Source organism: Microbulbifer litoralis, from assembly GCF_023634065.1.
Taxonomy (GTDB): domain Bacteria; phylum Pseudomonadota; class Gammaproteobacteria; order Pseudomonadales; family Cellvibrionaceae; genus Microbulbifer; species Microbulbifer litoralis.
This window is the reverse complement of sequence record NZ_JALKCV010000001.1, coordinates 461,374-519,044: the sequence shown is the minus strand read 5'-3', so window position 1 is coordinate 519,044 and position 57,671 is coordinate 461,374. Positions and strand designations below refer to the sequence as shown.

General features: G+C 60.8%; 33 protein-coding genes and 3 tRNA genes (1 of these 36 running past the window's edge). 31 read left to right on the top strand and 5 right to left on the bottom strand.

Translation table 11 applies throughout. The features are described from left to right. The first annotated feature begins 35 nt into the window (after positions 1 to 35). The 15 genes from tpiA to MWN76_RS01940 all read left to right on the top strand — a co-directional run bounded on the left by tpiA (position 36) and on the right by MWN76_RS01940 (position 31,639). Positions 36 to 767 carry a triose-phosphate isomerase gene (gene tpiA / locus MWN76_RS02010; protein ID WP_250458919.1) on the top strand — a complete coding sequence of 244 codons (732 nt, stop codon included), beginning with the start codon at positions 36 to 38 and terminating at the stop codon, positions 765 to 767. A gap of 72 nt (positions 768 to 839) precedes the next feature. Beyond that, positions 840 to 1,280 carry a preprotein translocase subunit SecG gene (secG, locus tag MWN76_RS02005; RefSeq protein ID WP_250458917.1) on the top strand — a complete coding sequence of 147 codons (441 nt, stop codon included), beginning with the start codon at positions 840 to 842 and terminating at the stop codon, positions 1,278 to 1,280. 9 nt (positions 1,281 to 1,289) lie between these two features. Continuing rightward, positions 1,290 to 1,375: transfer RNA gene (locus tag MWN76_RS02000), tRNA-Leu, on the top strand. A 531-nt stretch (positions 1,376 to 1,906) separates the two neighbouring features. After that, positions 1,907 to 2,395 (top strand): hypothetical protein, encoded by a 489-nt coding sequence (locus MWN76_RS01995; RefSeq protein ID WP_250458915.1) that lies wholly within the window; start codon positions 1,907 to 1,909, stop codon positions 2,393 to 2,395. A gap of 2 nt (positions 2,396 to 2,397) precedes the next feature. Next, positions 2,398 to 4,437, top strand: a complete 2,040-nt coding sequence (locus MWN76_RS01990; RefSeq protein ID WP_250458914.1) for a tetratricopeptide repeat protein — start codon at positions 2,398 to 2,400, stop codon at positions 4,435 to 4,437. Then, positions 4,434 to 7,649: a tetratricopeptide repeat protein gene (locus MWN76_RS01985; protein WP_250458913.1), complete on the top strand. Its 3,216-nt coding sequence runs from the start codon at positions 4,434 to 4,436 to the stop codon at positions 7,647 to 7,649. The genes MWN76_RS01990 and MWN76_RS01985 overlap by 4 nt, the downstream gene beginning before the upstream one ends. A gap of 57 nt (positions 7,650 to 7,706) precedes the next feature. Further along, positions 7,707 to 8,300, top strand: a complete 594-nt coding sequence (locus MWN76_RS01980; protein ID WP_250458912.1) for a tetratricopeptide repeat protein — start codon at positions 7,707 to 7,709, stop codon at positions 8,298 to 8,300. Continuing rightward, complete coding sequence (locus MWN76_RS01975) at positions 8,297 to 8,617, top strand: hypothetical protein (RefSeq protein ID WP_250458911.1); 321 nt, start codon at positions 8,297 to 8,299, stop codon at positions 8,615 to 8,617. Before MWN76_RS01980 ends, MWN76_RS01975 begins: the two co-directional genes overlap by 4 nt. 98 nt (positions 8,618 to 8,715) lie before the next feature. Beyond that, positions 8,716 to 9,504: a MotA/TolQ/ExbB proton channel family protein gene (locus MWN76_RS01970; RefSeq protein WP_250458910.1), complete on the top strand. Its 789-nt coding sequence runs from the start codon at positions 8,716 to 8,718 to the stop codon at positions 9,502 to 9,504. Further along, the gene (locus tag MWN76_RS01965) at positions 9,504 to 10,103 is read left to right on the top strand and encodes an ExbD/TolR family protein (protein ID WP_250458909.1); all 600 of its coding nucleotides are present in this window, start codon (positions 9,504 to 9,506) and stop codon (positions 10,101 to 10,103) included. Before MWN76_RS01970 ends, MWN76_RS01965 begins: the two co-directional genes overlap by 1 nt. Then, on the top strand, positions 10,100 to 10,651 hold the full coding sequence (locus tag MWN76_RS01960; protein WP_250458908.1) for an ExbD/TolR family protein: 552 nt from the start codon (positions 10,100 to 10,102) through the stop codon (positions 10,649 to 10,651). Before MWN76_RS01965 ends, MWN76_RS01960 begins: the two co-directional genes overlap by 4 nt. 9 nt (positions 10,652 to 10,660) lie before the next feature. Further along, the gene (locus MWN76_RS01955; protein ID WP_250458907.1) at positions 10,661 to 12,040 is read left to right on the top strand and encodes an AgmX/PglI C-terminal domain-containing protein; all 1,380 of its coding nucleotides are present in this window, start codon (positions 10,661 to 10,663) and stop codon (positions 12,038 to 12,040) included. 2,081 nt (positions 12,041 to 14,121) lie between these two features. Beyond that, positions 14,122 to 26,043 carry a hypothetical protein gene (locus tag MWN76_RS01950; protein ID WP_250458905.1) on the top strand — a complete coding sequence of 3,974 codons (11,922 nt, stop codon included), beginning with the start codon at positions 14,122 to 14,124 and terminating at the stop codon, positions 26,041 to 26,043. Positions 26,044 to 26,192: 149 nt separating this feature from the next. After that, entirely contained in the window at positions 26,193 to 31,334 is a 5,142-nt protein-coding gene (locus tag MWN76_RS01945; RefSeq protein ID WP_250458903.1) for an OmpA family protein, read from the top strand. Between the two features lie 228 nt (positions 31,335 to 31,562). Then, positions 31,563 to 31,639, top strand: a tRNA-Met gene (locus tag MWN76_RS01940). An 80-nt stretch (positions 31,640 to 31,719) separates the two neighbouring features. Here MWN76_RS01940 and MWN76_RS01935 read toward each other — a convergent pair. The 5 genes from MWN76_RS01935 to MWN76_RS01915 all read right to left on the bottom strand — a co-directional run bounded on the left by MWN76_RS01935 (position 31,720) and on the right by MWN76_RS01915 (position 37,148). After that, the gene (locus MWN76_RS01935) at positions 31,720 to 32,331 is read right to left on the bottom strand and encodes an REP-associated tyrosine transposase (protein WP_250458900.1); all 612 of its coding nucleotides are present in this window, start codon (positions 32,329 to 32,331) and stop codon (positions 31,720 to 31,722) included. Between the two features lie 44 nt (positions 32,332 to 32,375). Continuing rightward, positions 32,376 to 33,404: a zinc-binding alcohol dehydrogenase family protein gene (locus tag MWN76_RS01930; protein WP_250458898.1), complete on the bottom strand. Its 1,029-nt coding sequence runs from the start codon at positions 33,402 to 33,404 to the stop codon at positions 32,376 to 32,378. Between the two features lie 18 nt (positions 33,405 to 33,422). After that, positions 33,423 to 33,779 (bottom strand): VOC family protein, encoded by a 357-nt coding sequence (locus MWN76_RS01925; protein WP_250458896.1) that lies wholly within the window; start codon positions 33,777 to 33,779, stop codon positions 33,423 to 33,425. 41 nt (positions 33,780 to 33,820) lie between these two features. After that, complete coding sequence (locus tag MWN76_RS01920; protein WP_250458894.1) at positions 33,821 to 34,948, bottom strand: PepSY-associated TM helix domain-containing protein; 1,128 nt, start codon at positions 34,946 to 34,948, stop codon at positions 33,821 to 33,823. 103 nt (positions 34,949 to 35,051) lie between these two features. Further along, positions 35,052 to 37,148 carry a TonB-dependent receptor gene (locus tag MWN76_RS01915; RefSeq protein WP_250458892.1) on the bottom strand — a complete coding sequence of 699 codons (2,097 nt, stop codon included), beginning with the start codon at positions 37,146 to 37,148 and terminating at the stop codon, positions 35,052 to 35,054. Positions 37,149 to 37,534: 386 nt separating this feature from the next. Between MWN76_RS01915 and MWN76_RS01910 the strand changes: the two genes are divergently transcribed. From MWN76_RS01910 to MWN76_RS01835, 16 genes are all read left to right on the top strand, one after another. Beyond that, a tRNA-Met gene (locus MWN76_RS01910) sits at positions 37,535 to 37,611 on the top strand. 441 nt (positions 37,612 to 38,052) lie between these two features. Next, complete coding sequence (gene rimP, locus MWN76_RS01905; RefSeq protein ID WP_250458890.1) at positions 38,053 to 38,514, top strand: ribosome maturation factor RimP; 462 nt, start codon at positions 38,053 to 38,055, stop codon at positions 38,512 to 38,514. Positions 38,515 to 38,590: 76 nt separating this feature from the next. Next, positions 38,591 to 40,093: a transcription termination factor NusA gene (nusA, locus tag MWN76_RS01900; RefSeq protein WP_250458888.1), complete on the top strand. Its 1,503-nt coding sequence runs from the start codon at positions 38,591 to 38,593 to the stop codon at positions 40,091 to 40,093. Between the two features lie 95 nt (positions 40,094 to 40,188). Next, on the top strand, positions 40,189 to 42,975 hold the full coding sequence (gene infB, locus MWN76_RS01895; RefSeq protein ID WP_250458886.1) for a translation initiation factor IF-2: 2,787 nt from the start codon (positions 40,189 to 40,191) through the stop codon (positions 42,973 to 42,975). Between the two features lie 158 nt (positions 42,976 to 43,133). Next, entirely contained in the window at positions 43,134 to 43,526 is a 393-nt protein-coding gene (gene rbfA, locus MWN76_RS01890; protein ID WP_250458884.1) for a 30S ribosome-binding factor RbfA, read from the top strand. Positions 43,527 to 43,529: 3 nt separating this feature from the next. Further along, positions 43,530 to 44,486, top strand: coding sequence for a tRNA pseudouridine(55) synthase TruB (gene truB / locus MWN76_RS01885; RefSeq protein ID WP_250458882.1), 957 nt, complete (start codon positions 43,530 to 43,532; stop codon positions 44,484 to 44,486). A gap of 240 nt (positions 44,487 to 44,726) precedes the next feature. Beyond that, a complete protein-coding gene (rpsO, locus tag MWN76_RS01880) occupies positions 44,727 to 44,996 on the top strand; it encodes a 30S ribosomal protein S15 (protein ID WP_250458879.1) in 270 nt (89 codons plus the stop codon). A gap of 165 nt (positions 44,997 to 45,161) precedes the next feature. Continuing rightward, entirely contained in the window at positions 45,162 to 47,288 is a 2,127-nt protein-coding gene (gene pnp, locus MWN76_RS01875) for a polyribonucleotide nucleotidyltransferase (RefSeq protein ID WP_250458877.1), read from the top strand. 708 nt (positions 47,289 to 47,996) lie between these two features. Continuing rightward, positions 47,997 to 50,984 (top strand): carboxypeptidase regulatory-like domain-containing protein, encoded by a 2,988-nt coding sequence (locus tag MWN76_RS01870; RefSeq protein ID WP_250458875.1) that lies wholly within the window; start codon positions 47,997 to 47,999, stop codon positions 50,982 to 50,984. A gap of 143 nt (positions 50,985 to 51,127) precedes the next feature. Next, on the top strand, positions 51,128 to 51,820 hold the full coding sequence (locus tag MWN76_RS01865) for a hypothetical protein (protein WP_250458873.1): 693 nt from the start codon (positions 51,128 to 51,130) through the stop codon (positions 51,818 to 51,820). Next, on the top strand, positions 51,813 to 52,685 hold the full coding sequence (locus MWN76_RS01860) for a D-hexose-6-phosphate mutarotase (RefSeq protein WP_250458871.1): 873 nt from the start codon (positions 51,813 to 51,815) through the stop codon (positions 52,683 to 52,685). Before MWN76_RS01865 ends, MWN76_RS01860 begins: the two co-directional genes overlap by 8 nt. Before the next feature lie 86 nt (positions 52,686 to 52,771). Next, positions 52,772 to 53,686, top strand: a complete 915-nt coding sequence (locus MWN76_RS01855; protein ID WP_250458869.1) for an alpha/beta hydrolase — start codon at positions 52,772 to 52,774, stop codon at positions 53,684 to 53,686. Between the two features lie 11 nt (positions 53,687 to 53,697). After that, positions 53,698 to 54,666, top strand: coding sequence for a zinc transporter ZntB (gene zntB / locus MWN76_RS01850; RefSeq protein WP_250458867.1), 969 nt, complete (start codon positions 53,698 to 53,700; stop codon positions 54,664 to 54,666). Between the two features lie 44 nt (positions 54,667 to 54,710). Further along, positions 54,711 to 55,175 carry a DUF3291 domain-containing protein gene (locus tag MWN76_RS01845; RefSeq protein WP_250458865.1) on the top strand — a complete coding sequence of 155 codons (465 nt, stop codon included), beginning with the start codon at positions 54,711 to 54,713 and terminating at the stop codon, positions 55,173 to 55,175. A gap of 121 nt (positions 55,176 to 55,296) precedes the next feature. After that, entirely contained in the window at positions 55,297 to 57,195 is a 1,899-nt protein-coding gene (locus MWN76_RS01840; RefSeq protein ID WP_250458863.1) for a glycoside hydrolase family 3 protein, read from the top strand. Between the two features lie 72 nt (positions 57,196 to 57,267). Continuing rightward, on the top strand, positions 57,268 to 57,671 hold the 5' portion of the coding sequence (locus tag MWN76_RS01835) for a putative hydro-lyase (RefSeq protein ID WP_250458861.1). Its footprint extends 403 nt past the window's final position; 404 of the gene's 807 nt are visible here — the first part of the coding sequence; its start codon is at positions 57,268 to 57,270; its stop codon lies off the right edge, out of view.

Here is a 57,671-nt window from a genome sequence, read left to right as displayed (position 1 = left end):
TATCGCTAAGATTTGCGCCCCTTGAAGGAGCACACATGCGCACACCGCTGGTAGCAGCTAACTGGAAAATGAACGGCAGCCGCGAGTTTGCCGAACAGTTTTTTGCCGCGCTCGATCTCGAGGGTGCGACTGCCGAAGTGGTTATCTGCCCCTCTTTCCCCTATCTGCCGCAGGTGGGGGAAAAGCTGAAGGGCATGGGCGTGGCGCTGGGTGCCCAGAACCTCAGCCAGGAGACCTCCGGAGCTTTTACCGGTGAGGTGTCGGCGGGGATGCTGCTGGATTTCGGGGTCCGCTATGCCATAGTGGGCCACTCGGAGCGCCGCAGCCTGTATGGGGAGAGCAGCGAACTGGTCGCGGGCAAATTCCTGGCCGCCCAGTCCGCCGGCCTGGTTCCAATCCTGTGCGTGGGCGAGACCCTGCAGGAGCGGGAGGCGGAGCGCACCCTGGAAGTGATCGGCAGCCAGCTGCAGGCGGTCGCCGAAGCCGGTAGCGGCAATATCTGGGGTTCTGCGATCATCGCCTATGAACCGGTATGGGCCATAGGCACCGGCAAGACGGCGACGCCGGAACAGGCACAACAGGTGCACGGGTTTATTCGCGGGTATCTCGGCGAGGCCGGGGCGGCGGTACAGATACTGTACGGCGGCAGCGTCAAGAGCGGCAATGCGGCAACCCTGTTTGCGCAGCCGGATATCGACGGCGCACTGGTGGGCGGCGCATCTCTGGATGCGGAAGAGTTTGCCCGGATCTGTCGGGCGGCGGGGTAGAAGCCCGGTCTGGCAGGCAAAACAGAATTCTGAATAACGGGCCCGCGGGCCCCGATAGCGAGCTTCCTGAAAATGGAAAAATTGGTTTTAATCGTACACGTCCTGACCGCGCTCAGTATTATCGGTCTGATCCTGCTGCAGCAGGGCAAGGGCGCCGAAGCGGGTGCCTCCTTTGGCGCAGGCGCTTCACAGACGGTATTTGGCAGCCAGGGCAGCGGTAACTTCTTTTCCCGCCTGACCGCCATCATGGCCACTGTATTCTTCGTGACCAGCCTCGGCCTGGCGCTGTTGTCCAAGCGCGATGCCGGTGCGGACATTGATGCGGATCTGCCGCAGGCGCCGGCAGTCGAAGAAAGCCAGCCGAGCGAAGTGCCGGCCATGGAAAGCGATATCCCCGAGCTGCAGGAAGAGCCGGCCGGAGATATTCCCTCCTCCGGTGAGATCCCGCAGGTGGAGACCCCGGAAGCCGAACAGGCTCCGCAGGCCGATGAGCCGCAAGGGGAGCAGCAGTAACAGTTTTCAGCCCAGGTGGTGGAATTGGTAGACACGCTATCTTGAGGGGGTAGTGAGCTATGCTCGTGCGGGTTCAAGTCCCGCCCTGGGCACCACATCAAAATCCGGGTATTCCGGAGTCCGACAGAAAGCCCCGCTCTGCGGGGCTTTCTGCGTTTTGGCGGCACTGTAATGTTGTAAATCTTCTCTGGCATCTTCCCGGGAGCGCCGCGCTGGAGAGCTTTGGTTTCCCCTGGGCGTTGCCGCCGGCTTTGCTCGACTTTGTGAGGTGTGTCGCAAAGTCTGCTTATTGTTCCGGCCGCGACCTTCCCCAAAAAAGTAAATCCCGGAGAAACCTGCTGCCGCTTTGCGTACATGTTCACTTTTTAGGGTCGTTGCCCGTGCCATGTCGTATCAGCTAACACCGTCACATCTCTTCCCCGCTACAAGTCTGTAGCTGCGCGACGATTGCGCCGGATTGTGCGGGATATGATCTGCCTCACATTTGGCCTTGCCCGGATTGCAATACAATCGCGCTGACCTGATGCCCCCCTGATAGCACACGGTTTCCGTTGTGCCCGACTGGAAATTCCGGCGTCGTGTTCGAGGTAGGTGACATGTTCAGATTTCTACAGATAACCCTTTTTATGCTTTTGACCTCTGCCTGTTTTGCGCAGAGCACTGGAAGCGTAAGTCGCGACGAGATCCGCGGGCTCGACGAGCAGATCCAGGATGTAAAAAAAGATGTGATCGGGCTGACCGCCGAGCTGTCGCAGTTGGAGGAAAAGCTACTCTTTCCATCGAACACCCAGGTCTCTTTTTTCGTTTCCACCGCCGATGCGGAGACTTTCAACCTGGAATCGGTGGAGTTGAAGCTCGACAGTGAGGTCGTCGCCCACCATCTCTATACCTTCCGCGAGATCGAAGCCCTGCAGAAGGGCGGCGTGCAGAAGATCTTTACCGGCAATGTACAGGCCGGCAATCACCCACTGGAAGTCAGTTTTATCGGCAAATCGGCGTCGGGCAGGGAATACCGGGCAACGGCCAGTTATCAGGTGGAAAAGCAAGTCGGCCCCAAATTCGTCGAAATCAAAATAGCCGGTACCGAGTCCGCGATCCGCTTCAAGGACTGGTAACCATGCGCGCTCCCCTGGCTTCTGCTCTCTTCCGCGCCCTCCCCCGGCTGCGCAGATTGGCCCTGTCGCTGTGTGCCGTGCCGGCGGTAGCGGGGGCCGCCGCTGTGGCCGACCAACCGGGCAAGCTCGAGGATCTGTTCTTCGGTGAGGCCATGTACCAGGCCTACCAGGAAAACTATTTCGATGCGATCGTGGAGCTGGATACGGAGCTACAGCAGTACCGCAACCTGGATGAGCCCGAGCTGGATCCGTTTACCGCGCACCTGGGCCAGGCCGAGTTCTCTGTCGGCGATCTCGAGCTCTCCTATCGTATGCACCGCGAGGCCGGCCGCGCGATCGAGGCGGTGCTGAAGGGCAATGTCCCGCAGCCGGTGCGCAACGAGGCCGCCTATCGCCTGGCCCGTATCCAGTACCACAAGCAGCAGCCGCTCAATGCACTGCACGCCCTGGAGATGATCGAGGGGCGGGTGCCGGAACGGGTGAGGCCCGACGAACAGTTCCTGCGCGCGCGGGTGTATATGGAGCTGGGGCGCTTCGAAGAGGCGGTGGAACTGCTGGAGGACCTGAAGGGAGAAGAGTCGCTCGACGGTTTTGTCGAATACAACCTCGGCATCGCGCTGTTGAAGGCGGACCGGACCGAGCGCGGCATCCTCGAACTGACGGCGCTGGGCAAGCGCTCCAGTTCGGAACCGGCCATGCAGGCCCTGTACGACAAAACCAACCTGCTGCTTGGCTCGCACCTGATGGAGTCCGGCGAACTGGAGCTGGCCCGCCCCTATTTCGATCGCGTGCACCTGGAGGGGCCCTTCTCCAATCGCGCGTTGCTCGGGGCCGGCTGGGTCGAGGCGCGCGCGGGCCGCTACGATCGCGCGCTGGTGCCCTGGCAGATGCTGCAGGATCGCAAGGTTACCAATGAGTCGGTACAGGAGGTCATGCTGGCGGTGCCCTTTGCCTACGGCAAGCTGGATGTACACAGCACCGCCGCGATCAACTACGGCCGCGCGCTGGAAACCTTCGGTCGCGAAATCGACACCCTGACCGGTTCCATCCAGAGTATCCGCGAGGGCAAATTCCTGGAGGCGCTGCGCCGCAAAGAGGCGAACCAGGTCAAGAACTGGGTCGTCGCCCTGCGCGACCTGCCGGGGGCGCCGGAGACCCACTATCTCCTGGATCTGATGGCCAACAATGACTATCAGGAATTCCTGCGCAACTACCGCGACCTGAATGATCTCTTCGAACGCAACGAGTCCTGGCTCGACAGCCTGGCGGCCTACGAGGATGTCATCCGCCAGCGCCGCGCCTACTACGAGCCGCTGCTTCCGGGGCTGGACCGGAAGTTCCGCGAGCTGGATGCGCGTATACAGGTGCGTATAGAACAGCGCGACAGGTTCGCCAGCCGTATCGAGCAGATGCTGGTGAGCCGGCGCCCGGAATACCTGGCCAGGGCCGAAGAGCAGGAAGCACTGCAGAGGCTGGGGAGAATCCGCTCCGTGCTGCAGCGCAGCCCCAACCTCAGCAGCGGCGAAACCGAAGCGCGGGTGGCGCGGCTGCAAGGCGTACTCAACTGGCGCCTGGCCACCCAGTACGATGACAGGCTGACCGATGCCTACAAACATCTGCAGGAACTCAACGAAGAGATCGAGGCATTGCAGGCGGTATACAACTCTTACGTGCGCAGCCGCCAGGCGGCGACGCACAGCTATGTAGGCTACAACGACACCATCGACCGCCTGCGGGCCCAGGTCAATCGCACCCAGGAGCGGCTGGATCGCCTGATGGCGCGCCAGGGCAACATGCTGGAAAGGCTCGCCGTCGACGAGCTGGAGCGACGCCGGGCCCAGCTGGAGAGCTACCAGATCAAGGCACGCTTCGCCCTGGCGGACAGTTACGACCGCGCCAACGAACTGCAGGAACAGCGCGAGGACCAGCGCAGGATCGAGATGCACCAATCCTCGTCGCAAGGCACCGAGGAAGATGGTGAAGCTCTTCCCCAGGACAATCCGCCGGAACTGGAAGCGCCCGAAGATGGAGGCGAAGAATGAATCCCCTCCTGAACGCCGTCTCCCGCCGCAGGAGCCTGCCCGCAGGCGAAAAAAACGGGGCCATCCAGGCATGCAGAAACAGCCAGCCCCCGGCAGGGCGTGTCTTTCTGCGCTGCGCCACCCTGGCCTCCATGGCGCTGTTGCTGAACGCCTGTGCGAGCAACAGCGGCAAAACCATTGCCAGCCTGCAGAAGGTCGATATTGAAATCAGGGAACAGCATATCGACGGCAGCCTCGAGAAAGCGCTGGCGGGCTACCAGCAATACCTGCAGGAAACACCGGAAACCAACCTGACACCGGAGGCGATACGCCGTATCGCCGACCTCAAGATCAAACAGGCACACCGGGCGGAAGACCGGGCCATTGACAGCGCCGTTGCCGACGCCGCCGGCGGGGGCAGCGACGCCGTGGTCTCCATCGACCCGGAGTCGGCGACCCGGCCGGGCCGCAAGATGGACGCGCCGGAAACAGCGGTTGCCCCGGCCGCCGCTGCAACGGCCGCAGCGGCCAGCGGCATCGCCCGGCACGACGAATCGGATAGCGATTTCGAGACAAGGGCCACCGCCGGAATCGATATTCCGGAAGACGATACCCCCATCGCCCCCCCGGGCGACAACCCGGATGCACTGCTGGCAGCCAATGCGCGCGAAGCCATCAACCTCTATCGCAAGCTGTTGGCCAAGTACCCGCTCTACGACCGCAACGACCAGGTCATGTACCAGTTGTCGCGCGCCTACGAAGAGATCGGCGAGATCGAGAAAGCGGTGGAAGTGCTGCGGGAAATGGTGGCGAAGTTCCCCGATTCGCGCCACCTCGATGAGGCCTGGTTCCGCCTGGGTGAGTACTACTTCACGCGCAAGAAATACCTGGACGCGGAGGAGGCGTACGGCAAGGTTATCGCCATGGGCGAGGCCTCCAGTTTCTTCGAGCTGTCGCTCTACAAGCGCGGCTGGTCCCTGTTCAAGCAGGAAATGTACGAGATGGCACTGGATGACTACATCGCCATGCTCGATTACAAGCTCTCCCAGGGCTACGACTTTGAACAGCAGAGCAACCAGGTGGAGCGCAAGCATGTCGACGATACCTTTCGCGTCGTCAGCCTGAGCTTTTCCTATCTGGGCGGGGCCCGTTCCATCGTCGACTACTTCGAGCGCAAGGGCTCGCGGCAGTACGAGTCCATGGTGTACAGCCATCTCGGCGAATACTACCTGACCAAGCGCCGCTACCAGGATGCGGCCGAAGCCTACAATCTCTACGTGGATCGCAACCCCCTGAACAAGGTTTCCGCGGATTTCTCCATCCGTGTGATTGAGATCTACCAAGAAGGCGGCTTCCCGAAACTGGTGCTGGAAGCGAAGAAAGACTTCGCCACCACCTACGCGCTGAACGCGCAATACTGGACTGTCTTCGACGTCAACGAGTACGGCGAAGTGGTGGACTTCCTGCAGACCAACCTGATCGACCTGGCGGGTCACTATCATGCCGCCTACCAGAACAAGAAACTCAAAGACAAAAAGCCGGAGCACTACCGGGAGGCAATCCACTGGTACCGGAAATATCTCGAGTCGTTCAGCGACAGGCCCCGTGCGCCGGAAATCAATCACCAGCTCGCCGGTCTGATGTTGGAAAACCGCGATTTCCACGGCGCGGCGCGGGAGTACGAGCGCACTGCCTACGAATATCCGGCCCACGAGAAATCCAGCGAAGCGGGCTACGCCGCGGTCTACGCCTATCGCGAGAACCTCGCCAATGCGCTGAAAGACGCATCGGCACAAAAGCGCGCGCCCTTCCAGCGGGAAGTCATCCGTTCCTCGCTGCAGTTTTCGGATACCTTCCCCGAGCACGAGAAGGCCGCACAGGTGATGGTGGGCGCCGTCGAAGACCTGTACAGCCTGAAGGATTTTCCCCAGACTATTCACAACGGCCGGCTGCTGCTGGAAAAATTCCCGCAGGCCGAGACCGGCATCCGTCGCTCCGCGTGGATGCTGGTGGGGCACGCCTCGTTCGATACGGACGCCTTCGTCGAGGCGGAGTCGGCATACGGCGACGCCCTGGCCCTGACTGCTGCCGATGCGGAAGACCGCGCGGCGTTGATCGACAACCTGGCGGCCTCCATCTACCAACAGGGTGAACTGGCACGCAAGCAGGAGGATCACGCCACGGCGGCGAAGCACTTCCTGCGTATTCGCGAATCCGCGCCCGGCGCGACCCTGTTGGCTACCGCCGAATACGATGCCGCGGCATCGCTGATTCTGCTGGAAGACTGGGGCCGGGCGGCTTCGGTACTGAAATCTTTCCGGCAGAACTTCCCCGAGCACAAGCTGATCAAGGATGTCACCAAGAAACTGGCGGTTGTCTACCAGGAGAGTGGCGAACTGTTACTGGCTGCCGCCGAGTTCGAGCGTATCGAACGGGAATCCGAGGACGATGCCGTGCGCCGGGAGGCCCTGACCCAGGCCGCCGACCTCTACAGTGCCGCCAAGGACGACGAGAAGGCCCTGCGGGTGCTGCGTCGCTACGTCAAGCTCTTCCCCAGCCCGATGGAGCCCGCACTGGAAACGCGGCAGAAGATTGCCGGGTTATATAAGGCGGCCGGCGAACAGGGGCGTTATAAGGATGAGCTCGAGCAGATGGTGCGCATCGAGCTCCGCGGCGGCGACCAGCGCAATGACCGCACCCGCTACCTGGCGGGCAACGCGGCCCTGATCCTGGCGGAGCCCCGCTTTGACGCCTTTACCGAGATCCGGCTGGTGGCACCGATCGAACAGAACCTCAACAGGAAGCGCACGCGGATGAAGGCGGCAATCAGTGCCTATTCCGACCTGATCGACTACCAGGTGGCCGATGTGACTGCGGCGGCAACCTACTACCTGGCGGAAATCTACCTGCATTTCAGTCGCGCACTGAAAGAATCCGAGCGGCCCACAAACCTGAGCCCGCTGGAGCTGGAGGAATACGAGCTGGCACTGGAGGAGCAGATCTACCCGTTTGAGGAGAAGGCGATCTCCGTGCACGAGAAGAACGTCGAGCTCCTGGGGATGGGCATATACAACAATTGGGTGGAAAAGAGTATCGGCAAGCTGGCCGGCCTGGTACCTGCACGCTACGCCAGGGCCGAGGAGTCCGGCCAGTATGTACAGAGCATCGTGCCGCTGCCGCCGGCTCCGGAGCAGGCGAGTACGGAAGAGCCCGCTTCGGGCACAAAAGGCTAATCCCCTCGGGAGGGTATCCCGGAATAAAGTTTCCGGATAAGGCAAGAAACAAGGTTTATGACTCAGCTCCAGAAAACATTGCAAAGACTGGCTGTTCTGTCCCTGGTGGTACTGCTGGCCTCGTGTGCCTCGGCACCGTCGAAGCCGGGAAAGGTGGAGGACTTCTCCTCGGTCGATGTTTCCGGCAGCGTAAACCGGGACTTCGAGAAGTCGCTGGAATATCTGCGCGCAGAGAATTATGCAGCTGCCATCGAACTGCTGCAGAGTGTGATCGAGCGCGAAAAACGCCTGCCAGCACCCTATATCAATCTGGGGATTGCCTACTTCAAAAGTGGCGATGAAAAACACGCGGAAGAAACGTTCATGGCTGCACTGGAGCGGGATCCACACAATCCGGTGGCCACCAATGAGCTGGCGGTTCTGTACCGCAAACAGGGTCGGTTCCAGGAGGCGCGCAAACTCTATAGTGCGGCGCTGGGCGAACACCCGCAATATCTTCCCCTGATCAAAAACCTTGGGATTTTATGTGATCTCTATCTGCAAGATCTGGATTGTGCTCTGGCACAATTCCAACACTACCTGCAGCTGGAACCTGAAGACAAAGACGTCACTATCTGGATGGCAGATCTCAAAAGGAGGGCCGGACAATGAGACTGGGAATCGCGATAGGTTCATTGTCGCTGGCATTGCCGATTGCTCTGGGCAGTGCGTTGGCGTTTGCACAGTCGGGCGAGTCGGAAAGCGAGGAGAAGAAGGTCGACAACGACGTCAAGGAACTCTCCGGTATCTCGATCATCGGCAACAAGGAAGCGCCAAAATCGCTCTATATCGTCCCCTGGAAAAGCTCCGAGGTGGGTGTGGAAAGCGACCTGGCCTCGAGCCTGATGGATGGCAAGCTGAAACCTCTGGACAAAGAGGTATTTATGCGCGAACTGGAATTTTATGAGCTGAGTCTCTCCGGGGACTGAGCGGACTCCCGGCCGGGCACGGACAGAAACACCGTGCGCCTGTGGCGCACAACAAAGATTCAACAAATTACTGCAGTATTTTCTAAAGAGGGCTTGTAATGGACTTTTTCAACAGCGTAATCGCGTTCTTCCAGACAGGCGGTACCTTCATGTACCCGATCCTGGTGGTTGCCGCGCTGGGGATCGCGGTGGCGGTGGAGCGCTATATCCGCCTGATTTACGAGCGCCACACCAACCGGGCCATGTGGGACAAGCTGGAGCCGGTGCTGAACTCCGGTGATTTCGATCGCGCGCGCAACCTGGTCAAGCAGGACAAATCCGGTGTCAGCCAGGTGCTGGCGATGGGCCTCGCCCGCCAGGGGGCCGTACGCCGGCGCGAGGACATCGAGATCGCGATGGAAGAGAGCATGATGGAGATTATTCCCCAGCTCGAAAAACGCACGCCCTACGTCGCACTCTTTTCCAATATCGCCACACTCTTGGGCCTGCTGGGTACCATTATGGGCCTGATCGAGGCGTTTACCGCAGTAGCCAACGCCAACCCGGCGGAAAAGGCCGACCTGCTGTCGGCCAGTATCTCGGTGGCGATGAACACCACCGCATTCGGCCTGATGACCGGTATTCCGCTGCTGATCATTCACGCCCTGCTGAACTCCCTGACCGGCGAGATCGTCGACAGCCTGGAAATGGTATCGGTCAAGGCACTGAATATTATCGCCATGTCCTCCCGCCGCCGCCGGGATACCGGAACTGATGAGCCGGCCGAAGAGGCAGAGGTTTCCCCGGAGCCTGTGGAGGAGGAGCAGCAGGCGTCGGCTGCGGAAGACACTGCCGAACCCGATAGCGAAGAAACCACAGCCGAAGAACAGCAAGCGGAAAAAGTGTAATGAGAAGACGGCGCCATGGGAGAGATAAAGAAGCCCCGGAGCTGGACATTACCGCCTTCCTGAACCTGATGGTGGTGCTGGTGCCGTTTCTGCTGGTATCGGCCGTATTTTCCCGGGTTACGATTCTCGAGCTGAATATGCCTTCCGGTGCCGGTGGCGGCGCCCCGGACGATCCGACGGTCACGGTTGAGGTCGTGGTGCGCAAAGACGCACTGGAGATCAGTGATGGTGAGAAAGTGGTCGCCCGCTTTCCCAACCTGGGCACTGCAGGGCAGGGCGAGACGACGGAAACCGGCAGCGAGACAGCGGCGGATACCGATGCTTCCGCTGAGCAGGCCGCGCAGCCCGTACTGCCCACAGAGGATGTCTACGATCTGGAGAAACTGAGCCTGGCCCTGCTGGATATAAAAAGCAGCTATCCGGAAAAGACAGATTCGATCCTGCTGATGGAGCCGGATATCGCCTATGAGCACCTGGTCGGTGTCATGGACGCCGTGCGCGGCGCCGATGTGCGCGAAGAGGGCAGTAACCCCGACGACCCGGAGGCCGTTGAGCATGTGGTTCTGTTCCCGGATATATCCATAGGAGATGCGCCGTGAAACGACAAAGCCGACGCATGAAACGCATGGCCCGGAGCCACAAGCGTAAGAAGACCCAGGGCATGAACCTGACATCGCTGATGGATGTATTCACCATTCTGGTCTTCTTCCTGTTGACCAATACATCCAGCAACGAGGCCCTTGAGCCGCCAAAAGTGATCACCCTGCCGGACTCGGTCGTAGAGACCAAGCCGCGCGAGACGGTAACGCTGATGGTTACCGATGAGGAAATCCTGGTCGAATCCAAGTCAATTGTCGCGACCAGTGATGTGATCAATAGCGAGGAGAGAATCATCGAAGCCATCAAGCAGGCGATGATCTCGGAGATGGACAAGGCCATTCTGGTCGCCAGTAACGAACAGGATGAACAGCAGGCAGAGACTGCTGGAGAGGAAGGTGAAGACCAATCCGCGCTGCCGCCGGAAGTGAATATTCTCGCGGACAGAACCATACCGTTCAGCCTGCTCAAGAAAGTGATGTCCAGCTGCACTGATGCTGGGTACACCAAGGTTTCGCTGGCGGTCATTCAGAAAGCAGCTCAAGGTTAGTAGAAGTTTGTGAGTAATTTTCTTCAACAGAAGCAGGTGCTGAGCGGCGAACTGGAACAGGTTCGCCGACGGCTGCGCGTGCTTGAAGGCGAGCAGCGGCAAGTAGAAGATAAGCTGACCGAGCTGCGCAAGGACGAGAACAAGCACCAGCTTCTCGACGAGATATCCGAGCGCCTCAACAAGCTGGAAGAGCAGGGGGCCGGCGATCTCTTCTGGGCCGACGACTACCGGGAAGACTCCGCCAAAGCGGTTATCCACCGCATCGAGCGGACGGTCAGCGTCTACAACGCCAACCTGGATCTGTTACAGGAGCGGCGCAAGCGCGTTCTCGACAGTATTGAGGACTGCCGGGACGATATCTTCGAACTGGATGCCCGCGCGGACCAGATCCGCCGCGATGAGGAAGAGGCGCAGTTCGAATTTGAAGTCACCCGGGATATCGAGCAGGGCGAATACCGCCCCTCGCAGATGCCCTGGCATACACAGGGCGAGGACGAGCGCCGTTTCCGTCGCTGCCTGTTCGCATCGCTGCTGATGGCCCTGTTCCTGGGTTATATGGTTCCGCAATGGACACTGCCGGAGCCGGAAGAGGATGAGGTGGTGGAGATTCCCGAGCGCCTGGCCAAGCTGGTGATCGAGAAGAAAACCAAACCCAAACCGCCGCCGGAGCCCGAGAAGCCGCAGCCGAAGAAGGAAGAGAAGAAGCCGGAGCCCAAGCAGCAGAAGGTGGCCAAGGAAGAGCCCAAGCCGAGCAAGACCGAGAAGAAAGAAGCCCGCAAGAAGGCGGAGCGCGCCGGTGTACTGGCCTTCAAGGACAACTTCCAGGACCTGATGGAAGACGACCTGGACGACCGCCTCGGCCAGCAGACCCAGCTCAGCACCGCCGGCAAGAAGGAAAATCGCAGCCAGCGCTCGCTTATCACCGCACAGGCCAAGGCCGGCAGCGGCGGTATCAATACCGCCGAACTCAGCCGCAATGTGGGCGGTGCCGGGCAGGCGCTCGACGGTGTGGCCTTCTCGCGGGTGGAGAGCTCCATCGGCACCGAGGGCGACTTTGCAGGCGAGGACCGGCCTCTCAGCGACGGTGTGGGCCCATCCCGTACCGATGAAGAGATCCAGATCGTCTTCGACCGCTACAAGGCCGCGCTGTATCGCATCTACAACCGCGAACTGCGCAAGAACCCGGCACTGCAGGGCAAGATGGTCCTGAAGATCACCATCGAACCCGACGGCTCGGTTTCCCTGGCCCAGGTCGAGTCCAGCGATATGGATTCACCGCCGCTCAATGCGAAGATCATCGCGAGGGTAAAACGGTTTAACTTCGGCGCCAAAGAGGGTGTCCCGACTATCACCATCCTCTACCCGATCGACTTCCTCCCGGCCGCCTGACAGCCAATTGGGAGGGCCCGGGGTTCCCGGGACCGCGGAGCTCCAGCTCCGCCCCCCTCCCCGGGTGCACCGATCTCCAGCTCGACATCCCGAGCGGGGGAGCTGCTTGCAGGCCGGCAAACTGCGCCCCCGCTTGATTGCACTGCGGGAGTGATCATTGATAGCGACCGATACTGCCGTGGATCGTCGCTTTCACTGAAAGAGAACATGGCAATAACAACCCGGGGGCACCTGCAAAGGCCGCTTCGTCTCACACTTTGTATCTCTTAATAATCCACCTAAAGTTCCCCTGAGAACTGCTTGGCAAACTTCAAAAAAGTTCCCTGCCAGTCCACTAATTTAGACCTGCTTCACGGCCCATTCGTCCCATCCCCACTAAAGTCCGCCTACCGGGCAGTGTCTGCCCGGCAGCACCCCTGCGCGAGCACCGGGCAGCAATCCCAAAAGAGAACAGCGGCTGATAACTAACGATGATGTCTGAAGTAACTGGGCGAAAATCTTTGAAGAATGCGCTTGTTGGCTTTGTTCTTGCCTGCTTGGGGACCTTTTGGCCTGCTGCTGGTGTTTGGGCGGCAGCGCAATACTGTCCAGACCCTCAAGTTCAGGTGGCTCTGGAGGTTGGTTACTGCGAGTTTTGCGCAGGTGGTGAAGTCAGGTTACGCATTAGTAATAACACGGGCTACAACGCGGTTAACCTGCCCTGGCGTAGTGAGACGGTTGAGCCCGGCAACAGGAGCTTCGAGGATGTCGAGGTCACTGTGGACCTGCAGCAGGTAGACGCTGTCTTTGATACCAGTGGTTATTCAGCTGGATTCGCTGGCCAGAACGGTTCCCAACTACGATGGAATTTGGGCAATATCTACCGGAATGGTTCAGCAACGGTCAGTTTTGACCTGAATGCCAGAGATTTCGATCAGGAAGATCTGGTAGGTATTTCGCGGCAGATCAGAACAGCCGTAGAGTTCGAATATGGAAACTGCGAAGGCGGGGAGTATCGAACCAGAACGGGGGGCTGGCCGGGAGGAAGTTGGGAGTATCACATCTATGGTGGTTCTCCATATAGTGAAGGTCCGTTTAATTTCTATGACACTTTGAATATTCGGGAACCCCGTCCGGGGATTGCGAAGGCTGGTCGCAACATCGACGCGGGTATGCCTCGCGGAACCTTCTCTGATGATCCCGACCTGGCTGGGAATACTATCTTCGGCCACGAAGACGACGGTGTAATCTGGCGGGTGATCATCGACAACTACAATGGTTCTGCGCCCATGTACGACGTCATCTTCGATGACTCCATGGTGCCAGACCCCAATGGCAACATGGATGTTCTGGCGGTATGCCGTACTGAGGCGGAAGCGGAGAATGTCGCTCAGGGAGGGCCTGCCAATGGTGGCTCATGCACACCTATATCGGGGGATCAGCTTTTAGGTAGCCATCTACAAGATGATTTCGGGTTTCCGCTTCCAATTTGGCCAGGGCAGGAACGCGAAATTTTTATAGCCGGTACTCTGCGTAACTCATGTGAAGACCAGTTAAACGTCGCAAATAATGTCGAGTGGGGTTGCTTGGCAACGGATGGTCAGACCCAGGTCAATGGTGTTGCCGGAATAGGGCAGAGTATAGAAGGGGGCTTCCCTCAATATGGTGCTGGCAATCAGTCTAGGCTGGCTGTCAGCTCTAGCCCGAACCTGACCGAAGGCTTAGGTGGAGACTTTATCGATGCAGGCGAACTCAACTACAACGTAGAATTCAGTGGCCTCAATCCCGGTGAACCTGTAGGTATGCGCGGTTTGGTTACTATTACACTAGAAAACCGTACCGGCGGCACCGTCAATCGGGTTGAGCTGACCAATACCCTGCCGGACGAGTATATTCTTGACCCCAATTTCGAGCCCCAATTCAGCATTTCATCGCCCTACGAGAATTATGCGGGGCGTGTCACCCGTATAGATTGGCGAAATCGGGTCACGCCGACAGCGGATCAGACGGCTTACCTGAATAATCCGGCTTTGAAAGCGCCTAATTTCTATTTGACCAGTGATGGAAGCTTTGCGAACGAGCAGAGCTATCAGGAAGATCTGATGCGCCACGGCGACGTGGCGACAATCACCTTTCGTATCGTACAGGTCAACCAGAATGAAACCCTGACCTATTACGATCGTATGGCGGATCTGGACGAGCATGATGAGAGTGGGACTGCTTTTGATCCGGCTTCAATGGGAACCCTGACAAACAACTTGAGAGTACAGTGGGGCGACTTCTGTGACAGTAACGCCAACGGCTCTACGCGTTCCAACCAGACGGTAAGCCAGATATTTACCCCGAATCCAGAAAACCTCAACGTTGATATCCCACATCCTCTTTATATCATCCGTGACGAGGGTACTACGCCAGTTACGGTGAATATTTGGAACAGCGGCGGTCACACAGCCAGCGACTACCTGTTTTACGTTACCTTCGGTGAAGCCATTATCGTAGAGGGCCCGCCGGCACAATGTCAGTTGGCGGATGGTAATCCCCCTCATCTGCCAGCTGATATGAATGTACCGAACCAGACGGATGCACAGATTCCACTGTGGAATACACCGGCATGGCGAAACGACCCCACCCCAAACGATGATGGCAACCCCCTGCCAGAAAATGCCAACGTCTATCTCTGTGACCTAGGTCAGCTGGGAGGTGGTTACAGTAGCAATAACCCCAATACATCCCTGGAATTCCTAGTCAGTAAAAATCACAGTGCCGGCGCCGACGACCTCACCATGCGCGCCGATATAGTCGGTATGATCACCCTGGCGGAGCAGGGCCGAGATTACTCGGATCCGGCCAATTATGCCATCAGCGATGAGGCCCTGGTTTACCCCCCGCCGGCCAACTTGAATGATCCTGTAAACGGCACCACGCCCTCCCAGCAACTTGCCAACAACTACACTCTCGACGCGGTTCGCGCCAAGGCGCTGGGTTTCAACCTGCTCAAGCGATACGTGCCCGGAACCTGTAAGGAAGCCGCCAATCGGGGGGGCGGCGATGGCGACGGCCGGATCAGTCCGCCGCAGATTCTTATCGGCGAGGAATGTGAATTCGATATCTATGCCGGCGGTTGGTTCGGGTTTGAAACCCCTGGCTGGAATGTCACTGTGGATTCCATCGCCGTAGCCGACGCCATTCCCGCACATGCCGGTGGTGATGACAGTGGTACCGGCCCGCAGCACTATGTCAGCAAAGAGGAATTGACCAGTCTCTGTACTGTTGGAGGGCTACCCGGCTCCCCGAATTCCGTCTGCGACAGTGTCATTACTCCCGGCGGCTTTACTCCGGCCGCACCCTTGGGTGGCGGAAACCTGAATTGGACATTCGGTGGCACTTCTGTCACAACGAAGAACCGCTGGTTCCTGGCCAACATGACCACCCGCCTGCGCAACGAGTCGGAGGATGCAGTCGCAGACCCGAACCAGCACGCCAATATCAGTGTCGATTATGGCCGCAGTCGTTTCCAGGTTACCTTTGCGGAACAGGGCGGTGGCATTATCGATCAGCAGACTATTGCCAATGACGGTAGTGGCAGCCCTGCACAGAATGCCTGCTTCAAGTCCGGAGAAGACTGGGATAACCCTGTTTACGACACGCAAAACCAGGGTTGTAACCCGTCCTACCCCGGCTACCCCCAATGGCAGGAATGGACTGCGCAGACACAGATGGCGGAGCCCAGGCTGAGTATCACCAAGGAGGTTTGCAACCTCAGCGGTGCGGCGGGCGATGTCAATGCATGTCAGTGGGACACTTCCGCCGAGGGCAGCAAGTTCGATGATTTTGTCTACCGTTTGACTGTCGAGAACGAAGCGGCGGCTGATGATGTGGCCCGCGCCCCCGCCTACGATGTCGTGATTACCGATGTCCTGGACGACGGCGGCCAGATGTGCGTTTGGGCGGTCAATGGCGCATTTGATGACGATGGTATCGACAATATTCCCGGGGATGCCGCCGGACCTCAGGCCGGTATCGTGGGAACAGCCACGGGCCGGGCGGATTACACCTATGACCATACAGACCCGGAGTCATCACCGCACTGTCTCAACGGTGGCAGTCCGGCCCATATCACCTTCTCCTATGAAGAATCCGACAAGCTGAAACAGATAGATCCGGGCAGCGAGGTGGTGCTGCAGTACCGGGTCAGCCCCCACCGCACTGTGGCTCCGGGCCAGAGTTTTACCAACGTTGCGGATATTTTCCGCTACGACAGCCTGAGGGGGGAATCCGGGGAGCAGACAGTAGTACCCATACCCAATACCAATCATCCCCTGGCGTCCACCGGCTTGCCTGAAACCCCGGATACCCCCCGTTCCGCCGGTGCGCGTATCTATTGCGTCAATTCGGACGATGAGAGTGAACACTGTGCTTCAGACAGTGCCACCATGACCATCTATGAGGTGGATGTGGACCCCATCGAGGCTATCGGCCAGTCCACCCTCGGCGAGTACGCACCGCGCCAGGGCGAGCTGGAGGCAGTAGTGGGTGAGGAAATCCGCTTGCGCCTCACCGGTCGCGTACCGGCGGCGCGCCTGGGGGATTTCACCTTCCACGCCGAGTTACCCGATGGCCTGCGCTGTATTGACGCGGAGGCAAAAGACCTGCGCAGTATTGACGGCACCACGTGGTTCCCGGGCGACAGTAGCGCCCCCCTGACTCCGCAAATCAGCGGCTGCGAGGGGGCGGGAGACTCAGTGACCTGGGAGTATGGGTTCCAGCATCTACTCGAATACGATCGCGCCATGTATAGCGACGGTCTGATCCCTGTCAGGGTTTCCTTCGTGGTGCGGGTGGAGAACAACAATTTCACCGGGCATGGTTCAGATCTGGTAGTCAACGGTAACGGGGACTCCTATATGTCCTACCTGCCGGCCGGCTCCTCTGAAAATGAATCCAATGTGTTTGTGCCGCCGCCTATTACCGTGCACGTCAACGGCCCCCGGGTTGTCCTGGAAAAGACTTTTGACGAGGCCGTGGAAAATGTCGATGGCGACGATATTGTCACTGTCACCGTCAGGGCCACCAACAACAGTAATGAGGATGGCGATACCAGTGGCACCGCCTACGGCCTGCGTGTACTGGACGATCTGCGCAACACAAAATATCGCTATGTGCCCGGCAGCGAAGCCGGCTTGAACGGTACACCGGCACCGCTGGTTGATACCAATGAACAAGACGCGCCGATTTTCTACTGGGATGATCCCAATCCGGATGCGCCCGCCGGCACTGAGTGGGCTTCTCCCTATGCCATCGCCCAGGGCCAACCTGTGGAATTCAGTTTCCAGGTGCGTGTGGTTGGTGAAAATGATGATGGAGTGGATGTATCACCCCACGAAGAACTGGCCAACACCATTGAGGCTGTCTGGCAGTCCCTGCCCAACCGCAACCTGAACCTGAACATCGACCCCGCTCTCAGCGCTGGTGCCATCGGTGCAGACGGTGCCGAAGACGGTATGCGCAACGGCTGGTTCTCCATTGATGATGGGGATCCAAATCCCGTGGCCGGCATCAACGACTATGACACCGAAGCCGAGGATTCCATTGTTGTTCCCGGCCTGGAACTTGGCAAGACCGATGTTACCGATACTTCGCAGTACAGCGTTGAAGCCGACTCCCGCGCTATCGGTGCCCATCGCAAGTTTGAGTTGGAAATCTCTCTGCCGGAAGGTGTTACCGACAATGTGCTGGTAACGGATACTCTCTCTGCAGGTTATGTACTGGCTGATAACGACGCCCAGGGCTATGGCATCCGCTGTGAATACGACGACAGCATTCTCACGATCAACGGCGAAGCGCCAGAAGAATTCTGTGAGTCTTTCCGCGGAGATCATCCGGTTGCGGGTAGCACTGGCGATATCGCTTGGGATATCGGTATGGTAGCGACCCATACCGAGGACGATATCACCGGGACTGGTACTATCGATCCGGTAATCCGCATCACTTACTTTGCGCGTATTGCAAATGTGGATGGAAACCAGGCCGGAACCGAGCTGAGCAATGCGGCCAACCTGGAGTATGACAACGGCCAGGACAGCAGCCGGGAAAGCCGGACTGCCGAGGCGGGACCGATTGCAGTGACGGAACCGGTACTGACGGTTACCAAGACCGCGAGTGCGGAAAGTGCAGTTAGCGGAGATGCACTGGACTATACCGTCGAGATCACCAATGCCACCGGGGATAATGTCTCCACTGCCTTCGATGTAAATATTGCCGATATTCTGCCGGTGCCGGAACAATTGCGCCTGGACGGCGCCACGATCAATGATGCCGATTCCCCGCCTGGCGTCCGAGACAGTGATGGCGCACTGGTATGGGGGCGTGAGAACGGTGATAACAACCTGGATATCGCTCCGGGCGAAACCCTGACACTGGTTTATCACACCACGGTACTTTCGGCTTTTGGCAGTGCCATCGATAACACCGTATATGTGGACTGGACCTCTCTGGATCACGGTGTGCCGGGTCAGGATACCTATCCGGGAGACTATCAGCGCCACGGTCAGGGCTGCCCCGCTACTACTGCCCCGAATATATACTGCAACGAAGCCTCAGAATCGGTAACTACCGAGGATAACACCGTATTCAGCAAAACCGCCGAATCCACAGCCTGGGGTGACCCCTCACGTGCGCGTATCGGCGATACGGTTCAATATACTCTCAACCTGGGCCTGCAGCCTGGCACGACTAGCAATGTGGTGGTTACCGACCAATTACCGGTGGGGCTGGAACTGGTGTCCGTGGAATCTATCGATTGCGGCGTAAACGGCTTTACCTGCGATCAGGAACCCATTGAACCTGCTCCCGGTGCAACCGCCCTGGAGTGGCAACTGGGTAACATCACAGCAGAGAGTGATTCAACCCCCCCGTTTACCATTGTCTATACCGCAGTTGTGCTGGATGATATCAGTGCTTTCCCTGCCGGCAGTGGTGAAATAGAGCGCATCAACAGCGCCGAGCTGACTTACGATGGCATCGATGAGCCGCGCGAGGATCAGGCCAGTATCTGGGTGGTGCAGCCGAATATCAGCGATCTGGCAAAAACCGACACCCGCAACAGTGTGGCTAGTCCTTATTCAGTAACGGACATTGCCAATGAGGTGATGAACTTCCGTCTGCAGGCCTGTAACACAGGCGGCGCCCCCGCCTATGATCCGGTGGTAACCGATACGCTCAACGCGGATCCGGCCAACCCGGAATTTGATGAAAGTACCATTGCCATCCAGCAGGTACTGATCGGCGGCCAGCCGGCCACCTACAGCCATACCGTAACCAATGGCGTTATAGAGTTCACTTTCGATGGCGTACTGGCTGAAACGGGCCAGCCGGGAGACTGCCTGAGCATCGAATACAACGTGGGGCTGCACACGGATATCCCCAGTGGCCACACCTGGTACAACAGCTTCCACCCCAGCAGTTACGCTTCCCTGGAAGATGAAGGCGTCGTTAATCGTCGGCTTTATGGAACGGATGTTGCTCCACAGTGTAGCGCCGGCCTGCCCAACTGTTTCGAGTTGCTGACGCCGGTTGCCGAAGCCGGTCCCCTGACGTTGGCTCTCGAGTCTCCCGACGATGGCCTGGCGCCCATCGGCGAGTCGGTCAGTTACCGTATCCGTGTACCGGGTAATCCCATCACCAGCTCCACGCTCGCAGACGTCGAAGTGGAAAATGTCCTTGCTGGGCTGGGCACCCTTGTACAGATCGACACTGTTACCGTGAATGGAACCGCGGCGACGCCTGCGCAGAATGGTGAGACGCTCACCTTCGATATTGGCGATATTCCTCCAAACGAGACCCGGGATATCGTCGTCAACGCCTGGGTGGACAATGTCCCCGAAGCGCAGTCCGGTGTCACCATTGATACCAGTGCCCTCTACACTTACAGCGAGGCAGGCGCCACCCGGGAAATGGAAGGCGAGGCGGCGCAGGTCACCATTGTCGAGCCGGAACTGGTATTGGCCAAGGCAGCCGTGAACCAGAGCGGCAACACCGAACCCGTCGCCGGCGATATCTATCACTTCACGCTGGAATTCTCCGAGCAGGGTGCCAATGGCGCTACCGCGCACGATCTCTCAATACTGGAAGAGCTGAGCCTGGGCTGGGTTTACGAACCGGGTACGACCACTTTCAATGGCACCGCCATTGACGACGGGCTGTTTACCGTGACTGGCGACGGTGTCAATGAGGCGCAGACGCTGGCCTGGAACGCCGTGGCGGGTACCGACATTCCAGCGGGTGAAAGCCGCACCCTGGCATTCGATGTCCGCGTGCTGGACAGTGTGCTCGCCGGCCAGGAACTGGGTGGCGATACCACCGCCCAGTGGACCAGCCAGCAGGGCGATGCGCAGTATATCGAGCGCAATGGATCCGACATGCCGGACGCGAATGCGCTGAATAATTACTTCCTCGGTCCGCAGTCCCTGCCGCCACTGGCGGTCGGCAACAATTCCACGCTGACGAAAAGCGCACTCAGTGAAACGGCTCCGCTCGGTGACGGCGAGCTGCGTATCGGCGATCTGGTGACCTATGAATTGCGCCTGGGCGCGCAGCGGGGCACATTGCCCGATGCGGTGATCACCGACACCTTGCCGCAGGGCATGGTATTTGTGGATACCGTCTCCATCAGCGCCGAGGGCATGGACTACAGCCTCGCACAGGAACCGCAGCCGGAGGCCAGCGGCGCAGTGAGCTGGGACCTGGGCGAACTGGTGAATACCTCCGGCGAAGAACTGGTCATCACCTATCGCACTCGTGTACAGCGAGACGTCCTGGAACTGAACGCGCCGACTATTCCGCTACCCAACAGCGCCGCCTTCGAGTTCCGGACGGCCGCTGGCAGCGATTCGGTACTTTCCGAAGAAGTCTCCCTGGATCTATTGCAACCGGATCTGGATTTTGCCCTGACGGCGACTCCGGACGGTACCGATGCACTGACGCCGGACGAGACCATCACCTTTACCGCCACTATCACCAATGACGGTACGGCGCCGGCCTACGATATCGTGCTGCGCGATGTAATCCCGGCGGGACTGCGCCAGGGCGGTGTTCAGACCATCAGCGTCGATGGCGACACGACCAATCCGCTGCAACCCACGTTTGATGCAACCTCCGGCGAAACCGTGTGGAATTTCCTCAATGAAATTCCCGCGGGCGGCACTATGGAAGTTGTTTACCAAGTGAATGCAGACAGTGATATCGCTGCAGGTCTGCAGATCAGCAACAACGCCTATGTGGAGTGGTACTACTCCTTCGGTGAAAGCGATATCCCCGAAGGCGCCGCGCTGGAAAATCGCCAGCCCTACGGGCCGTCCGATCCGGTAAGTGTGGCCTTCAGCACCCCGGACGCACAGCCGCTGCTGATCGCGGTGGAACCCGCCAGCCGCGAAACGGCCTCCATCGGCGAACCCTTTGTCTATCGCATTACGGTTCCCGCTGCGGGCGCACTGCACGATGTGGCGATAGAAATGGATCTGGCGGATTCCGGCCTGGATCCGGTCGATCTGGCGTTTGTCGGCGCCGAGCAGGTATCCGGCAATATCGCCTTCAATCCACAGGGGTCCGTGGACGGCGGATTGCTGACTATTCAGGATCCCGCCAGCGGTATCGATGTGGAAGCCGGCGATGAGGCGGTGATCGATGTCACCCTGATGCTGCGCGATACTGCCACCAACGAATACGGCAACAGCTTCACCAGCCGCGCCAGTTACAGTTACAACTACGCCGACGACAACCCGGATGCCGGGCGCGGCACGGGCGAGGTCAGTGAATACTCGGCGCCGATTACCATTGTCGAGCCCTACGAGCTGGCACTGACCAAAACCGGCGATACCGAGGTCCAGACCGGGCTGCCCGGCAACTTCAGCCTGAATGTGGAAAACCGGGGCGACGGTCCGGCCTGGGATATCACCATCGTTGACCTGTTGCCGAATAACGATCCGGGTGGCATGTGCGAGACAGCGCCGGATAATTTCACGGCACAGATAATCGATGCCGGCGGAAACGCGTCAAACCTCTCTGAGGGCACGGACTTCAGTGTTGCGTTCAACGGGGATGATTGCCGCTTCACCGTGACTACCACCGGTAGCAGTGCCGCGCTGCCCGCCGGTGCCACCCTGCAGGTGCAATACCAGGCCTGGTTGGATACGGACACAGTCGACGGCGATGTACTGACCAATGTGGCCGGTGTCACCAACTGGTGGAGCTGGGACAGCGCCGGTGTAGAGAGCCGTGAATACACCCGCTCTGAACCGGATGACGGTGCGGATTTGCACGAGGATGCGCTAGAGATCACCGCGCTGGTTCCCAGTGTCGCCTTTACCAAGGAACTTCTCAGCGACAGCCCGGCCAGCCCCGGTGATACTGCCAGCTATCGCCTGACGCTGACCAATGAATCGGACCTGCAGATCGACGATATCGCGATTACCGATGAGTTGGGCCGCCTCAACGAACTGCCGTTGTTCGAACCCGGTACCCTGGCCAATATCGTGGTTTCCGGGGCGACCGACAATTCCGATCCGAGCGGTGGTGCACACAACAGCGGGCTGCTGGATCTGGGCGACCTGAGCCTGGCGCCGAACGGCAGCCTGGAAGTGACCTATGATGTGACCCTGGCTGCGGTGATCGACAACGGCACAGTTGTGTTGAACCAGGCCCAGGTGCAGTTGCCCGGCCAGTTGCTGCAGGACAGTGACGATCCGACCATCGACGGCGACAGCAACCCGACGGAGCTGCTGATCGAATCCGCCCCCGAAGTGATCGTCGAGAAAACCTCCGAAGACATCACCGGCGATCCGGAACTGCTGATGGTGGGCGACACGCTGCGCTACACCCTGCGCCTGGAAAATATCGGCGATGAAAACACCATCGAATCTGTCCTGCGCGACCAGGTGCCGGCCAATACCACCTATGTGCCCAATTCCACGACGCTGAACGGTGCCGCCGTTGCAGATAGCGGTGGCTCTACGGCGCTGGCCTCCGGTATGCCGGTGCAGTCGCCGGGTGCGGATGAAGGCGTGTTGCTGGCGGATCCGGAAGTCGGCGGCGGCCTGGCGGCCTTGGTGACTTTCGATGTGACCATCAACGACGTCAACGACGGCACGGTGATTTCCAACCAGGGCTTTGCCAACGGCGAGGGTGCCGGCAGCGGCGCCTTTGACGAAGTGCCCTCGGACGATCCGGCCACCGATGCGCCGCTGGACCCGACCATCGACATTGTCGGCGACGTGCCGCTGCTGATCGTGCAGAAGACCGTGGATATCGCCGAGGACAATGTGTCCGCCGGTATTGTCGATCCGGGCGATGTACTGCGCTATACGATCACCGTCACCAATATGGGCGGTGTGGATGCCACCGATGCGGTGCTGACGGATCAGTTGCCGGCATACACCACCTACGTGGCCAACTCCACGGTGCTGAACGGTGTCGCCGTGGCGGACAACGGTGGCGGCACTTCGCGTCTGGATGCGGGCCTGCCGATCGCTTCCAGTGATCTGACACCGCCGCTGCCCGGCGCCGGTGAGGGGGTAATCACTTCCGCGCAGGCCGCCACCATCACTTTCGATGTGCGCGTCGACGACGGCACGCCCACCGGTACCGTGATCAGCAACCAGGGCAGCGTGTCGACCGGGGAACTGCCGCTGACCCTGACCGATGCCGACGGCAACCCGTCCAACGGTGCCCAACCCACGGAAGTGGTGGTGGGCGATGCACAGCAGTTGTCGATTACCAAGGAAGTGGCCGTGGTCGGCGGCGGCGCGGCGGAAGCCGGGGCGACGCTGGAATACCTGGTGAAGGTCACCAATATCAGCGCCGTGCCGGCGACCTACGTGACCATCACCGACGACCTGTTGCTGGCGGGCGAGGGGGTACTCACTTATGTCGAGGACTCCGCGCTGCTGAACGGTCAGGCTGATGGCATCACCGTGGCCGGCTCGGTGATTACCGCCGATTTCGCCGGTACCTTCGGTGAGCTGCAGCCGGACGACACCACCACGCTGCGCTTCCAGGCAAAACTGGGCGAGAACCTGGAGATTGGTTACCGCGTATTGAACACTGCGGAAGTCACCTGGAATGATCCGCCGGCGACCGAGCAGGCCAGCGTCGCCATCGACGTGGGCGGTACGCCGGGTATTGCCAACCTGAACGGTTACCTGTGGCACGACGTGAACTTCAATGACCAGCGGGATGCAGAGGAGCGGTTGCTGCAGAACTGGTCGGTGGAGCTCTACTTCAACAACGCGCTGCTGGAAACCCTGCAGAGTGACGAGGATGGTTTCTTCCAGTTCAATGGGCTGGTTCCGAACATGGCCGGTGGTGCCAGCTACGAACTGAGATATGTCGCCCCCAACGCCGGCGAAACCTCCGCTTCCCTGGGCAATGCCAGTTCCGACTTTACCAATGGCCCGCAGGAAATCACCGAGATTTACGTCGGCTCCGGGGCCAACCCGCAGAACCTGAACCTGCCGATCACGCCGAACGGTGTGATCTACGATTCGGTGCTGCGCCAGCCGGTATCCGGTGCCACCGTGACCATGCTGCGCGCTTCCAGCGGCCAGGAACTGCCGGATCGCTGCTTCGACGACGACCGGCAGCAGGGCCAGGTGACCCGCGCCGGTGGTTACTACAAGTTCGATATCAACTTCAGCGAGGCGGCGTGCGCGGCGAATAACGACTACCTGATCCGGGTCGAAATGCCGAGGGATGACTATGTCACCGGCGAGTCGCAGATCATCCCGCCGCAGACCAATGTGGAAACTGCCGGCTTCGATGTGGCTGCCTGCCTCGGCGGTGCCGATGACCTGATCGGCGCCACGCCGGACCACTGCGAAGTGCAACTGTCCGAGCAGGCACCGGGTGTCGATATCGACGCGCGCAGCGAGGCGACGGATTACTACCTGCGCCTGCGGCTCGACGACGGCCTGATCCCCGGTGAGAGCCAGTTGTTCAACAACCATATTCCGGTGGACCCGCAACTGGAAGGTGCGCTGTCGATCACCAAGACCGCGGCGCTGCTGAATGTGACCCGCAGCCAGCTGGTGCCCTACACGATTACCTTCAGCAATACGTTGCCGGTGCCCATGCGCGACCTGCGCCTGATGGATTTCTTCCCGGCCGGTTTCAAATATGTGGCCGGTTCCGCGCAGATTGATGGCGTGGCCACTGAACCGGAAATCAACGGCCTGCAGATGCGCTGGTCGGACCTGGATGTGGAGCCGGACCAGACCCGCACAGTGAAAATGTTGCTGGTAGTGGGCTCCGGTGTCGGCGAAGGCAAGTACATCAACCGGGCGCGCATGTACAACCAGTTGTCCGGCCAGCAGGCCTCGGGCGAAGCCTCGGCCACGGTGCGCGTGGTGCCGGACCCGACCTTCGACTGCTCCGATGTGATCGGCAAGGTCTACGACGATAAGAACATGAACGGCTACCAGGACGCCGGCGAGGGCGGTGTGCCCGGCGCGCGGGTGGTGACGGCCACCGGCCTGAACGCCACAACCGACGCCCACGGCCGCTTCCATATCACCTGTGCGGTGGTGCCGAACCAGGATCGCGGTTCCAACTTCATCATGAAGCTGGACGACCGCAGCCTGCCCAGCGGCTACCGCCTCACCAGCGAAAACCCGCGCGTCGTGCGCGCCACCCGCGGTAAGGCAATCAAGGTGAACTTCGGCACCAGCCTGCACCGCGTCGTGCGCCTGGATATGGCCGAGGCGGTATTCGAGCCTCAGACCACCGAACTGCGCCCGCAATGGCATTCGCGCACCGAGCTGCTACTGGAAAAACTCAGCGAGGCGCCGTCCGTACTGCGCCTGTCCTACCTGGCCGAAAACGAGGACCCGGCCCTGGTGGAACGCCGGCTGCAGGCCATGAAAGCGCGGATTGCCGACGAGTGGGCCAACAACTATGGCGATTACGAACTGACGATTGAAACCGAAGTCTTCTGGCGGCGCGGCGCGCCGCCCAGCGAGGGAGGATTGGAATGATGTCCTCTTTTGATTGCGGAATACGAAATGCGGAATGCGGAATGAAGGTAAGTGGGCCCGGGGATCATTGTAGGATGGGCAAAGGAGCGCAGCGACGTGCCCATCGGGCGCCGGATGATGGGCACGCTTCGCTTTGCCCATCCTACGGTGTGGCTCTTACAGGGCCATTCTCGCGATTAATCCCGCATTTTATTGCCCTGGCGCTGCTGTTTGCGCTGCCCTCCGCTTATGCACAGGAGACGGATGAGAGCGCCGAGGCCGATTCCGCTCCGTGGTGGCAGGTCTGGAACCAGATCCCTGGCCTTACCCCGGAAATCGAGGCGCCGGAAGTCGAGTACGAGGAACAGCCGGTCGGCAACAATACCGAGAGCATGTTGCTGGGCCAGCCGCGCAAGCAGTGGGTGCAGGATGCCACACTGTTTTCGGAAGCCATGGAACCGGTGGTCGAGGAAAATGCGATCGAGCCACTGTCGTACGAGGTCGTGGAGGATCCGGTCAGTGAAGAGGCGGTGGAAGCGCTGAAGGCGAAGCTGGACGAGCTCGGCGACAAGCACAACCTGAAACTGCACTTTATCGGCCACACCGATGCGCAACCGCTGACACCACAGCAACTGGCCGAATATCTCGACAAGCAGGAATACTCCCGCGCGCGGGCCAGGCATGTGGCGGAGTTCTTCCAGCTGGCGCTGGACCTGCCGCAGGAGGTGGTCACCTTCGAGGGCCGCGGCGACGCCGAGCCGGCCACGGATAATATTACCTCCACCGGCCGCGCCCTGAACCGTCGTGTGCAGGTGCAGGTCAGCTACGATGAACTGGATGAGGAAGCCCAGGCGGAAATGATGCGCGCCCAGGCGCTGCAACTGAACCGGGTAAAGGTCTGCCGCCAGGAGACCGTCTGTCGCCTGCATTACAAGGCCGGCACCGAACAGCGCGCGCGCATCAAAAACCTGGTGACGCCGCTGCGCTGGAAACCGGGCCAGGTGGATCTGCCGGAAGCCTTTGTACGCCGCATCCGCGAGGTGCGGGCCAACCTGGCGGACAAGAACAACCTGGTCATTCATTTTGTCGGCCATACCGATGGCCTGCCACTGCCGGAGGGACCGGCACAACTTTACAACGACCATATGGCACTGTCCCGCGCCGAGGCGCGGCGGGTGGCACTGGCGGTGCGCGATGCACTGTCGCTGCCGGACGCCATGGTGACCAGCAGCGGCAAGGGCAGCAGCCAGCCCATCGCCGCCAACGATACCCCCAAGGGCCGCTCCCTGAACCGCCGCGTGGAAGTGGAATTCTGGTACGACGACCCGATGGAAACCGCCGGCGACGGTGTGCAGGCTTGCCCGGAAGCGGCCAGTGCCGAGACCATCACCATCGCGCACGAATCCCCCGCTGGCGAAATTCCGCCGATCCGTTTTGAAAACGGCGATCCAGCCATTTCCCAGTCGCAGCTGATGCGGATGAAGAATGTCATGGCGGAAGTGGCGGACAAGGCCAATGTACGCCTGAGTTTCGTCGGCTACAGCGATAACGAGCGCATGGAGCGCCGCGAGGCCATGGTCTACGGCGACGATGTGGGTCTGTCCCGCGCCCGCGCGCGCCGCGCGATGGAGCAGGTGCAGCGGCAGCTCGACCTGACCGAGGAGCAGGTGGAGTTCGAGGGCAGGGGTTATGTGCAGTCCGACGATGTGGTGACCACCGGCTTTATCCAGCTCGACGGCGCGCGGGTGGAAGTGCAGGTGCTCTACGATGAGCTGGCCGTACTGGCGGACAGGGACCGCCTGGAAATCGAGCGACTCGAACGGGAGGCGCTGGCCTACAATCCCTACTCGCTGAACCTGATGCGCATCACCGTAGACGGCAGCCCGGAATACGACCCTTACAAAAACTCCGCCGACCTGCAGCGCTGTACCGACGTGGCACTGGAAAATGCGCATATCCAGTTCCGTTTCGACAACCAGAAGATGTCGCCGCGCCTGAATGTCAGCGCTTGGCCCAATACCATCCGCTACGCCGACGATCCGGAGACGGAAGTCGCCGACAGCCGCGTGCGCTTCAAGAGCTATACCAACTATCCATCCTTCGTCGAGCGGGCCGAAGTGCGCCTGTTCGAGGAAGACCAGTCGCTGCGCGACGAGCCGCTGGCGGTAGTCGAACTGGACCGTCGCGGCGAGGGCGAGTGGCAGGCGGAGTTCGAGGAATTCCAGGCGCCGCTGAAAAAACTGCAGTACCTGCTGCGCGTCTACGACAGCCAGGGCCGCTACGACGAGACCGAGGCGCAGAACCTGTGGCTGGTAGACCGCCTGGACCCGCCGGAAGAAGGGCTGGACCCGGAACAGGAGCTGCTGGTGGGCTACGGCGAAAACCGCCTCGCGCGCCGCAATATCCCGCTGGATGGCAATACCGTGCTGGTCAATGGCTCGCAGATCCCGGACGGGCACACCGTGTGGCTGGCGGGCAATCCGGTGCCGGTCAACGGCCAGGGTGAATTTGTCTCCGAGCAGATCTTTTCCCGCGGCCTGCACACGGTGGAGGTAGCGGTGCTGGACCGCGAGGGCAACGGCGAGCTTTTCCTGCGCGACCTGCGCTTTGCCAATAACGACTGGTTTACCGTCGGTATCGCCGACCTGACCATCGCCGCCGACGACACACAAGGCCCGGCCGCGCTGGTGACCGGCGACGAGACCCACTACGACAACTCCGTCAGCTACGACGGCCGCCTGGCGTTCTATACCAGCGGCGGTTTCGGCGAGGGCTGGCGCCTGGCTGCCAGCGCGGATACCGAAGAGGGGCCGGTGGACGAACTCTTCTCCAACTTTATGGAGAAATCCCCGGATGCACTGTTCCGGCGGCTGGACAGCGACCTCTATTACCCGACCTTCGGCGACGATTCCACCGTGGTCGAGGAGGCGCCCACATCGGGCAAGTTCTACGTCAAGGTCTCCAAGCACGACGACTACGGCCTGTGGGGCAACTTCAAGGCCGCCTACACCGACAACGAGCTGGCGCATATCGACCGCGCTCTCTACGGTGCCAACGGTCATTATGAAAGCGACGCGGTGACCAGCTTCGGCGAGAAGCGTTTCCAGGTCGACGCCTTCAGTGCCGAGCCGGGCACCATCGCCGGGCGCGACGAATTCCGCGGTACCGGCGGCTCCCTGTATTTCATGCGCCACCAGGACATCCTGAGCGGTTCCGAACGGTTGCGCGTGGAGGTGCGGGACAAGGATTCCGGCCTGGTGTTGGGGGTCAAGAACCTGACGCCGGTGATCGATTACGATATCGATTATATCCAGGGCCGCGTGCTGCTGAACCGGCCGCTATCGGCGATCGCCAACGACAATCTGTTGATCCAGGACGGTTCCTACAACGGTAATCCGCAGTTCCTGGTGGCGCGCTACGAGTACACGCCGGGTTTTGAGGAAATGGATACGCTCGCTGTCGGTGGCCGTGCCCACTACTGGGTCGGTGATCACGTCAAGCTCGGCGTCAGTGGTACCCAGCAGGACGAAGAGGACAACGAAACCTCACTGCAGGGGGTCGACCTGACGCTGCGCAAGAGCGCCGGCAGTTGGCTGAAAATGGAAGTGGCCGACAGCCAGGGTGGCAACCTGGATGCGACCTCCTCCTACGACGGCGGTTTCAGTTTCAATAATGAAAACCCCATAGACCCGGACGCCAAGGCCGGTGCCCAGCGGCTTGAGGGCGCACTGCAGCTGTCCGACTTTTTCGAGGAGACGCGCGGTTCCGGTACCTTCTACCACCAGGAGCGCGAGGCCGGTTTCTCCGCCCCGGGGCAACTGGTCAACGGTGAGACCACCCAGTACGGCGCCAGTGTGAATGTCCCCATCGGCAGCCGCGTCGATGTCAGCCTGAAGGCCGACAGCAAGGAGCAGGAGTACGGCCTGCAGACCTCGGCGGTGGATATGGCCGTGGGCTATCGCATCAACGATCGCTGGAGCGTGACCACCGGCGCGCGCGCCGATACCCGCGAGGATTATTCGGCGGTGGTTCCGGCCACGCAGACCCAGGGCGATCGCACCGATATGGCGGTAGAGGCGTCGTACGACTCCGGCGAGGACTGGAATGCCTACGGTTTCGCGCAGGGAACGGTGGAAGTGTCCGGCACCCGCGATGAAAACAACCGCCTGGGCCTCGGCGGCGCCTACCGTGTCAGTGAGCGGCTGACCCTGGACAGCGAAGTGTCCGGCGGCGATACCGGCACCGCCGCGCGCCTGGGTACCGACTACCTGGTAACCGACAGGACCAACCTCTACCTGAACTACACCCTCGACAACGAGCGCACCGATACCGGCCTGCGTTCGCGCAAGGGCAATATGAGTACCGGTTTCCGCAGCCGCTATTCCGACAGCCTGAGCATCTACGGTGAGGAGCAGTACAACCACGGCGATGTGTCCACCGGCCTGACCCATGCCCTGGGTATGGACCTGGCGCCGAACGACCGCTGGAATTACGGCACCAGCCTGGAGGCTGGCACGTTGGAAGATCCGCGCACCGGGGCCAAGACGGACCGCCGTGCACTGGGTGTGAATATGGGCTTCAGCGCCGAGGATATCCGCCTCGCATCCGCGGTGGAATACCGCACCGACGCGATGGAGACGGCGGTCGACGAGGATACGGTGACCGAATCCGAGCGCAAGACCTGGCTGCTGAAGAACACCGCCAGTTACCAGATCAGTCCGGACTGGCGCATCGTCGGCAAGCTCAATTACTCCGACAGCAAGAGTTCCCAGGGCGAGTTCTACGACGGCAAGTTTACCGAGGCGGTCATGGGCTATGCCTACCGCCCGGTGGACAACGACCGCTGGAACACGCTGTTGAAATACACCTATTTCTACAACGTGCCCACCCAGGACCAGGTCACGGTACAGAACACGGCGGCGGAATTTATCCAGAAGAGCCATATCTTCTCGGCGGACGCCACCTACGATATCAGCCGCCGCTGGAGCCTCGGCGCCAAGTACGCCTACCGCCTCGGCCAGTTGAGCCAGGACCGCGAGGACCCCGAGTTCTTCGACAGCCGCGCGCACCTGTATGTACTGCGCGCCGACTGGCATTTCGTCAACCGCTGGGACCTGTTGATCGAGGGCCGTATGCTCGACCTGCCGGATGCACAGGATAGCCGCAGCGGCGCACTGATCGGTCTCTACCGGCATATGGGCAAACACCTGAAAGTGGGTGTCGGTTACAACTTCACCGATTTCTCCGACGACCTGACGCAGCTGGACTACAACAGCCAGGGTGTGTTCCTGAATGTGATCGGCAAACTCTGATTTGGGCTGATGGGCACGCTTCGCTTTGCCCATCCTACGAAGGTGTCGCCCCGCCGTAGGATGGGCAAAGGAGCGCAGCGACGTGCCCATCAGGTTCCTCCGGCAATGTAAAATGCGAGCAGCCGGCGAAATACAGATAATATTTAACAAGACTCTGGACATACGGGGGCCGTATCACTAGAATGCGCAGCCTCTTCGGCGCTAGTTGAATAAAGCGCCAACAGTTGATGCGGGGTGGAGCAGCCAGGTAGCTCGTCGGGCTCATAACCCGAAGGTCGTAGGTTCGAATCCTGCCCCCGCTACCAATTTTTACTATTGCCTGCTGGCAAGGCTTTCGTTGCCGACAGTACTGTAGGATGGGCAAAGGAGCGCAGCGACGTGCCCATCACTCGGAATTCATCTCAAGCACTTTCTTCGATACTTTTGTGCCCCAACTTTCCGGATACCAACCTCTTTTCACCATCCGGTGAAAGCTGCTGTATGGCCACTCCTTTACCTGATTTACATATCCGTGTTTCACCGGATTGTAGTGGATATAGTCGAGATGGTTTGTCCAGTCTTCTTCGCTTCTGATCAGGTGTTCCCAGAATCGTCGTTGCCAGGTGCCTTTCTCGCGTTTGTTTTTTTGCGAGTCCGTATGGGCTCTACTCGGAAAGCCTGTAGAGAATATTCGCTTTATTTTTTTCCAGCGAGATGAATAATCCTCATCCTCTTCAGGCAGCTTCCATATGGTATGAAGATGGTCCGGAAGAATGACGATGGCCTGGACCTCAAAGGGATGCTTCGTGAGAATCTGGCGGAATGCTTTGCGTAAGCGGCCAATATGATCGATCAACAGCGGTTTTCGTCGCTCCGTTACGACGGTGAAGAAGTAGCAGGCTCCCGGGACATACGCTCGGCGATATTCCACAGTATTGCTCCGGTCCATTTTAATGATGGGCACGCTGCGCTTTGCCCATCCTACAAAATTGGTGAACTCCGGGTGCAGGATGGACAAAAGAGCGCAGCGTCGTGCCCATCCATTGTGGAAGCTGGTGACTATTACTCCCAACCGCTCAAAACAATCTTTCCAATCGTCCGCCCACTCTCTATCTGTTTGTGCGCCTCGCGCAGATTGCTCGCGTTGATCGGTTCCATCAGTTGGTTGGCGGTGGTCTTGAGTTCACCGCGGTCCACAAGGCTGGCGATCTCGTTGAGGATTTCCTGTTGGCGGATCATGTCCCGGGTCTGGTACATGGCGCGCGTGAACATGAACTCCCAGGCAAAAGTGGCGCTCTTGCTTTTCAGCAGGTTCAGCTGCAGTGGTTCCCGGTTATCGACGATCGAACAGATTTTTCCCTGTGGTGCGATGGCGCTGGCCATGGCGCGCCAGTGTTGGTCGGTGTTATTGAGGCAGAGGATGTAGTCCACCGACTCGAGATAGAGATCGCGCAGCTCCCGGTGCAGGTCGTTGCGGTGATTGACCACGTGGCGCGCGCCCATCTGTTTGACCCAGATACCGGATCTGGTACGCGAAGCCGAGGCGATGACCTTGAGCCCCGCCAGTTTGCTGGCCAGCTGGATGGCGATGGAGCCGACCCCGCCGGCGCCGCCGATAATCAGTATGGATTTGCCGGCATCGTCGCCGCGCGGTGATATTTCCAGGCGATCGAACAGCGCCTCCCAGGCGGTGAGGCCCGTCAGCGGCAGCGCGGCGGCCTGTGGGTAGTCGAGGCTTTTCGGCATGTGGCCGACGATGCGCTCGTCTACCAGCTGCATCTGGCTGTAGCTGCCCGGCCGGGTGATATCGCCGGCGTAGTAGACACGATCGCCAGCGGCATAGTGCTCCACATCGCTGCCTGTGGCGAGCACCTCGCCGCAGGCGTCCCAGCCGAGGATACGGGCCCTTTCCTCTTTTTCGTTTTCCCCGGGCCTGGGGGCGCGCACCTTGGTGTCGACCGGGTTTACCGAGATCGCCTGTACGGCCACCAGCAGATCCCGGGGGCCTGTCTGCGGGCGATCGACATAGACGTCGACCAGCGAGTGCGGGTCTTCGATGGGCAGGTACTTGTAGAGACCGATTGCTTTCACTGAATGGTTTCCTGTCGGCTAATCTCCCTGTGGAAACAGCATTTCCACCTTCAGTCCATCCGGGCCGGCAATAAACACCTGGCGATCGCCGCTGCCGGGAACGCTCGTCTCCCGATAGTCGGCGTTGTGTTGCTGCAGCCTGGCGATCAGCTGCCGGTAGTCGGCACCCTCGATGGCGACATGGTCGAATGGACCGTCGCCCATTATGTCACCGACTGCCATTACGTGAATGATCGGGCGGCCATTGCTGTAGAACCAGGCGCCGGAAGAGTTGAATGGTGGGCGATATCCCCGCTCCAGGCCGATCAATTCGGTCCAGAAGCGGGTCATCCTGTCGAGATTGGTGGCGCGCACCTGCACGTGATTGATCTGCATCTTCCCTCCCGCGAAAAATACAGATGATAGCGCCTTTCGCGTCAGGCGTTGGCCGGTTTCAGCGCTGGGGCTCGCCGGGCCGGGCGGCGTTTTTTCCACCACAGGTAGAGGCCGGTGGCAAACAGCAGGCTGGGGGTGAGGCCGGCCAGCAGCACCAGCCAGCGGCCGGCAAGGCCCAGGGCATCGCCATTGTGGAGCGGGAACTGCCAGCGCAATACCTGGTTGCCGGCTGGTATCGCGGTGACGTTGCGCACCATCAGGATTTCGCCGCTGTACTGGTCCAGGCGCACGAAGCTGGCGCCGTAGTTGCGCCAGGGTTCGCCGGCGGCACGGAACCTCAGGCCGTAGCTGTCGCCGGCATCGCGCGGCAGGTAGATGCGTTTCAGTTCGCCTCCGGGAAAGACGCTGCGACCTATCGCCACGGCAGTATCCGGGTCCAGCGGGGTGCCGGTGCTCCGGTGCGAGCGGGGCAGCGCCGGGCGCGGCTCGGTAGGCAGCAGCGCGCCGACCAGCGTTTCCACCTGTTGCGGGAATACCAGTGTGACGCCGGAAAAGGCGGTCACCAGCAGCAGTGGCAGGAAGTAGATGCCGAACACCTTGTGCAGGTCGAAGTAGAGGCGGAAGCGATTGCCCCTGCGGCTGACGGTAAAGGCCCGCTTCCAGCGGCCGCCGCGCCGGCTGCGGCGCGGCCACCAGATTACCAGTCCGCTGATGCAGAACAGCATCAGCAGCAGGCCCATCAGGCCGACCACCGTCTTGCCGTTTTTGCCCGCCAGCAGTGTGTAGTGGAGCCGGTAGATCCAGCTCATGGGATATTTTCCCCAGCCGCGCACGGCCAGTACTTCGGCGTCGGTCGGGGAGACGCTCACCTCGATCGGGCCGGGTGCGCCCTCGGGGGTGGGGAAGCGCACCACGTAGGGGCTGGCCTCGCCGCGGGGCGTCATCAGGCGCTGTGGCTCGCTGTCGGGCACGGCTGTGCGGGCGGCGGCCAGTATCTCGCCGTAACTGGCCGGTTGCGGGCTGGGGTTGAAGTCGACGGTGTGCGGTGCCAGCCGTTCATCCAGCGCGTGATCGAACACCAGCAGGCTGCCGGTGAGACCGATCAGGGAGAGCAGCAGGCCCAGGCTCAGGCCGGCGTATTTGTGCAGGGTAAAAAAGAATTGCCGCATTTTCGGGTAATCCGGTGCAACTGATGGGCGTGTCGCCGCCCCTTTCCCTATCCTGCGGCGATGCGCAGGATAGTAAAGCGAGGAGCCCGCCCGTCAATCCCGGTCAGAACAGGCGCGAGTAGGACAGGCTCGCGCTGCGACCGAGCCCCTTGAAGTTGCGGATATCGTTGCCGGCCGTCTGCGAGTAATAGGTGAAATAGTCCTCGTTGGTCAGGTTTTGCAGGCCGAGCGAAAACTCCCCGCCCAGCGCCTGCAATTGCGCGCTGGCATCGACGGTGGTGTAGCCGTCGAACTCGGTTGCGGTGGCTCCGGTTGCGTCCTCGAAATCCCGGTCGAGCAGGATGTTGGCCTGCAGGCGTGTGCTCAGGCGATCGTTCCAGTGGCGTTGCCAGCTCAGGTTGAGGCGATCGGGGGCAATGTTCCTGCCGCCCAGGTCGCTGTCCACGCGGCCATCCTGGTCTGAGTCGTAACGTCCATCGGTATAGGCGTAGCGCAGTTCCAGGGTGTCGCGGTCGCTGGCGAACCACTGGGTGCGCAGTTCCAGGCCGTCGATTTCGGTCTTCTCGCGCTTTACGCTGTAGATGCCGTCATCACCGAGACTCAGGCGCTGGCCGAAATCGGAATCGGAGACATAGTAGGCCAGTTGTGCGGCAAAGCTGTCCACGCTGAAATCAACGCCCAGTTCCTTGTTTTCGGTCAGGATCGGCTGCAGGTCGAGAAAACTCTCCACATCCTGTCCGGGCTGGTCGATGCCGCGCAGCACCCGGCCCACGTCGGGCATGGAGAAACCTTCGGAATAGTTGGCGAACAGCCGCCAGGTCTCGTTGACCTGGAAAGTCGCGCCGATATTGCCCAGGGTTTCGCTGAAGTCGGGCTCGCCCCCCTCGACAGTCTGGCCGCCGTTGTAGGAGGCGAGGGTGGTGAAGTCGTCCACGTTGAGCCGGGAGATCTCATGGCGCAGGCCGGCGGTTACGGTGACGCGATCGATGCCGGTGAATTCACCCTGGACGTAGGGCGCCGCGTTTTTGTAGCGGGTGGGCGGCACCCAGGCGCGGCCGGTCAGGATCAACTGCTGCCAGGTTTCGTCCTCGAACAGGTCCACACCGTAGGTCAGGCTGATCGGGGCGCCGGCAATCCGGTCCCGGATCAGGGTGATCTTGACCCCGCGTTTTTCGGAATTGTTCTGCGACTGGTCGTAGATGGTCTCGCCGTAGGTTTCCAGGTCCTGGAAGGTGTCGCTGGGCGTGGCACCATAGGTGCCGGCGAAATCCTGGGAAAATACCTGTACCCGCAGCTTCTGGTTGAAGAAGTTTTCGTTGCTGTACTGGAGGTTGACGGTGGTCACTTCGTTGGACGGCTGTTTGCCCGGGTAGTCGCCCTCGACCGCGGTAGTGGGTATGCCGTTGGCGATATCGCCATCCACGGAGATCCAGTCGGTGCTGCCGGAGACATCGTAGCGGTTGATCGTCAGTTCCAGTCGCTGGTCGTCCCAGCTGTGGCCGACTTTCAGGAAGGCGTTGACCGTTTCGCTGGCCATGGTGTCGCCCTGGGTATTATCGAAGCCGACGACGTCGCCGTTGGCATCGTAGCCGACGCCGGCATTGCGATAACTGACGCTGCCCAGCAGATCGAAACTGTCGAATTGCCCGGACAGGCTGTAGCTGCCGTTGTAGCCCAGGCTTTCGCCGAGATCTTCGGTCTGCAGGTTGGAGTCGATGCGCAGGCTCTGTTGCAGTTCATCGCTGGGCTCGCGGGTCACCAGGTTGATGATGCCGCCGGAGGCGCCCATGCCGTGGATGGCGTTGGCGCCGTGGATCACTTCAACCCGCTCCAGCATCAGGGGATCGATGGTGTGGCCGTCGCGGCCGCCGTTGCGCAGTGGATTGGATTGGGGTACGCCATCGATCATGTACAGCGGCTTGCGCCCGCGCAGGCTCTCGCCGGAGTTGGTCAGCTTCTGGCGGGCGGGGGAGAAACCGGGAATCAGGTTGCCGAGAACCGTGGACAGGTCGCTGGTCGTGCTGAGCTGCTCGGTCAGCGCCTGCTGGTCGATCAGGGTCACTGTGTTGGGGATGGTGCTCAGTGGCTTTTCCGTGCGGTTGGCGGTGACGAGGATCTCCTCCTCGATGGTGCGGTCCTGGGCGAGGCCCACAGTGGAGGCGAGTGAGATGGCCAGGGCCAGTGTGGTCCGGGTGCGCATGCGGTGGAAGCTCCTGTTTTTAGCGTTTTCCTGGGGCAACAGTTCTTCTCCCGCCTGCCTTAACCCTATTAAGGGGGCGGGAAGGGCTGTCGCCTGCCCTCGATGGGGTGCGGATATTATTGATATTGAGAATATTTATCAATTGTGTTTCTCGCATGTGGCGTAAAAAGTTCTTTTCCGGTTTGAAGCCGGTCAAAAGGATTTAGGAGCGCTTCCCGGCACCACCTATACTGTGTTCCGAGGCGCCCCGGGTCGGTGTGAAAATAAATGCCAAACGCGACTTGACTCACCGGGGCCGCGCCCCTAGAATGCGCAGCCTCTTGAGCGGTTGGGGTGACCCGCCGCAGGGGAGCGGAGAGCAACCAGGCTTCGCTTTCCGGAGTTGTTGCGGGGTGGAGCAGCCTGGTAGCTCGTCGGGCTCATAACCCGAAGGTCGTAGGTTCAAATCCTGCCCCCGCTACCAAATTCAGGTGTCAGAGGCGTTAGCAGGGCCCGACGAGTCGGGCTCGCTTTCAATCTCTGGCCGGCATGGCCGGGCGAAGGTCACAGGTTCAAATCCTGCCCTCGCTACCAAATTCAGGTGCCAGAGGCGCCGGAAGCCGCCCGCCGAGTCGGGCCTGCTTTCAAACTCTGGCCGGCATAGCCGGGCGAAGGTCGCAGGTTCAAGGCCTGTTTCTCGCTACCAAATTTGCGTCTGCGCATACTGGCTGCGTGGATGTGCGGTCAAAGCCCCGTCAGGGGCTTTTTCGTATCTGCAGGAAATGTAAGCAGATACCTGTCGAAGTGGGCCGTGGGCCCATTTTTTGTTTATACGAGGTGCTCCCGGCGCCTCACCCCCTTCGGGGCAGCCGATGGCTGTGCAAATCGGCAGTCCCGCCGGTTTGTGTGGCGACTGGTAATCTGAATGACGAGCAAGCGCGAACAGTTGGAAAAATTGCTGGCCCCGGTGGTTGAGTCACTGGGTTGTGAGTTGTGGGGGGTCGAATACCAGACCCACGGCCACAATGCGCTGTTGCGTATCTATATAGATTCCGAGGATGGTATTGCCGTGGATGACTGCGAAAAGGTCAGTCGCCAGGCGAGTGCCGTGTTGGATGTCGAAGATCCGATCAGTGGCAAATACACCCTCGAAGTCTCCTCGCCGGGGCTTGATCGCCCGCTGTATACGTTGGAACAGTACGCGCGTTTTGTCGGTGCACAGATCGAGGTGCGCCTGCGTATGCCGTTGGATGGCCAGCGAAAATGGCGCGGCCTGTTGGCCGGTGTCGAGGGAGAGGAAGTGGTGCTGCGTGTCGACAGTGAAAACGAGTACCTGTTGCCGATCGACAGTATCGAGCGGGCGAAGATTATTCCCCAATTCAAGTAGGCGCCTGCAACCGGGCGAATGCAAAGCAATGTAGGAGCCTGCTTGCAGGCGAAGCTTTATCTAAAGGGGCAGCTGCATGAACAAAGAGATCTTGCTGGTAGCCGAGGCGGTTTCCAACGAGAAGGGCGTTGACCGGGAAATTATTTTCCAGGCGATCGAGGCGGCTCTGGCAACAGCCACCAAAAAACGCTACGACGAGGATTCCACTATCGAGGTGAGCATTGATCCGGGTACCGGCGACTACGAGACCTTCCGCAGCTGGGAAGTCGTGGACGACGACACGCTCGCCGAATTGGGTACCCAGTTCACCCTGGAGGAAGCGCACGAGAAAGATCCGCAGCTGAAAGCCGGCGATGTCTACCGCGAACAGGTGGAAAATGTCGAGTTCGGCCGCATCGCCGCGCAGACTGCCAAGCAGGTGATCGTGCAGAAAGTGCGCGAAGCCGAGCGCGCCAAGGTTGTGGAGGAGTACCGCGATCGTGTCGGCGAGCTGGTCAGCGGTACCGTCAAGAAAGTGACCCGCGATTTTATCGCCGTGGATCTGGGCAACAACGCCGAGGCGCGCCTGCCCCGCGACCAACTGGTGGGCCGCGAGATTTTCCGCCTGGGCGACCGCGTGCGCGCCATCCTGCTTGAGATCGAGCCGGAGGCCCGCGGCCCGCAGCTGAAGCTGAGCCGCTCCTGCCCGGAAATGATCATCGAGCTGTTCCGCATCGAGGTGCCGGAAATCGCCGAAGAGGTGATCGAAATCAAGGGCGCCGCGCGCGACCCCGGCCTGCGCGCCAAGATTGCCGTGAATACCAACGACGGTCGCATCGACCCGGTCGGAGCCTGTGTGGGCATGCGCGGTGCGCGTGTACAGGCGGTTTCCAACGAACTGTCCGGCGAGCGCGTGGATATCGTGCTGTGGGACGAGAACCCGGCTCAGTTTGTCATCAATGCCATGGCGCCGGCCGAAATCGAATCCATCGTCGTGGACGAAGACGCCGGCTCCATGGATGTGGCGGTGGCCGAGGAAAACCTGGCCATGGCCATCGGCCGCAGCGGCCAGAATGTACGCCTGGCCTCCGAGCTGACCCAGTGGCAGATCAATGTAATGAGCATTGATGAGTGGCAGGCGAAGCAGGAAGCCGAATCCGGCAGTATCATGGAAACCTTCATGGCGCGCCTGGACATCGACGAGGACGTCGCCGGCGTGCTGGTGGAAGAAGGTTTTACCACGCTCGAGGAAGTGGCCTATGTGCCGATCGAGGAAATGCTGACAATCGAAGGTTTCGACGAGGAAATCGCCGAGGAGCTGCGCGCCCGTGCCAAGGACGCCCTGCTGACCCAGGCGCTGGCCTCCGAGGAACAGCTCGATGCGTCCGAGCCGCAGGAAGACCTGCTCAACATGGAAGGAATGGATCGCCACCTGGCGTACTTGCTGGCCAGTCGCGGTATTGCGACCATGGAAGACCTCGCCGAACAGGCGGTGGACGACCTGCTGGACATCGAGGGTATGGACCAGGAGCGCGCCGCCGGACTGATCATGAAAGCGCGCGAACCCTGGTTTGCCGACGACAGCGACGAACAGGCGTAAGCCCGTGCGTAATCGCGCACATGAAAAAATCGCACATGAAAATGGTGTGCAGATGCAATAAATAACCTCCGACCAAGTGACTTACAGGAGAGAGAATGGCCGAAGTAACAGTTAGCGAACTCGCGAAATCGGTTGGTGCCACCGAGGACCGTCTGCTGAAGCAGATGAAGGAAGCGGGTTTGCCCCACACTTCTGCGGATGCGGTGGTGTCGGACGAGGAAAAACAGGTCCTGCTCAACTTCCTGAAAAGCAGTCACGGGGAGCAGGGGGCTTCGCCGCGCAAAATCACCCTGAAACGCAAAACCACCACCACGTTGAAAACCGGCTCTGGCACCGGCCGCAAAACCGTGAACGTGGAAGTGCGCAAAAAGCGCACCTATGTGAAGCGCCCGCAGGAAGAGCTCGAGGCGGATGTGGCGCAGGAAGCCGAGCACCAGGCAGAGCTCGACAAGGCGCTCGCGGAACAGGCTGAGCTGGAGCAGGCCCGCGCCGAGCAGGCGGAGGCCGAGCGCGTGCGCGCCGAAGCCGAGGCGGCCGAAGAGGAAGCCCGTGCTAAGGCGGAAGCCGAGGCCGCGGCGCAGCCCGCCGAAGAAGAGGCGGCACCGGAGCCCGAAGCGGCGGCTGAAACGGAAGCCGCCGCAACTGAAGAGCAGGCCGCGAGCGAAGAGAAGCCGACCGAGCAGCCGGCGCCGGTGCGCTCCACCTATGTGGACGATATCGAAGCCATGCGCATCGCCGCCATGGAGCGCCGCAAGGAGCAGGCGGCCAAGGAAGCGCAGGAGCTGGAAGAGAAAAAGGCCCGCGTCGTAGAGGAGCGCAAGCGCGTCGAGCAGGAAAAGCAACAGCGCGAGGAAAAGGCCAAGACCGGCGACACGATCAAGCCGTCCCTGCGCCGCAAGCTCGAGGCCACTCCCGCTGTGGAGAAGGACGAAGACGAGCCGCGCAAACGCCGCGGTCGTCGCGGCGCCAAGTCGGGGCCGAAAAAATCCAGCAAGACCTCGCTCTACGAGCAGGCCCTGGAAGCCTTTGAAGACGACGAGTCGGAGAAGCGCAGCACCCGTTCGCTGTCGCGCCCGACCCTCAAAATCAAGAACACACATGGGTTCAAGAAGCCCACGGGAAAACAGGTGTACGAAGTACAGTTGGGTGAGACCATCACCGTCGGTGAGCTGGCCAAGCAGATGAATATCAAGGCTGGCGAACTGATCAAGCGCCTGATGAAGATGGGCGAGATGGTCACCATCAACCAGAGTCTCGACCGCGAAACCGCGCAGCTGATCGTCGAGGAGATGGGCCACAGGGCCGTTGCGGTATCCGAGACACAACTGGAAGACTCCCTGGTGGCCGAGGCCAAAGAGGTTGAGGGCGAAGAGGAGAGCCGCGCGCCGGTGGTGACCGTCATGGGGCATGTCGACCACGGCAAGACCTCGCTGCTCGACTATATCCGCAAGACCAAGGTGGCCTCCGGCGAAGCCGGCGGCATCACCCAGCATATCGGCGCCTACCGGGTGAAGACCGGACAGGGCGAGGTCGCCTTCCTGGACACCCCGGGCCACGCCGCCTTCACCGCCATGCGCGCCCGCGGCGCCCAGGCCACCGACGTGGTGATTCTGGTCGTGGCCGCGGACGACGGCGTCATGCCGCAGACCGAAGAGGCCGTCAATCATGCCAAGGCGGCCGGTGTGCCGCTGGTTGTCGCCATCAACAAGTGCGACAAGGAGGGTGCGGATCCGGACCGGGTTAAGAACGAGCTGGCGGCGAAAGACGTCATCCCCGAAGACTGGGGCGGTGACACCCAGTTTATCGAAGTGTCCGCGCACACCGGCCAGGGCATCGACGAGCTGCTGGAAGCGGTTTCCCTGCAGGCGGAAATGCTGGAGCTGAAGGCCAAGGTCAATGTGCCGGCCACCGGTGTGGTGATCGAATCCCGCCTGGAAAAGGGCCGCGGTGTGGTCGCCACGCTGCTGGTGCAGAACGGCGAGCTGAAGCGCGGTGATATCGTGCTGGCGGGCCAGAGTTACGGCCGCGTGCGCGCCATGACCAACGAACTGGGCAAGAGTGTCAAAGAGGCCGGTCCATCCACGCCGGTGGAGCTGTTGGGCCTCGATACGACGCCGGATGCCGGTGACGAATTCCTGGTCGTGGCCGACGAGCGCAAGGCCCGCGAAGTGGCCGAGCAGCGCGCCGAGAAGGAGCGCCGCGAGCGCATGCAGCGCCAGCAGGCGGCCAAGCTGGAAAACATGTTCGCGGATATGGAGGCCGGCCAGCGCAAGGTGCTGCCGGTGGTGATCAAGGCCGACGTGCGCGGCTCCCTGGAAGCCATCCTGTCCGCACTGGCGGACATCGGCAACGAGGAAGTGTCCGTGAACGTGGTCTCCAGTGGCGTGGGCGGTATCGCCGAGAACGATATCAACCTGGCCCTGACCGCCGGCGCCATCGTGATCGGTTTCAATACCCGCGCCGATGTCGCCGCGCGCAAGCTGGCGGAGACCGAGAGCGTCGAGATCCGCTACTACAGCGTGATCTACAACCTGCTGGACGAAGTGAAACAGGCCCTGTCGGGCATGCTGGAGCCGGAGGTGCGCGAGGAGATCGTCGGTATCGCCGAAGTGCGCGATGTCTTCCGCTCGCCCAAGTTCGGTTCCATCGCCGGTTGTATGGTCACCGAGGGTACCGTCTACCGCAACAAGCCGATCCGCGTACTGCGCGACAATGTGGTCATTTACCAGGGTGAACTCGAGTCCCTGCGCCGCTTCAAGGACGACGTCCAGGAAGTGCGCAATGGCATGGAGTGTGGTATCGGCGTCAAGGACTACAATGACGTCAAGTCGGGCGACCAGATCGAGGTCTACGATATCGTCAAGGTGGCCCGCGAGCTTTAATGTCTGGTCCCTCCTCTCCCTCCGGGAGAGGGGTTAGGCCGGGGCCTATGATGGGCACGCTGCGCTTTGCCCATCCTGCGGCTTCCGAGTCTGCTGCAGGATGGGTAAAGGAGCGCAGCGACGTGCCCATCAGCCAAGCCATTCGATATAGGTAACCAATGGCAAGAGAATTCCACCGCGCCGATCGCGTCGCCGACGCCATGCGCCGCGAACTATCTCAACTGATCCAGCGGGAAGTCCGCGATCCGCGCGTGGGCATGGTCAATGTCAACGACGTGGAGGTCAGCCGCGATCTGTCTGTCGCCAAGGTCTTCGTGACCCTGGTGGGCGAGGACGACCCGGCTGCGATCAAGGCCTCCATGGACGCACTCAACAAGGCTGCGGGTTTCCTGCGCAGCCAGCTGGCTCGCGCCATCCAGATGCGTACCATTCCGCGCCTGCAGTTCCGCTACGACGAGACGTCGGTGCGCGGCCAGCAGCTGTCTGCACTGATCGACAGGGCGGTAAAGGAAGATCGCCAACACCGCGACGACGATTCCGAAGAAGAGTGATCCATGGGCCGCAGACCAAAATGGGGCCGCAAGGTCAATGGTGTGCTGTTGTTGAACAAGCCCGCCGGAATCACCGCCAACGACGCCTTGCAGAAAGCCAAACGCCTGTTTTTCGCCAACCGCGCCGGCCACACCGGCGCGCTGGACCCGCTCGCCACCGGCGTACTGCCGGTCTGCTTCGGCGAGGCGACCAAGTTTTCCCAATACCTGCTGGACGCGGACAAGCGCTATCGCAGCACCTTCTGTTTCGGCATGGCGACCGAAAGCGGCGACGCCGATGGTGAAGTCATCGCCACCGCCGACGCCTCCGGCCTGACGGAGGGGGATCTACTGGCGGCGATGGCGCCGTTCCGCGGCCGAATCAAACAGGTGCCCTCCATGTTCTCGGCACTGAAGCACCAGGGCCAGCCGCTGTACAAACTGGCGCGCCAGGGGCTGGAAGTGGAGCGCGAGGCGCGCGAGGTGGAGATCTTCGAGTACGAACTGCTGCGCTTCACCCCGGGCACTGACACGCCCGATGGGCTGCCGCGCGCGGAAGTGGAGATCCACTGCTCCAAAGGCACCTATGTGCGCAGCCTGGCCGAGGACCTGGGGCGCGAATTGGGCGTCGGCGCCTATGTGGATCAACTGCACCGCAACGCTGCCGGTCCCTTCGACGAGGCGGACGCTGTGACGCTGGACGAGCTGACCGAGGAGCGCGGTGAGGGCCGGGCGGAAACGCTGGATCATCACCTGTTTCCGGTTGATTCTCCCGCCGCCGATCTGCCTGCCCTGACCCTGCCGGACGACTCCGGTTACTATCTGCGTCAGGGGCAGCCGGTAATGGATCTGCAGGTCTACCGTATCGGCAAAGAAGGTGATATGGTGCGCCTCTTCCTGGAAAGTGGCGATTTTCTGGGCGTAGGAGAGATTACTGACGACGGCCGGGTTGCCCCCCGGCGTCTGGTAAGCGGCGACTAGTGGGCCGCTTGTAAAGTTCGGTGACAAAGGAGCACAGCCAAATCGTTCAGGTCAAGGCGAGAAAGCGCTGGAATAGCAGCGTTATTTCAAGCTTTCTCAACGCAGAGCTGGACGATTTGGCGAAGCGAACTGTTACCTGACTTTGCGAGCGGCCCACTAGCTGCAACATCGACTAGCTGGTCTGTAAATATGCACGGGCCAGCCGAATCTTCAAAGCATATTACGACGAGGTAATTCGTTATGGCACTGACTGCATCTGAAAAAGAAACCATCCTGAAAGAGCACGGCCAGGCTGAAGGCGACACCGGTTCCCCGGAAGTCCAGGTAGCCCTGCTGACCGCGAACATCAACAAGCTGCAGAGCCACTTCTCTGAGCACAAGCAGGATCACCACTCACGCCGTGGCCTGATCCGCATGGTAAACCAGCGCCGCAAGCTGCTGGACTACCTGAAGAAGAAGGATCTGAACCGCTACGCACAGCTGATCGCAAAACTCGGCCTGCGTCGCTAAGACCCTGGAATGCCCGCCTCCGGCGGGCATTCTTTTATGTAGCGTGCCGCGAGGCCCGCTATATTCGCCCTTGTAGGAGCGGCTCCCCCGGGAAGGCTCCCACAGGGCGAAAACTGTAGGGGTTGCTGGAATGGGCCAGCAACCGTAAGGAAATAGGAAAAAAACGTGAATCCAGTAAGCAAAACCTTCCAGTACGGCAATCAGCAAGTCACCATCGAGACCGGCCGCGTTGCGCGCCAGGCCACCGGTGCGGCGCTGGTCACCATGGGTGAGACCGTAGTGCTGTGTACCGTTGTAGGCGCCAAGGAAGCCAAGCCCGACCAGGCCTTCTTCCCGCTGTCCGTACACTACCAGGAAAAGGCCTACGCGGCCGGCAAGATTCCCGGTGGCTTCTTCAAGCGCGAAGGCCGCCCGTCCGAGAAAGAGACCCTCACCTCCCGCCTGATCGATCGCCCGATTCGCCCGCTGTTCCCGAACGGCTTCATGAACGAAGTCCAGGTGATGATCACCGTGCTGTCGGCCGAGAAAGACGTGGATCCGGATATCGCCGGCATGATCGGCACCTCCGCCGCCCTGTCCGTCTCCGGCATCCCGTTCGGCGGCCCCATCGGTGCCGCGCGCGTGGGTTACAGCCAGGAAGAGGGCTACCTGCTCAACCCGACCTACAGCGCGCTGAAAACCTCGGAGCTGGACATGGTCGTAGCGGGCACCAAGGACGCCGTGCTGATGGTGGAGTCCGAGGCCAAGGAGCTGCCGGAAGACATCATGCTGGGCGCGGTACTGTTCGCGCACCAGGAAATGCAGGCCGTGGTCAAGGTCTGCGAAGAACTGAAAGCCGAGGCCGGCAAGCCGACCTGGGACTGGCAGCCCGAAGCGGTCAACGAAAACCTGCAATCCGCGCTGGAGAGCCAGTTCGGTGAGAAAGTGGCTGAGGCCTACAAGATCACCGACAAGCAGCAGCGCACTGCGCGCCTGGGCGAATTGCGCAACGAGGCCATCGAGGCGCTGGCGACCGAAGAGCTGGACGAAGGCACCGTCAAGAGCTACTTCGGCAAGCTGGAGAAGAAAACCGTGCGCGGCTCCGTGGTACGCGGCGAGCCCCGTATCGACGGCCGCGACACCAAGACCGTGCGCCCGATTGCAACCGAAGTCGGCGTACTGCCGAAAGGCCACGGTTCCGCGCTGTTTACCCGCGGCGAGACCCAGGCCCTGGTCGTGGCCACCCTCGGTGCGACCCGCGATGCGCAGATCATCGACGCGCTGGAAGGCGAGCGCAAAGACTACTTCATGCTGCACTACAACTTCCCGCCCTATTCAGTAGGTGAAGCGGGTCGTGTCGGTGCCACCGGCCGCCGCGAAATCGGCCACGGCCGCCTGGCGCGCCGCGGTATCGCCGCCGTGTTGCCGAACCCGGACGACTTCCCCTACACCGTGCGCGTGGTCTCTGAGATCACCGAGTCCAACGGCTCCAGCTCCATGGCCTCCGTGTGTGGTTCCAGCCTCGCGCTGATGGACGCCGGCGTGCCGCTGAAGGCACCGGTGGCCGGTATCGCCATGGGCCTGGTGAAGGAAGACAACGGTTACGCGGTCCTGACCGATATCCTCGGCGACGAGGACCACCTCGGCGATATGGACTTCAAGGTTGCCGGTACCGCCAGCGGCGTGACCGCGCTGCAGATGGACATCAAGATCGAGGGCATTACCGAAGAGATCATGGAGACTGCCCTGGAGCAGGCCCTGCAGGCGCGCCTGCACATTCTCGCGGAAATGAACAAGGTCATCGGCGAGTCCCGCTCCACCGTGAACGAGAATGCCCCGCGCTACTCCACCCTGAAGATCCACCCGGACAAGATCCGCGACGTGATCGGCAAGGGTGGCGCCACCATCCGTTCCATCACCGAAGAGACCGGTGCCTCCATCGATATCGAGGACGACGGCACCATCAAGGTGTTCGGTGAAGACGGCGAGAGCCTGGAAGCGGCGGTTACCCGCATCGAGGAAATCACTGCGGAAGCGGAGATCGGCGCCATCTACGAAGGCACCGTGGTCCGTATCGTCGACTTCGGCGCATTCGTGAACTTCCTGCCGGGCAAAGACGGCCTGGTGCATATCTCCCAGATCGCCGAAGAGCGCGTCAACGCGGTGACCGACTACCTGAGCGAAGGCCAGAAGGTGTTCGTCAAGGTATTGGACGTCGACCAGCGCGGCCGCATCAAGCTCTCCATCAAGGAAGCGAAGGCGGAACAGGCCGAGAAAGAAGGCGCCGACCAGGCCTCTTCCGGCGAGGAGTAAGAAGGGGGGAGAGATATTCTCTACGCCTTCTGCAAAAAACCCGGCTTCTGCCGGGTTTTTTATGTCCGCTCGACAATGGGGTAGGGATGGGGCGGTTCCCGCAGTGGCCGCTCCGGTATATTGGTGGTTGCCATGGGCCGCAGGCTCTGCCATTTTGCAGGCCCCATTCTGATGCGCACATGGGGCCGGTTCGGCTGGATATGCACCAGTAAAGACCGCCTTATTTTTATCCTCTTTGTATGATTTTTATCCTTTCAGGCCGGAATCGCCCCCTGGAATTATTCCTGAAGTGCTGAAAACGGGTGATACATCCGTACGTGACTGTCCCCAAAAGCCTGTCTGTTTTTTATAAATTCCAACCCCAAATTATTCATTTGCCTATTTTTTGATCTTTTTAACCTGACTTTTCTTCATTTTGTGAATATTTTTTTGAAATTTTTATGAACTAAGTCTCGCCGAGCAGGAATTTTTTTCGCACAATGCTTTCGAGGAATAAGATATTCCTTAGAAAAATATTCCAGTTTATAAAGTATTTCATTTGCCGCTCTGGGCCTGAGAGCGAAATGCGGGGTTCGGGTCGGGATCAACGGCAGAGCTCCAAAAGAGTGCAAGTGAATCGCGCCAAACGCAATAGCTGGGTTGAGAATTCAGGGGCAAGAGGTATCAGCCCACAGGATAAATACAAAGCACTGTCCGGGAGACTTTCTCATGTTCCAAAAAAATAAGCTCAGTCACTCAATGGAAAGGACCAGCAGTTCCTCGATCTTGAGTCGCGCCGCTTTCCTGGCGGCGGGCACACTCTTTTCTGTGACCGCCATGGCGCAGCAGGTAGGGACCATCGAGGGGCAGGTATCCCTCGACGCCGGCGTCGATGCTCCCGGCGTTACGGTGACCGCCACCAGTAATGTCATGCCCCGCCCCCGTACCGCCACCACGGACGACGAGGGCGAGTTCAAGCTGCCGATGCTGATTCCGGGCATCTACACCCTGACCTTCACCGCCGAGGACGGCACGTCCCGCACCATCAGGACCGAGGTGCTGCTGGACCAGATGACCATGGTGGACATAAGCCTGTCGCCGCAGGTTGCCGAGGGTATGGAAGAGCTGGTGGTGACCGGTGAAGTGATTACCGCCGGTGGCAACTCTTCCCTGTCCGACGCTATCGGTGCGGACGTGCTCGACGCCCTGCCGGTGGGACAGGACTACCGCGACCTGATGAAGCTGGCCCCCGGTGTCCAGTACAGCCAGAACGCCATACGCGGCGCCAATGCCGGCGGCAGCGGCCAGGACAATGTGTACAAGTTTGACGGCGTCAATGTCACCCTGCCGATGTTTGGTACCCTGTCTTCCGAGCCCTCTACCCAGGATGTGGAGCAGTTCTCGGTCGAGCGCGGCGGCGCGCGGGCCATCGGCTTCAACCGTGCCGGTGGTGTTACCGTGAATACCATCAGCAAGTCCGGTACCAATGAATTCACGGGCAGTGTGGAATACCGGGTGCAGCCGGCCGGTTTGAGTGAGTCGCCTGATGAGGGCATCCAATCGGATATCACCAAGGAATGGATGACGGCCAATGTGGGCGGACCGTTGATCGAGGATCAGCTGTTCTTCTACGGTTCCTATTTCGGCCCTCGCGAAGATGGTGAAAGCAAGGAAACCGCCTATGGTTCGACCAAGGATTACAAGAGTGAGCGCGACGAGTACTACGGCAAGCTGACCTATGCGCCGATCGACAGTGTGCTGCTGAACGCCGCCTACCGCACTTCCGACCGTACGAACGAAGGCGATTCCATTGACGAGTTCGAGGCGGATTCTGTCTCTACCGGGTCGGAAGCAGGCCAGGATATCCTGACTGTGGACGGTTCCTGGATTATCAATGACGACACCACTATCAGCTTCCAGTACAGTGACTACTCGCTGGAGACAGCCGGTGTGCCGGATACCGAACTGGGCTTCCAGCCGGTGATCGGCGATTCCCTGGATCTCGCCAACCTGGAGCAGATCGGTTACTTCAGCGTACCCAATGTGGGGCCGGAAAATACTGACGCATACAATGATTTTGCACAGCAATTTGTCGATCAGTACGGTTATCTGGATGCGAATGGCAACCGTGTAGGCGGCGGCGGTATCGGCGCTTACTCCCAGTACAATATCCAGAATTTCTACCGCGAGAGCTTCGAGCTGGCACTGGACCACAATTTTGAGTGGGGAGCCACCTCCCATGAGCTACACGTGGGTTACCAGTGGTCAGAGGGCCGTGAGGAACTGGCGCGTCTCTCCAATGGTTGGGGGGTGATCAGCGTCGTTGATGGGCCCGAAAACAAAGATGTACCGAACGATGCCTGGTTCCGCGCTCGTACCCAACAGATGAGCTTTGTCACCTCGGATGGCACCACGGTTCCGGCGATTAAATCTTCCACTGAGACCCATAATTTCGAGATCAACGACTCCATCGCCTGGGGAGACTTTATCTTCGATGTGGGCTTCCTGATCAGCCAGGACACTCTTTATGGCCAGGGCCTGAGGGAGGATGGCAGCACCCTGTCCGGCTATGTGGCTGATCCGGGCCACAAATACGAGATGTACCAGGTAGACTGGGAAGATATGATTCAACCGCGCGTCGGTGTTTCATGGGCCTACAACGGTGTCGACACGGTGTTTGCCAGCTTTGCCCAGTACAATCCCTCGGCCTCGTCGCTGGCCCGCGCCGCTTCCTGGGATCGCAACAGCGCTGCCACCATCGAGGTCTTTTTCGATGAAAACGGCGATTACATCAGCTCCTCGCCCCGCGCCGGCTCCTCCGGCAAATTGTTCGCGGATGACCTGGACCCCCGTCGCGTGGATGAGCTGACGATCGGTACCACCAAGGAATTCGAGAACGGTATCAGCTTGCGCTCGCATATCCGCTATCGTGAGGGTTCCCATTTCTGGGAAGATACTTGGAATGGTTCGCGCCAGTACGGCTGTTACGGTCCGGAGGGCGCGCTCTGTGTGCCGGAGCATATTGCGGACAAGGGGCTCTATATTGACGATCTGGAGGCCCAGAGGGAGCAGATCGGCAGCGGCTCTAGCTACGTAATCGCCGAGCTGGACGATGCCTACACCGAGTACCTGGAGTTCAGTGTGCAGGCGTCCTGGACCGGCGACCGCACCTACCTCAATGCGTCCTACACCTACAGCGACTACACCGGCAACTTCGACCAGGACAACACCACATCCGCCAACGATGCCAATACCTTTATCGGCTCCTCTTACCTGGGCGATGGTATCGGCCGCCAGGTCTGGGACAACAAGGATGGCACGCTGCGTGGTGACAAACCGCACCTGCTGAAACTGTTCGGTCAGTACACCCTGGACTGGAATGCCAACGTCGGCGCCTACCTGGTGTACCAGTCCGGCGAGCCCTGGGAGACCTGGGATGGTTCTATCTACGGTTACACTGATGACAGCACCAACCGCTACGCCGAAAAGGCCGGCAGCCGCCGCTCCTCGAGCCACTGGCAGATGGACCTGAACTACACCCAGAACTTCGATATCTCCGGCGATTACACCCTGCGCTTCCGCGCCGATGTGTTCAACCTGTTCGATCGCCAGACAGGCTACAATATCGACCCCTATATCGATTCCGTGGAGTACGGTGAGGCGCGTAGTTTCTACAAGCCGCGCCGCGTGCAGCTGTCCCTGGGTATGGATTTCTAAACCCGTTTCCGCCCCTCGTATCAGGGGGGCACGGCTGCGAAGACAGGGCCCCGGCTTTTGCCGGGGCCTTTTTGTTTGTCCCCGACATCTGCAAGTACACGGTAGCCTGTTAGAATCGGCAGAAAAGACAGGGGGACTACGGCTTGCACAACTATTGGTTGATCGAGATCCTGCTGGCGCTGGCCGCGGCACTGGTTGCCAGCCAGTACTGGTATATCGCCCGCGATCGCTGCCGGTCCCCGGCGCTGCTGGTCGTGGCGGCCATGCTGAGCCTGGCGCTGGCGGCGATTGCCGGGGCCTACCGCTACGGAATCGATCCGGCCACCACCGGTTTGCATCGCGCCCTGACTCAATTGTCCGGCTATCTCACCTTCCTGCTGTCCGGGCTGGCCTTGCTCTGGGTGCGACTCGCCCCGCAGCTGGGCCGGCACAGGCGCTGGCCGGCCTATGCCGTCCTGGCGCTGGTACTCGCCGCTGCCGTGGGGGCGGTATCGAGTCCACAGTTTTCAGCCGCCGGAGTAAGCCGTTTCTGCTCGACCCTGGGAATTGCCCTGTGGCTGCTGGTGGCGCTGTGGAGGCTTTTCTCCGCGCGCTTTATGCCACGCTACCAGGCCCTGTTGCTGGCCGCGGGAGCGGTGTTGGTGGTGTTTGCCGGACTGGTGATTGGCACCGGTGCGACAACGGTGTTGGGCCTGGCGCGCACCAACTGGTTCCACCTGCTGCTGGCCGCCGGCGCACTGTCGCTGCTGTGTGCCCGGCCGCTGTTTACAGATACGGACCATTCGCAACAGGCGCCTGCCCCCGTCTGCAAAAAAGGAGAAACACCGCGTGAGTGATATACAGGCAAAGGACACCATTCGCCGCACTGACAGTGGCGAACTCTACGGCAAGCCCGGTCTGGACCTGTTGCTGGTGGAGACCCCGCTGTGCCGTGCCGTGATCGCCGAACAGGGTGCGCAGCTGCTGGAGTTCCAGGCCGTCGACTGTGAGCCTTTGCTGTGGCTCAGCCCCGCGGCGCAGTTTGCCGAGGGCAAGTCGGTGCGCGGCGGTATTCCGCTGTGCCTGCCCTGGTTCGGTGTCGACCGCACGGATCCGCACAAGCCCAAGCACGGCCTGGTGCGCACCCGCCCGTGGGTCCTGGCGGGCAGCGAGCTCCAGTCGGACGGCGAGCTGGAGCTGCGCTTCACCTTCGACCACCCGGGCGATGCGTTGTTCGAGGCGGGCTTTGGCTGTGCCGTGACGATGCGCCTGGGGCGCACACTGAAGCTGAGCCTGGCGCTGGAGAACCGCGGCCCGAAGCCGGCCGTGTACAGCTGGGCGTGGCACAGCTATTTCCCGGTGGAGAGCGTGCGCGAGATCGAGGTGCACGGCCTTGAGCACACCGAGTACCTGGACAACACCTGCGGCCTGCAGCGGGCCACACAGAGCGGATCGCTGACCTTCCCCGGTGAAGTCGATCGCGTATTCGAAAACGCGGCCTCGCACCAGCGGATCCTCACCGACAACCCGATCAGTCTCACCAGCGAGAACTGCCACAGTGTCATCACCTGGAACCCGGGCGAGAAACTGGCCGCGGAACTGGCCGATGTGGGAGAGCACTATCGCGGTTTTGTGTGCGTGGAACACGGCAATGCCTTCGCCAACAGCTGGCATCTGGAGGCCGGTGAAACCGCAACGGCGACCCTGTATCTCAAGCGCTGATCCGGTCAGTCGGGAACTCCCGGGGGAAAAGGGAATCGCAACCCGGGTCATACACAGTCATCACAACAACAATAAAGGAACCCCGAATGGGCATATCCAATGGCCCGATGCGCCTGCATCTGCAGTGCCTCAGCTTGTTCTCCCTGTTTCTGTTCTCCACTGTCGCTTCGGCATCCGAGCCGCCGGACTATCGCCCCTATACCATTGAGCGCACACGGGTCATCGATATTCACTCGAACGCCAATGGCAAAGACTACGAGCTGTATATAAAACTGCCAAAGTCCTATGACCGTTCGGATAAAGAATACCCGCTGCTGTTGGTCAATGATGCCGGCTATGCCTTCCCGCTGATCAGCAGTATCACCCGGCAACTGGGAGACTACGGCAAAAAGATCGAAGAGGTCTTCCTCGTGGGGATCTCCTATTCGAAGGGGGACAGCGGCTTCCTGAGCCGCACCAGGGACTATACGCCGACCCGACGGCTGTATTCCTGGGGAGGAAAATATGCCCGGGCATTCGAGGCCTCCGGTCAGTCGGCACAGTATGTGGAATTCCTGATGGAGGAAGTGATTCCCTATCTGGCTGACAACTTCAGGATCGACCCGGACAGGAAGGTATTTGTCGGCCACTCTTTTGGCGCACTGCTCGGGGCCAGTATCCTGTTCTCGAGGCCCGATGCGTTTGAATACTATATTCTCGGAAGCCCGTCGCTGTGGTATGACGACAGGGTGATATTCGATAGGGAGGCCGCCTATGCCCGGGAGCACGATAGCCTGCCGGCAAAGGTGATGATGCTGATCGGCGAGAGGGAGAACGGCAAGCCGGATAGCGCTTTCAACATGGTGGACGATATGATGGCCTTTGAAAAAGTCATGGCATCGAGGAATTACAAGGGTTTCGATGTCTCGGCCAGGGTGATCGCGGACGAGATGCATGTCAGTGTCTTCCCGACACTGATCACCGATGGGCTCTTGTGGGCGGTGCCGAAGAACACCGATTGATCGGGGGCCCGATGCAGAGTGGACTGATTCACGCCTTCCTGCTCGATCGCAATGGCGGCGGCAGGGACCTGGAATGGAGCCAAGTGCGGGACTGGCATCCCGGGCAGGGACTGCTGTGGCTGCATTTCGATTACACGGATAGCGAGGCGCAGGACTGGTTGCGCGGCGACAGCGGCCTGGAGCCGCTGGTGGCCGAGGCGTTGCTGACCGAGGAGACCCGCCCGCGCGCCGCGGCCATTGGCGACGGACTGCTGATCGCGCTGCGCGGCGTCAACCTGAACCCGGAATCCAGCCCCGAGGACATGGTCTCCGTGCGCCTGTGGGTGGACGAAAACCGCGTGATCAGTACGCGCAAGCGCCGCCTGTTGTCGGTCACCGACCTGGTGGAAGCGTTGCGCCGGGGCGGGGGGCCGCAGAGTGCGGCGGGGCTGGTGGTCGGGCTTGCCGATCTGCTGGTATGGCGCATGAGTGATACCGTGGAGTCCTTCGAGGATCGCGTGGACGAACTGGAGGACCGGGTACTGGAGGCGGGCGGTGCGACACTGCGCTCCGACCTGGCGCTGTTGCGCAAACAGACCATTACCCTGCGCCGCTACCTGTCGCCGCAGAGAGAGGCGCTGGCGCGGATGCTGGTGGAGAGGGTGTCCTGGCTCGACGATCACAGCCGTATCGAATTGCGCGAGGTGAGCGATCGCCTGCTACGCCATATCGAAGACATAGACGCAGTGCGCGAACGCGCCGCGGTCACCCAGGAAGAGCTGCTGAGCCGCAACTCCGAACAGCTCAACAATCGCATGTATGTGTTGTCGATGGTGGCCGCCATTTTCCTGCCGCTGGGTTTCCTTACCGGCCTGTTGGGTATCAACGTCGGTGGTATACCCGGCGCGGACGAGCCGCAGGCGTTCGCGGTTTTTATCGGCATACTGATACTGGCGGTGATCGGGCAGGTTACCTTTTTCCGCTGGAAGAAGTGGCTCTGACCCGGATAGTGACACCGGGTTTCAACGTTGAAAAAGGAGGTTTCGTGACGACGCAATTTCATCTGGCACAGGTCAATATCGGTCGCGCCCGGGCGCCGCTCGACAGCCCGGTCATGCAGGGATTTGTTGACCAACTGGATGCGATTAACGCACTCGCGGACCGCAGCCCCGGATTCGTGTGGCGCCTGCAGACGGAAGAGGGCGATGCCACATCGCTGCAGGTTTTCGACGACGAACGCATTATCGTCAATATGTCGGTGTGGGAATCGCTGGCGTCGCTGAGGGACTATGTCTACTCCGGCGAGCACCTGCAGGTGCTGAAAGACAAGAAGCAGTGGTTCGAGAAAATGCCGGGGCCGACGTTGGCGCTGTGGTGGATTCCGGCGGGCAGCACTCCCACCGTCGGGGATGCCCGGCGGGCGCTGGACCTGCTCGGCGAGCGCGGCCCGACAGCGGCCGCTTTCACTTTTGCGCGCCCCCAGCCCGCCCCGGAGGCCCTGCCGGCCTGAACGGCTTCCGGTCCAGCCGTTTTCCCCGAATGCCCGGCCCCTCTCTTGTGGGGTCTTATTGCATTCGATAGAATAAAATATTCCTGAAGTTGATGTTAATAATAATGGATTATGGCTCGCAATGATTAGAAGCCTGTGTCACCGCCTCGCCCGCCCGTCGATCTTCCTGGCGGCCCTGCTGTCTGTCTGTGCCTGTTCCGATGAGCAGAGCGCCCCGCCGCCGGAGCTGTCCCTGCGCGAGAAGATCGCGCAGAAGATCATGCTGGATATCCGCTACTACTGCGCCGACGGCAGCCCGGACCAGGCCGGCGAGTGCCGCCAGCCGGTCACCCGGCTGCCGCAGGACCTGCGCCGCCTGATCGCGGACAGCGGCCTCGGCGGGGTGATCCTGTTTGCCGACAACCTGGAGAACAGTGCACAGATCGTCCGTCTCAATGACGCACTGCAGTCGGCCGCCGCCGACGCCCGCCACGGCATTCCGCTGCTGATTGCGGTCGACCAGGAGGGTGGCCGGGTGACCCGGTTGCCGCGCGCCGAGTCCGTCGCCTTCGCCGGCAATATGGCCATCGGTGCCACCCACGCCAGCCACGGCGACGCATTCGCGCGCTCCACCGCGGCGGCCATGGCCAGGCAGCTGAAGCTGCTGGGGTTCAATGTGAATTTTGCCCCGACGCTGGACGTGAACAGCAACCCGGACAACCCGGTGATCAACGTGCGCTCCTATTCGGAGGATCCCCGCGTGGTAGCGGATCTCGGCGCGGCCAGTGTCAGCGCCTTCCAGGCGGAAAACATCGCCGCGACCGTCAAGCATTTTCCCGGCCACGGCGATACCGCGGTGGACAGCCATACCGGCCTGCCGCGGGTGGAACGCAGCCTGCAGCGTGCCAGGGCCGTGGACCTGCTGCCGTTTGCCGAGGTCATCGCCCGCTCCGCCCCGGCCCTGACCATGACCGCGCATATCCAGTATCCGGCGCTGGACGATTCCACCCTGCAGACTGTCGACGGCGAGCAGATCCCGGTGCCGGCGACCCTGTCGCGCGCCATCCTCACCGACCTGTTGCGCGGGGAGCTCGGCTACCGCGGCGTGGTGGTCACCGACGCGCTGGACATGGCGGGAATCAGCAATTACTTCTCCCCCACGGATGCAGTGCTGCATACCTTTGCCGCCGGCGCGGATATCGCCGTGATGCCGATCAAGATCCGCTACCCGCAACAGCTGCGCGACCTGCAGACCCTGATCGATCACGTGGCGGATGCCGTCGAGGCGGGCGAGCTCTCGCTGGCGGAGCTGGACCGCTCGGTGGCGCGGGTCCGGGCGCTCAAGCGGCAGTACGTTGACCGGGCCTGGATCGAGCGCGGCGCGCGGGACAATATCCGCCTGGCCCGGCAGGCACTGGCGAGCCCGGACGATGCGGAGCTCGCCAGCGCGCTGGCGGGGGCGGCGCTCAGCCCGATTTTCCCGGTGGAGCCCGGTGTCCTGCCGGTTGTGGACCGAGCCACCCGGCGTATCCGGGTGATCGCCCCCTCCGTGGAGGTGGGCGAGGCGTTCAAGCTGGCCCTGGCGCGGGTGACGGAATCCGAAGTCCGGGTAGTCACGCCGGAGAACGCGCTCGCGGCGCAGGCGCAGGGCCACGCGGATGTGCTGCTGGTTGCCAGTATCGTGCCGCAGGAAAACGCCGTGGAGCGCGGCGGAATGGACGACCTGGCCGGGTTGCGGCGGCCGCGGCTGGATACCGGGGCGCTCTACGATATCTATCGCAAGGCGCTGCTCGGCGCCCGCGAGCGGGGCAGCAAGACGGTCTTCATCAGCATGCGCTCGCCCTACGAGGCGGCGCAGTTCCGGGACATCGCGGACCTGCAGATCGCGAGTTACGACTACAAAGCCTATATTGATAGGGACGGCGCCCTGCACGGCCCCATCTACGGGGCTCTCGCCCGCGCCCTGACCAGCGCCGAGGTGCCGCCGGGCATTCTGCCGGTCACCGTGCACGCCGCGATGGAGCGGGCCGCGCTGCCCTGATCAACACCGGCCCGGCGATGTGCATTGCCGGGCAGGCCTTTTTCCGTCGCGGGCCCGCAGGAAACAGACAGCATGATTCGCCACTGTTCGAAAGTCATTCGCTCGGAAATTCGCGCGGGGCGCATCGCCGGCCCGACTTCGGGTCTCGCGGCCGGTTATGTACAGGCCTCCGCCGTGATCCTGCCGGCCGCCGCCGCGGAGGACTTTGCCCGTTTCTGTGCCGCCAACCCCGCCGCCTGCCCGCTGCTGTACCGCTCGGAGCCGGGCCAGTTTGCGCTGCCGCCCGCCGGCGACGATATCGACGTTCGACGGGATCTGCCGCGCTACCGGCTGCACCGGGACGGCGGCGACACGGAAGTCACCGACATTGCCGACCACTGGCGCGACGACCTGGTGACTTTCCTGCTCGGCTGCTCTTTCTCCCTGGAGGAGGCGCTGATCAGCAACGGGCTGCAGGTGCGGAATGTGTGGCAGGG

Excerpts from the sequence above, each read along its gene's own strand:
- tpiA (WP_250458919.1), top strand. The coding sequence starts at position 36 with ATGCGCACACCGCTGGTAGCAGCTAACTGGAAAATGAACGGCAGCCGC.
- secG (WP_250458917.1), top strand. The coding sequence starts at position 840 with ATGGAAAAATTGGTTTTAATCGTACACGTCCTGACCGCGCTCAGTATT.
- MWN76_RS01995 (WP_250458915.1), top strand. The coding sequence starts at position 1,907 with ATGCTTTTGACCTCTGCCTGTTTTGCGCAGAGCACTGGAAGCGTAAGT.
- MWN76_RS01990 (WP_250458914.1), top strand. The coding sequence starts at position 2,398 with ATGCGCGCTCCCCTGGCTTCTGCTCTCTTCCGCGCCCTCCCCCGGCTG.
- MWN76_RS01985 (WP_250458913.1), top strand. The coding sequence starts at position 4,434 with ATGAATCCCCTCCTGAACGCCGTCTCCCGCCGCAGGAGCCTGCCCGCA.
- MWN76_RS01980 (WP_250458912.1), top strand. The coding sequence starts at position 7,707 with ATGACTCAGCTCCAGAAAACATTGCAAAGACTGGCTGTTCTGTCCCTG.
- MWN76_RS01975 (WP_250458911.1), top strand. The coding sequence starts at position 8,297 with ATGAGACTGGGAATCGCGATAGGTTCATTGTCGCTGGCATTGCCGATT.
- MWN76_RS01970 (WP_250458910.1), top strand. The coding sequence starts at position 8,716 with ATGGACTTTTTCAACAGCGTAATCGCGTTCTTCCAGACAGGCGGTACC.
- MWN76_RS01965 (WP_250458909.1), top strand. The coding sequence starts at position 9,504 with ATGAGAAGACGGCGCCATGGGAGAGATAAAGAAGCCCCGGAGCTGGAC.
- MWN76_RS01950 (WP_250458905.1), top strand. The coding sequence starts at position 14,122 with ATGCGCCACGGCGACGTGGCGACAATCACCTTTCGTATCGTACAGGTC.
- MWN76_RS01925 (WP_250458896.1), bottom strand. The coding sequence starts at position 33,779 with ATGCAGATCAATCACGTGCAGGTGCGCGCCACCAATCTCGACAGGATG.
- MWN76_RS01920 (WP_250458894.1), bottom strand. The coding sequence starts at position 34,948 with ATGCGGCAATTCTTTTTTACCCTGCACAAATACGCCGGCCTGAGCCTG.
- MWN76_RS01915 (WP_250458892.1), bottom strand. The coding sequence starts at position 37,148 with ATGCGCACCCGGACCACACTGGCCCTGGCCATCTCACTCGCCTCCACT.
- rimP (WP_250458890.1), top strand. The coding sequence starts at position 38,053 with ATGACGAGCAAGCGCGAACAGTTGGAAAAATTGCTGGCCCCGGTGGTT.
- nusA (WP_250458888.1), top strand. The coding sequence starts at position 38,591 with ATGAACAAAGAGATCTTGCTGGTAGCCGAGGCGGTTTCCAACGAGAAG.
- infB (WP_250458886.1), top strand. The coding sequence starts at position 40,189 with ATGGCCGAAGTAACAGTTAGCGAACTCGCGAAATCGGTTGGTGCCACC.
- rbfA (WP_250458884.1), top strand. The coding sequence starts at position 43,134 with ATGGCAAGAGAATTCCACCGCGCCGATCGCGTCGCCGACGCCATGCGC.
- truB (WP_250458882.1), top strand. The coding sequence starts at position 43,530 with ATGGGCCGCAGACCAAAATGGGGCCGCAAGGTCAATGGTGTGCTGTTG.
- rpsO (WP_250458879.1), top strand. The coding sequence starts at position 44,727 with ATGGCACTGACTGCATCTGAAAAAGAAACCATCCTGAAAGAGCACGGC.
- MWN76_RS01870 (WP_250458875.1), top strand. The coding sequence starts at position 47,997 with ATGTTCCAAAAAAATAAGCTCAGTCACTCAATGGAAAGGACCAGCAGT.
- MWN76_RS01855 (WP_250458869.1), top strand. The coding sequence starts at position 52,772 with ATGGGCATATCCAATGGCCCGATGCGCCTGCATCTGCAGTGCCTCAGC.
- zntB (WP_250458867.1), top strand. The coding sequence starts at position 53,698 with ATGCAGAGTGGACTGATTCACGCCTTCCTGCTCGATCGCAATGGCGGC.
- MWN76_RS01840 (WP_250458863.1), top strand. The coding sequence starts at position 55,297 with ATGATTAGAAGCCTGTGTCACCGCCTCGCCCGCCCGTCGATCTTCCTG.